The sequence below is a fragment of the Deinococcus indicus genome (genome assembly GCF_002198095.1).
GTDB classification, from domain to species: domain Bacteria; phylum Deinococcota; class Deinococci; order Deinococcales; family Deinococcaceae; genus Deinococcus; species Deinococcus caeni.
In genome coordinates, this window is the sequence record NZ_NHMK01000038.1 from 1 (window position 1) to 55340 (window position 55340).

Consider the following 55340-nt stretch of genomic DNA (forward strand, 5'->3'; position numbering starts at 1 on the left):
GACGCCTTTGCGGGTCATGTCCGTCAGTTCCTGCCGCTCGTGTGCCGATAACGCCACCACAAACTGTTTCTGTCGTCCCATCCCTCAGCTTAAATCAAGCCAAGCCTGTGGCCATCCACTAGTCATCTGTGTAACCACTGCCTCTGGTTCCCTACGCGTTCTCCCGCTGAACCTTCAGTGCCGGGCATCTTGCCCTCGTACGGACTCCGATTAAATAGATTATAATTGCGGCATCAAACAGATCCCTCTGACCGCCCCTCTCGCGCATGACGCTGACACCTTCTGGCATCTCTACCGGGCCAGTACCTGTGCCGTCGAACGCCGCAGAGCCCAACTCTTCGCCCTCCTCGCAGAAGGACGCCCCGTACCTGAGATCCTTCAGGTGACCCGGTACAACCGGGTCACCGTCTACGGACTGGTCAAGCGCTACCGCGAACAGGGGCTCGCTGGCCTCCGTGACGCGCGTCACGTCAACCAGGGCGCCCCCCGCCTCCTGACCGCCGAGCAACAACAGACCCTGGCCGCCCGACTGCACGCTGACTTCGAGCAGGGCATCGTCTGGTCCGGTAAAGACGTTCAAGACTGGCTTCAGCAGCAGTACGGAATGTCCGTCCATCTCGGGCGCACCTATGAATTCCTACGGGCGGCGGGCTTCACGCCTCAACGGCCTCGACCCCGGCACGTTGGCGGCGATGAGGCCACGAAGGAAGCGTTCAAAACAAAGTCCTGACCGAGACGCTCCGCCAGGCAGTCCATTCGGCCGCGTCGGGCGCAGTGTTCTTCGACCCGGAAAGTGCGCGGCACCTGCTGCACACCGTGCAGGGCAGCGCGCCCATGTCCCCCCTGACCGAGCGGGACATGGCCATCCTGCGCCTCGTGGCAGACGGGCAGGCCAACAAGGACATCACGGCCACCCTCGGGATCAGTGTCGGCCTAGTGAAAAAGCACATCGGGGAGATCCTGGAGAAACTGCAGGCCACGGACCGCACGCAGGCGGACATCAAGGCCTTCCGCGCAGGCCTGATCTGATGCGGCCCGCCCCACCCGCCGTCACCCGCGACCTGCTGCGCCTGCTCGACCAGCCCGACCAGCTTCCCATTGCGCGGGCCAGTCTGATCACACTGGTAGTCGTGGTGGTCGTGGACGCGCTGACGCCCGCCTTACTCCCACTCGCAGTGGTCCTGGCGCCCCTGCTGCTCGCGTCACTGATCGCTCGGTCCGAGCCACTCACAGCGCGCCTGACCGCCCTCGCAGTCCTGGGCAGCGCCGCCGTGGGTGTCCTCGACGTCCTGCGCAGCGGCTCAGACCCGCAGATGATCCTGCTCCACCTGGGCGCCACGGCCCTCGTCACGACCGGCATCTGGGCCATGTGGCAGGCGCGGCAGTCTGCGGCCGCGCCCGCTGGACCGCCGCCACTGCCCGTTCCGGACGCCGACGTACCACCGGTTGAGCGGGCCGCGCAGATGCTGGCGTACAGGGCTTGTCACGGCCGACAATTCCCTCCAAGACGCAACGGAGACAATGACGTGCCGACCGACGTTTCTCCTTCTCCGCGCCCTCATGACGTCGAGTGGCACACGACTCCAACAGGCGTGGAAACTCTTGGTCTACAAGACGGCAAGAATCCCCGGCCTGTCTGCCTGGGAGTGTCAAGTGTGTGGGCAGCGGTGTACACTCGGGGCAGTCACCAGGGGTGCCGTGCCCGCGCGTTGCGGGCGGCTGAGAGAACGTCGTGTTCAACCCTAGGAACCTGATCTGGTTTGTACCAGCGGAGGGAGCGTGACGGGTGCCGAAACAGTTGTCGTGTTTCGCCCCCCTCCGACGCGTGAGGGGGGCGTTTTTTGATTGCAAGACCCGTGACCTGACCGGCAGGAGCGCGCCGCTGACTTCACGGCGGCGCGGCCCGCCCCCTGCCTCTTCCCTGCCTGTTTCCGCCTGACCCAGCGCTGCCTGCCGTGTCCGGCCAGAGTCGTGTTCCAGACGCCCTGTTCGCGTCCGGCGGCCCTGTCCTGTTCCCATTTTCCTGGAGTTCCCATGAGCACCCTGACCGACCCTGTGACCGAAGCCCTGACGATTCTCGACCCGGAGTTGACCGCGCCGTTCCCGAACAGCGAGAAGGTGTACCTGACCGGCACCATTCATGCAGGGGTGCGGGTGCCCGCGCGGCGCATCCGGCAGTCGCCGACGCTGGAACGCGTGGGTGACCTGACCCGCACCGTGCCGAATCCGGCCCTGCTCGTGCCGGACACGAGCGGGCCGTACACGGACGCCCGCCTGAGCGTGGATCTGCGCGCCGGGCTGAGGCACGCGCGCCCCTGGCTGGCCGGGGACACCCGGCTGGGACTGGCGCGGGAGCGGCATCACCCGGCGCTGGACGTCAGTGGACCGCTGCCGTTCCCGCGTGTGCCCCGCCCGCGCCGCGCTCGCCCCGGCGTGGGCATCACGCAGCTTCAGGCGGCGCGGCGCGGCGAGATCACCCCGGAGATGGAATTCGTCGCCCTGCGCGAGGCGCTGCGCCAGGAACCGGACTTCGACCTGACCCACCAGCACCCCGGCCAGGGATTCGGGGCCGCCATCCCGCGCGAGATCACGCCAGAATTCGTGCGGTCGGAGGTCGCGCGGGGCCGCGCGGTGATCCCCGCGAACATCAACCACCCGGAACTCGAACCCACGATCATCGGGCGGAACTTCCGGGTGAAGATCAACGCGAACCTCGGCACCAGCATCGTGACCAGTTCCATTGAGGAGGAGGTCGGGAAGATGATCTGGGCGACCCGCTGGGGTGCCGACACGATCATGGACCTCTCGACGGGTCGGCACATCCACCCCACCCGCGAGTGGATCGTGCGCAACAGCGCCGTGCCCGTGGGGACCGTGCCGATCTATCAGGCGCTGGAGAAGGTGGGCGGCGTGGCCGAGGACCTGACCTGGGACGTGTACCGCGACACGCTGATCGAGCAGGCCGAGCAGGGCGTGGACTACATGACCGTCCACGCCGGCGTGCGGCTGGCGCACCTGCCGCTGACCGCGCGGCGCCGCACCGGGATCGTGTCGCGTGGCGGGAGCATCCTCGCGAAGTGGTGCCTCGCGCATCACCGCGAGAACTTCCTGCATACGCACTTCGCCGAGATCTGCGAGATCCTCGCGGCGTACGACATCACCTTCAGCCTCGGGGACGGCCTGCGCCCCGGCAGCATCGAGGACGCGAACGACGCCGCGCAGTTCGCGGAACTCGACACCCTGGGCGAACTCACGCGCGTCGCGTGGGACCACGGCGTGCAGACCATGATCGAGGGGCCCGGCCACGTCCCCATGCAGCTGATCCGCGAGAACATGACCCGGCAGCTCGACGTGTGCCAGGAAGCGCCGTTCTACACGCTGGGGCCACTCACGACCGACATCGCGCCCGGCTACGACCACATCACGTCCGCGATCGGCGCGGCGCAGATCGCGTGGTACGGCACCGCCATGCTGTGCTACGTCACGCCCAAGGAGCACCTGGGCCTCCCGGACCGGCAGGACGTGCGTGACGGCGTGATCGCGTACCGCATCGCCGCGCACGCCGCTGACCTCGCCAAGGGCCACCCCGGCGCGCAGGCCCGCGACAACGCCCTGAGCAGGGCCCGGTTCGAGTTCCGCTGGGAGGACCAGTTCAACCTGTCCCTGGACCCCCTGAAGGCCCGCGCGCTGCACGACGAGACGCTGCCCGCCGACGCGGCGAAGACCGCGCACTTCTGCTCCATGTGCGGCCCGCACTTCTGCTCCATGAAACTCAGCCACGACCTGCGCGCCCCCGACGTGCTGGCCGGACTGGAGGAGAAAGCCCGCGAGTTCCGCGCGCTGGGCGGCGAGATCTACTCGTGACCGACGAGCCGCGCCGGGCCGCCCCGGTCCTACCCGTCGAACCCGCAGCGCCGCAGCGCCGCCAGATCAACGAGATCCTTCTCCCGCATCGGCGCGCCGTAGAACGCCGACACCACGCCCTTGAGCGCCGCATGCATGTCCGGCGTCAGCGTGTTCACACTCACGCCGTCCCGCACGACCGGCGTGTCGGTCAGGAAGGCGGTGGGCAGCGTCAATCCGGCGAGATCCCCCACGCAGCGGGGCGGCTGCTCCAGGACCGGCACGACATCCACGAGCAGGTCGGCGCGGCGGTAGAACACGTTTCCCGCCTCCAGCGACCCGTGCACCTGCGTCAACCCCAGGTCCTGGAGTACCTGAAGGGCTCGCCCGGCGTCCCCGGCCCGCACCAGGAAATCAATGTCGTCGTGGGCGCGCACCGCTCCACCGCACAACAGTTCGACGGCCTGCCCACCAATCAGCCACGTCTTGACCCTGGCCTCGTTGAAGGCCCGCGCCAGAGGAATCACTTCACCATGCAACACACCCCGAACGTTATCAGTGCCTGCCCCCTGGGCGCGCTCTACCTCGTCGCCACGCCCCGCGCCGGGCAGCCACAGGGCGAGTTCCTGGCGCGCCTTGAGGCTGCGCTGGACGGTGGCGTGGACACGCTGCAACTGCGCTGCAAGGACTGGGAGGCCACCCCCTACATCGCGCTGGGCGAGCGGGTGGCGGCGCTGGCCCGCGCGCGCGGCGTGCCCTTCTTCATCAACGACCGCGTGGACGTCGCTGCCGCGTGCGGCGCGGACGGCGTGCACCTGGGGCAGGGGGACCTGCCGCCCGCCTGGGCGCGCAGGCTCGCGCCGGAGTTGCTGCTCGGCCGCAGCACGCATGCGCCCGCGCAGGCGCACGCCGCGCTGGCCGAGGCGCCCGCGTACATCGCCGCCGGGCCGGTCCACGCCACGCCCACCAAACCGGGGCGCGCGCCCGCCGGACTGGCCTACGTGCGCGCCGTGGCTGCGCTGAATCCCCTGCTGCCCTGGTACGCCATCGGCGGGATCGACGCCTCGAACGTCCACGAGGTGCTGGCCGCCGGGGCGACCCGCGTGGCGGTCGTGCGCGCCGTGTTGGACGCCCGCGACCCCGCCCAGGCCGCGTCCGACCTGCTGGGGGCGTTGCGAAGGATGCCCGCGTGACCGGCCCCGCCATCCTGACCGTGAACGGCGAGGCGCGGCCCCTCACGCCCGGCCTGACCCTGCCCGCCCTGCTGCGCGACCTGAACATCGACCCGGCGCGCGTGGCGGTCGCCGTGAACGACGACTTCTACCCCGGCGCCCGCGTGCCGGAACGCACCCTGGAGGCCGGAGATGTCATCGAGATCGTCCGAATTATCGGGGGGGGCTGAGAGTTCCGGGGCAGCGTGGGCCGTCAGGCCCTCTGCCCCCGAGCGGAGCGAGCAGGAACAGGGGCGGGTTCTGCGGAATGGAGAACCTGCGCGTCCACTCACCGGAGGTTCGTAATGCAGCAGAATCCGCACACACCCGACCCCTTCACCCTCGGCGGCAGGACCTTCACCTCGCGCCTGATGACCGGCACGGGCAAGTTCACGGACTTCGGCGTGATGCGCGAGGCGCTCGCCGCAAGCGGGTCGCAGATCGTGACCGTCGCCATCCGTCGTGTCGAACTGCGGGCGCCGGGCCATGACGGCCTGCTGGACGCCCTGGACTGGGACGCCCTGCAACTCCTGCCGAACACCGCCGGGTGCCGCACGGCCGACGAGGCGCTGCGCGTGGCGCGGCTGGCGCGCGTGGCGACCGGTGTGAACTGGATCAAGCTGGAGGTCATCCCCGACGCCCGCTACCTGCTGCCCGACCCGGTCGGCACGCTGCGCGCGGCCGAGGCGCTGGCCGAAGATGGCTTCACGGTGCTGCCGTACGTGCAGGCGGACGCGGTGCTGGCCCGCGCGCTGGAGGACGCCGGATGCGCCGCCGTGATGCCCCTGGCGAGCCCCATCGGCTCCGGGCGCGGCCTGCGCAGCCCCGAGCTGCTGCGGACCGTGCTGGACGGCGCGCGCGTGCCGATCGTCGTGGACGCGGGCCTGGGCGTTCCGAGCGACGCGGCGCAGGCGCTGGAACTCGGCGCGGACGCCGTGCTGGTGAACACCGCGATCGCCGAGGCGCGCGACCCGGTCGGCATGGCCCACGCCTTCGCGCTGGGCGTGCAGGCGGGCCGCGCGGCCTTCCTGGCCGGACGGATGCCCGAACGCGCGCACGCCAGCCCCAGCAGCCCCACGGGCGGGGTGGTGCGCCTGCCCGACCCGGAAGTGCCGGTGTGATCTGCCTGGACGTGTTCTTGCCCCTCCCCCTTGAGGGGGGAGGCCGGGAAAGGGTGCACCCGTGACCCGCGCGCGCGAGGTGATCGTGGTGGGCGGCGGCCTGATCGGGTCGCTGGCGGCGTTCACGCTGCGGGGGGCGGGTGCGGACGTGCTGGTGCTGGACGCGGACCGGCCGGGCGCGGCGTGGCGGGCGGCGGCGGGCCTGCTCACGCCGGACGGCGAGCGGCTGCGCGGCACGCCCCTGCACGCGGACGCGCTGGAGGGACTGGGGCGCTGGCCTGCGCTGGCGGCGGCGCTGGAACGCTCGGGCGTGCCCGTTCACCTGCGGCCCGGCGTGACCCGCGTGCAGCCCGGTGGCGGGGTGGCCTGCACGCCGGGCGAGGGGAGCCTGCACCCGCCGTCGGTGGTGCGCGCGGCCCGGCAGGGGCTGGAGGTGGTGGCCGCGCAGGTGCAGGCCCTCATGCCGGCGGGCGGCAGGGTGCGGGTGCGGACGGACGCGGGCGACTGGTTGGCCGGGCAGGTGATCCTCGCCGCGGGCGCATGGAGCGGGGCGTTCGGCGTTCCGGTCACGGCGCAGCAGGGGCAGGCGCTCCTGCTGCGCGGCGCTCCGGCGGTGGGCGCGCGGTATGGTCCGCCCGCGCGGGGGTTCTCCCGCTACGCGCTGTCCCGCCCGGACGGCCTGTACGTCGGCGCGACGAGTCGCCGGAGCTGGGCCACCACGCCGGATGCCCACGCGGCCCGCTGGCTGCGCGGCGCCGCCCGGACGCTCGTGCCGGGGGCGGACGTCGCAGAGGTCGCCTCGTTCCTCGTGGGCCTGCGCCCGGTCACGCCGGACGGTCTGCCGCTGGTCGGGCCTCACCCCACGTTGCCGGGCGTGCTCGTCACGGCGGGGCACGGGCGGCACGGGGCGCTGCTCGCCCCGGTCACGGCGGCGCGCGTGCTGGCGCTGCTGGAACAGGGGGTGAGCGCATGAGTATGCCCGTTGCGCTCACCATCGCGGGGTCGGATTCCGGCGGCGGGGCGGGCATCCAGGCGGACCTGAAGACCTTCGAGGCGCACGGCGTGTACGGCACGAGCGTCCTGACGCTGATCACCGCGCAGAACACGCGGGGCGTGCAGGCCGCGCATCCGCTGCCGCCAGAGCTGGTCGCGGCGCAGCTTCGGTCCGTACTGGACGACTTCCCGGTCGCGGCGGTGAAGACGGGCGCCCTGGGCAACGCGGGACTGGTCCGCGCGGTGGCCGACGCCCTGCGGGGACGCCATCTGCCGCTGGTCGTCGATCCGGTCATGCTCGCCAAGAGCGGGGACGCCCTGCTGGACGCGAGCGCCCTGCGCGCCCTGCTGGACGAGCTGCTGCCCCTGGCGACGCTGGTCACCCCGAACGTGCCCGAGTGGACGGCCCTGCGCGCGGCGGGTGCGGTCGACACCCTCCCGCTGCTCCTGAAAGGCGGGCACGCGCCCGGCGAGACCGTCACCGACGAGCTGCGCGCCGGCGGGCACCACCTGACCCTCCGCGCGCCGAGGCAGCACACCCGGCATACGCATGGCACGGGCTGCACTCTGTCGGCGGCGATCACCGCGAACCTCGCGCGGGGGCTGGCCCTGCCGGACGCAGTGCAGGCCGCGCACCGGTACCTTCAGGCCGCGATCCGCGCCGCGCCGGGCTTGGGCGGCGGGCACGGGCCACTGGGGCACCACGCCGCCGGACGGGAGGTCCGTGCCGGGGCGGTAACTCCGTCTGCTGCGAGCTCCGGTTGAAAGGCTTGCCACCTTCAACCGGAGTCCGTGTCAGGCCGATGCGGGCATCGCGGCTTCCTCGGTCACGTCGTCCCAGCCGAGGGTCAGGTCGCTGAGCGGCACGAAGTTCAGGTCGCCCAGGGCGGCGCGCAGCTGCGCGGTCCAGGCGTCCACCCGGTCCTGCGCCTCGCGGACCGTGTGCGGGGTCGGGGCGCGCCACAGGCGGAAGGACCTCGCGGGGCGGGTCTGTTCGCGCTGCTGCTCGTCGAGTGCGCCGGCCAGTCCCCAGGTGGCGGTCACGACCCGGTCGACCAGGGCGTGACTTTCGAGTTCGTGGGCGTTGCCGCCGCCGATCAGGGCGCGCAGCGTGACCGGGTCGCTGCCCAGCGGGGAGCCGCAGCGGGTGTGCAGGTGCTGGGTGTGCGCCAGGTCGGTGTGCAGTCCGATGCTGGCAGCCGGCCGGTACAGCCGCTCGCCGCGCGCGGCGATGAAGGCCGGCGCGCGTCCCGGTCCCTGCGGGTCGGCCAGGGCGATCACGCGCAACCAGTGGCTCTGGGAGCGGTGCGCGTGAATCACCGTGATGGCCTGAGCGGCGCGGTACATGACGTCATCATTGGCCAGAAGCTGCTCGGGGAACATGCCCGCACGATACGGGGGCGGCTCGCACAAAAGCCTTAAAGGCGCCAGATGAAGGGCGTTCAGGGGTGGGGCAGCCGGGCGAGGTACAGGGCGGGTTCGCCGTGCATGTCGCTGGTGAACAGCACGGCCTGCTCGTCGGGCGTGAAGGACGGGTGGGGGTGCGTGACCTGCCGGCTGTCCAGGTGGACCCGCCACGACGAGTGGTGGCCGGCCAGGGGGCGGGTGGTGCGGGCGCGCAGGTCGAACAGGTGCAGGAACGGGTCGGGGTCAAACTGGTGGGCGGCGGCGTCGGCGACGTCCTCGGGGGGGCCGCTGCCGTCCCCGACGAGCAGGGTGCCGTCCGCGTTGCTCATCAGGTGCGAGCAGGGCGGCATGGGCATCAGCGTCTCGTTCGTCAGGGTGTCGGGATCGGCCGCGCAGATCAGGCGCTCGCGCTGGCCGGCGCGGTACAGCACGTAGATCAGCCGGGAGCCGTCGGGCACCCAGAATTCATGCGTGCAGGACTCACCGGGCACGTGCGGCCGCACGGCGCGGGGGTTCCGGCCGTCCTCGTCGATCAGCCACATGCGCCGCTGCACGAGGTCGTGCGGTCCCTCGTGGCAGTACGCGACGGTGGGGGCGCGCCCACCCGCCGGGCCGCTGTCGGGTGGGTCGGGGCGGTACATGGGGTGGCCCAGCCAGCGGGCCTCCTGATGGATGACCTGCGCGCGCCCGCTGTGCAGGTCGATCACGATCAGGCGGCAGCGCGGGTTGCGGAAGAAGGTGTCACGGAAGCCCGCCCAGGTGTCGAGCGGCAGCAGGTCCCCCTCGGCGACCTCGATGCCGAACATGTGCGTGCCCGCGCTGTTCGCGACCCAGGTGCCGTAGCCGCGCTGGCCGTCCGGGACAATGTACACGACGTCCTCGTGCAGGGTGTCCAGGTGCACGCGGCGCAGTTCGCGCCCGCCCTTGACATAGTACGCGGCGCGGTCGTCGGGGCTCAGGAACGCGCCGAAGGTGTTGTCGCCGCTGCCCTCGGTGAGTTGCCGGGCCTCTCCGCTCATCAGGTCCAGCAGGTAGAGGTTCCAGTCGCCGTCGAACAGGCCGCCGAACAGCAGCCGGTCGCCTGAGTGCGTGAAGCAGCGCTGGTAGAAGTACGTGCGGTGGCAGGTGACGTCGGGCGGCGTGAGGCGCGTGACGGCCGCGCCGGTGTCCGGGTCGGTGAAGGTGTGGGGGGTCAGGGAGCGGAGCTGGCCTTTGGGCACGGGAAGCCTCGGGTGCAGGAATGGGGGGCGGGGTCAGGGGCCGACGAGGTCCTCGCGGACCGGGGTGAACATGTCGAGCAGCTCCCCGGCGCTGACGGCGAGCGCCTCGTGAGGCACGCCGCCGGGAATGCTGAGGCTGTCCCCGGCGCGCAGGGTGTGGCGCGTGTCGTCCAGCACGAACTCGAAGGTGCCGGACAGGACCAGGGTCAGCTGCTCGTGCGGGTGCTCGTGGCGGTAGCCGCGCGCGCCGCCCTCGAAGCGGACCTGCATGGCCATGAGTTGCTGCCCGCGCGCGACGAGTTTGCGGGTCACGCCGGGCTCGGCGGGGGACCAGTCGGCGCCCAGGGTCAGGGCGGGCGGGGTGGGGACGGTATCGGTCATGCGGTCTCCGGGTGGCGGGGCGTGAGAGGAAGGGGGGGGTGGCAGGGCGCCCCGGTGGCGGATGACGTGCGCGGCGCTCGCGTGCCCCGCGCGGGCGGCCTGTTCAGGCGGCTGGGTGCGCGTCAGGGCGTGCAGGAACGCGCCGTTCCAGGCGTCCCCGGCGCCCGTTGTGTCCAGCACATCCGCGACGGGCGGCGCGGGCACATGCAGGGGCTCGCCGCCGGGGTCGCACAGCCACGCGCCGTGCGGGCCGTCCTTGAGGGCCACCGTTACGCCCAAATCAGCGAACGCTCGTGCAGCGTCCGGCGCGTCTATTGGAATGTGGTCCAGCAGCGCGGTGTCCGCCGGGAAGCTGGGCAGCAGCAGGTCCACGCACGGCAGCACCTCACGGAAGGCGGCGCGGGCCGCGTCCAGCCCTGCCCTCTCCCCTGCCCGGTCGGCCCACAGGCGCAGCCGGTAGTTCGGGTCGAACGCCACGCACGTCCCGACCTGCCGGGCGACCCGCGCGGCGTGCCGGGTGGCGGCCTGAGCGGTCTGGCTGATCGCCTGCGTGATGCCCGACAGCAGCAGCGTTCCTGCCGACGCGAGGTACGCGGCGTCCACGTCCGCCGGGCTCAGGCCACTGGCGGCGCTGCCCACGCGGCGGTACGTGAACTCGCGCTCGCCGTCCGCGTGCAGCGAGATGAAGTACACGCCGTTCTCGCCGTCCACCAGCGGCGCGTGCGTCACGTCGATCTCCTCGACCTGCCACGCACGCCGCAGCCCGTGGCCGAACGGGTCGCGGCCGACGCGGCTGATGAACCCGCAGCGACTCCCGAGCCGCGCGGCACTCACCAGGGCATTCAGGGTGTCCCCACCGCAGGCGCGGGTCAGGTGCGCCGCTTCGCCCAGTGGGCCGTCCGCGCGCAGTTCCACCATGCACTCGCCCAGTGCGATCAGGTCCAGGGACCGTGCGGAGTGGCCTGTGGGGAGGGTCATGGCGCCCGTCACAGCGGCAATCCTGCCTCGCGCAGGGCGGCGCGGGTGGCGGCCTCCACGGCGTCCCAGTCGCCCCCCTGCACCGCGCGGGCGGGGAACAGGTGCCCGCCCAGGCCCACGGCGAGCACCCCGGCATCCCGGTAGGCGGGCGCCTCGTGCGGACGGACTCCGCCGGTCGCCATGACGTTCAGGTGCGGCAGCGGGCCGCGCAGGTCCCGGATGAAGCCGGGACCGCCCGCACTGGCCGCCGGGAACACCTTCAGCACCCGCGCGCCCAGCCGCGTGGCGCGCACGGCCTCGCTGGGCGTCAGGACACCGGGCAGGTACGGCACGCCCAGGGTCTGCGCCTCGCGCAGCAGGTCGTCGTCGAGGTGGGGGCTGACCAGGAACTGTGCCCCGGCGTCAGCGGCCTCGCGGGCCTGCGCGGCGGTCAGGACGGTGCCGACCCCGACGGTCACGCCGCTCAGTTCGGCCCGCAGGGTGCGCAGGGCGTCCGTCACACCAGGGGTCGTGAAGGTCAGTTCCAGCAAACGCAGCCCGCCGCGGGCGGCGGCGTGGGCCGCCTGCACGGCAGCCGCCACGTCCGGGGCGCGCAGCACGCCCACCACGCCCGCCGCGCGCAGCGTCTCCGTCAGCGTGCCGGCCGGCGCGGGCCGGGCCACGTCAGCGGGCAAGCCAGCCACCGTCCACCACCAGCACGTGGCCGTTCACGTAGTCGCTGGCGGGCGACGCGAGGAACACGGCGGGCTGCGCGAGGTCCTCGGGGCGGCCCCAGCGTCCGGCGGGAATGCGGTCCAGGATGGCGCGGCTGCGGTCCGGGTCGGCGCGCAGCGCGGCGGTGTTGTCGGTCGCGATGTAGCCGGGCGCGAGGGCGTTCACGTTCACGCCGCGCGCGGCCCACTCGTTCGCCAGGGCCTTGGTGAGGCCCGCCACGGCGTGCTTGCTCGCGGTGTACGACGGGACGCGGACGCCGCCCTGGAAGGCCAGCAGCGAGGCGACGTTGATGATCTTCCCGTGTCCGCGTTCCAGCATGCGGGCCCCGGCGGCGCGGCTCAGGCGCCACACGGCGGTCTGGTTCAGGGCGATCACGTCGTCCCAGTCGGCGTCCGTGAAGGTGTGGGCGTCGTCGCGGCGGATGATCCCGGCGTTGTTGACGAGGATGTCCACCGGCCCGAGTTGCGTTTCCACGCGGTCGAGCAGGGCGTTCAGTTCGGCGCTGGTCTGCGCGCTGAGGTCCACCTGGAAGGCCGCGAAGCGCCGCCCGGCGGCCTGCACCTGCGTGCCGGTCGTGCCGTCGTGATGGCCGTAGGTGGTGATCGCCACGTCCGCCCCCGCCTGCGCGAGCGCCACGGCCAGCGCCTGCCCGATGCCCACCCCGCCGCCCGTCACGAAGGCCACCCGGCCGCTCAGGTCGAAGGGATTCGCAGGGACCGGGGTGGTCACAACATCCCCACGGTCTTCTGCACCCAGCCGACGTCCGGGTCGAGTTTCACGCCCTGCGCGCGGCCATCCCCGGCGAGGAACCACAGGTAGTACCCGGCGTAGCCGGGCGCGCTGACGTACGTGTGGTACCCGTGCGGAATGGCCAGCAGCGTGTCGTCGCGGACGGTGTGCGTGTCGTCGTACCCGCGTTCCGGCGAGTAGTGACGGGTCAGGCCCCAGCCTTCGGGGCTGGACACGCGGAAGTAGTACATCTCCTCGTGGAATTTCTCGCTGCCCACGTTCTCCTCGTGGCGGTGGGGGGGATAGGTGCTCCAGTGGCCGCTGGGCGTGAGGGTCTCCCCGACGATCAGGCGACTGGCGGGCAGGCCGTTCGGGGCGACGAGGATCTCGCGGAACTGGCGGGCGTAGTTCAGGGTGCCCCACTGGCCGGTGTTGACCTGTTCGGGGCGGATCTCGTAGGGGGCGGCGTCGAGGTCGCTGGGCGCGGACGGCAGCGCGCCCTGGAAGTCGGTGTGGGCCGTGACGGTCCAGCTGTGCCCGCGCGGGATGTACACGCTGTGCGGCAGGCCGGTGAACACGCTGGCGCGGCCACCCACGGAGTCGAAAGTGTGGTCACCCACCTGCACGCGGGCGCGACCGCTCAGGGCGACGAGCAGGTACTCACGGTCCTCGGACTCGCCGCTGACGCTCTGTCCGGCGGTCAGGTTGAGCTTGGCGAAGTCCAGCAACTCGCAGGAGTCGTCCTGAAGGGCCTGCAGGCCCTCGGCGCCGCTCAGGGTATGGAAGTGCGGGCTGGTAGTGCTCACTTCACGAACCCCCCGGCTTTCAGGGCCGCGTAGGCGTTCTTCTCGTACCCGGCGAAGTTCAGGCCGTTCAGGCCGTCGGTGAAGGACTTCCAGTTGCCGTCGTTCAGGGGCCGCTGCCCGAGCACGAACTGCACCAGGGATTCGGACACGTAACGGTCGATGTCGGCCTGGTTGGGCGCGGCGGGCACGACGAGGTCGCCGCTGCGGTCGATCCAGTTGTTGTTGCGGCGGGTGTCCATCAGCAGGTTGTAGACGTTCACGGAGCGGCCGTCACTGAATTTCAGGGTGCCGTAGCGGCCCTTGAGTTCCGCCGCCTGCCCGTTCAGGGCCAGGAAGCGCAGCTGCGTGTTCGTGAGGCGGCCGTTCACGTTGGTGGTCGTCACGGTCGGTATGCCACCGACCATGGTGTAGTCCGCGCCTTTCTTCCCGAAGGCCAGCTGGTAGTACCCCTCGCCGCTGTTCGCCCACTCCAGGAATTTCGCGATGGCGGGGCCCTTCTCGGCGTCCATGGCTTTCTTCGACACGACCAGCAGCGTCCCGGCGTTCGCAAAGGTGCCCATGGAGCGGCTGCCGCTCGGACCCTTGGGGACGGGCACGAAGCGCAGGTCGCCCTTGGGGTTGTTCGCCTCGAAGTTCTTGAATCCGGCGATCAGGCCGCCGACACTCTCGAAGAACAGGCCGCACTTGCCCTGCTGCCAGCGGTTGCGCAGGTCGCTGCGTTTCACGGTGGCCCAGTCAGGGTCCATGACCTTGGCCTCCACGAGTCTGCGGACGTACTCGGTGGCCTTGCGGTAGTTGGGGTTGCGGACGTTCGCGGCGAACGCGGCGCCCGCGCGGTAGTTCCAGGTGCCGGGCACGCCGTACGCGCCGTACACCCACTGAAAGTGGTTGCCCAGGCCCAGGCCCGGCAGGATGCCCGCGGTGTCGAAGTCGATCACGCCGCAGTAGCCGAAGGTGTCCTTGCGGCCGTTGCCGTCTGGGTCACGTTCGGTGAAGGCGCGGGCGACGTTCAGGAACTCGTCGAGGGTGGTGGGGGTCTTCAGGTTCAGTTTCTCCAGCCAGTCCTGCCGGACCATGATTCCGTACTGGCGGCTGAGGGTGGCGGGTTCCTGCAGGCCGTACATCTGCCCGTTCTCGTTCACCAGGCCGTTACGCATGGCGTTCCCGTAGCGGACCTTGGTGCGCTGCGGCATCTGGGGCAGCAGGCTGGACACGGGCGCGACCTGTCCCTGGCGGATCAGCTGGTAGAAGAGGTTGCGGTTGCGGATCTCGAACAGGTCCGGCAGGTCGTTCGCAGCGGCCAGCGATCCGAGTTTGTTGTCGCCGTCGGCGCCGGTGGGCAGCATGGTGAACTTGAGGTTCACGCCGGTGCGGGCGCGGATGACCTCGCCGGTGTCCCATCTGGCGGTGGGGGCGGGCGCCTCGGGGTTCGCGGCGTACAGCGCGACCGACAGGTCGGTGGCTTTCTGCGCGTGCGCGCCGAGCAGGGCGCTGATGGTCACGAGGGCCAGGGTGCGGGCGGTGGTGCGGGTCAGGTGCGTCATGGTGGAACCTCCGGGGTGGGGGTGGACGGTCTGGGTGGGTGGGCGGTGCAGGTCTGGGCTGGGGGGGGGCCGGTCAGCCCTTGACGCCGCCGGACAGCGTGCCGGACGTGAAGTACCGCTGAATCCACGGGTACACGAGCAGCATGGGGATGGTGGTCAGGACGACGGCCGCCATCTTCAGGCCGTCCGGTGGGGCGGTGGTGGTGGCGGCGGACTCGATGTACTCGGCGGAATTCAGGCCGGTCAGGATGTCGCGCAGCACCACCGGGAGCGGCATCATCCGCGCGTCGGACAGGTACAGCACGGGTTCGAAGAAGGAGTTCCACTGCGTGACGGCGTAGAACAGCCCGATGGTCAGCAGGATCGGTTTGGACAGCGGCAGCACGATGTGCCACAGCACCTGCAGGTCGCTGGCGCCGTCGATCTTCGCGGCTTCCTCCAGGCTCTCGGGCAGGTTCTGGAAGAAGTTCTTCATGACGAGCAGGTTGTACACGCTGACCGCGCCGTGCAGCAGGAGCGCCCAGTACGTGTTCAGCAGGTGCAGGTCGCGGATCACGAGATACAGCGGAATCAGTCCGGCGCTGAACAGGAACGTGAACAGGATCACGCCGGTCAGGAACTTGCGGCCCGGCAGGTCCGGGCGGGACAGCGGGTACGCGGTGCAGACGGTCAGGATCATGCTGATCAGCACGCCGCTCAGGGTCAGGAACACGCTGTTGCCGAGCGCGCGGATCAGGGCGGGTTGCCGCAGCAGTTCCTCGTATGCGTTAAAGGACACGGCGCGCGGCAGCAGGCTGGTCGTCTGCCCCAGCGGCGTCAGGCTGACCGATACGACGTACACGAGCGGAGTGAGCGTGGCGAGCAGCACGGCGATCAGAAAGGCGTTCACGGTACGGTCGAAGGCGCGGTCGTTCTGGCGGCGGACTCGGGTCATGCGGGGCTCCTCACAGCGGCATTCATGGGGGTCAGTACAGGCCCTGACCGGCGAAGCGGCGGGCGACTCGGTTGGCGATCACGATCATCAGCAGGCCGATCAGACCCTTGAACAGGCCCACGGCGGTCGCCAGGGAGAACTGGAAGTTCTGGATACCCTGGCGGTACACCCAGGTGTCGATCACGTCCGCGACCGAGTACACCGGCAGCGAGTACAGGACGTAGATCTGGTAGAACCCGGCGTCCAGGATGTGCCCCAGGCGCAGCAGGGTCACGAGGACGATCACGTCGAGCATGCCGGGCAGCGAGATGTGCCGGATGCGCTGCCAGCGGGTGGCGCCGTCCACCTCGGCCGCCTCGTACAGCGAGGGGCTGATGCCGATCAGCGCGGCGAGGAACAGGATCGCGCTCCAGCCGGTCTCCTTCCAGATGTCGCTGAAGATCACGACCGCGCGGAACGCGCCGGGGTCGGTCAGGAACGACACGGGGTCGCCGCCGGCCGCGACGAGGCCCTTGTTCAGCAGGCCGCTGCCGGGCGAGAGCATGGCGAGCAGGATGCCGAACACGATCACCCACGACAGGAAGTGCGGCAGGTACGTGACGGTCTGCGTGACGCGCGCCAGGCCCCGGCGGCTGCTCTCGTGGATGGCGAGCGCCAGGATGATCGCCGGGGGCAGCCCGATCAGCAGTTTCGCGAAACTGATCACCAGGGTGTTCGTCATGAGCTGCGAGAAGTAGAACGACGAGAAGAACGCCTGGAAGTGCTCTAGGCCCACCCAGGGGCTGTGCAGGACGCCCTGCACCGGCTGGAAGTCCTTGAAGGCGATCTGCGCGTTCCACAGCGGCCAGTAACGGAACAGCGCGAACCACAGCAGGCCCGGCAGCAGCATCAGGTACAGGCCCCGGTGGCGCCACAGGCGGGCCAGCAGGCGCTGGCGGGGGCTGCGGCGGGCAGCGGGCGGAGCGGAGCGGATCACGTTCGTCATGGGTGCGGCCTCCTGCGGCACGTGGGCGCCCGTCACCGGGGCCTGCGGGGCTCCGGCGGGTGGGTGGGGTGCGGGGGTGTGGTCCGGCGGGGGCCGGTCGGATGTTCGGGCGGCGGAACGCGGCGCAGTCGATTCGGCAGGAGCGGTGTGGCAGAGTCGGTGTGGCAGGGGCGGTGCGGGGTGGCAGGGGGGACGGTCAGGGCCGCCGGGCGGCGCGGGCGGCGGATTCAGGCCCCTCGGACGTCAGGAACTTCGGGGTGGGGCGGTCGTCTCACGGACGACCAGTTCGCTGGGGTAGTCGAGGACCGTGCCGCGCACCGCCTCGCCCGCCAGCGCGCCGGACAGCAGGCGCAGGGCGCTGTCGCTCATGTCGTGGATGGGGTGGCGCACGGTGGTCAGGGCCGGGTGGCTCTGGCTGGCGGCGGCGATGTCGTCGAAGCCCACCACGCTGATGTCCTGCGGGACGCGCAGGCCCCGGTCCTTGACGGCGTCCATCGCGCCGAAGGCGGTCGCGTCGCTCGCGGCGAAGATCGCGGTGGGCGGGTCGGGCAGGTCCAGCAGTTCGCGGGCCGCCTCGAAGCCGCGCCGCTGCGTGAAGTTGCCGGGGCGGATCAGGTCCGGGTCGAGCAGGCCGCGTTCCCCCGTGGCGTCCCGGTAGGCGCGCAGACGCTCGTGCGCCTGGCTGGACCCGTCGGCCCCGGCGATGAAGCCCACGCGGCGGTGCCCCAGGTCGAGCAGGTGCGTGGTCGCGGCGTGCGCGCCGTGGTACGAGTCGGCGCGGACGTTGGGCAGGTCGGTGGGCGTCCCGAAGTGGCTGATCAGGACGATGGGCGTGCGGCTGCGTTGCAGGACGTCCAGGTGCTGCGGGTCGTCGGTGGGCACGACCAGGATCAGGCCGTCGGCCAGCCCGCCGCTGAGGGCCGCGACGCGCTCGCGTTCGCGGGCGGGGTCGCGGCTGGTGGTGAAGACGCCCAGGTCCAGTCCGGCGCTGCTGGCGGCCTCGGCGGCGGCGCGGGCGACCTCGGCGAAGTACGGGCTGACGAGTTCCGGGACCACCATCCCGACGAGGTTGGTGCGCGCGCCGCGCAGTCGCCGGGCGGCGGGGTTGGCGACGTACCCGAGGTCACGGGCGGCCTGGATGACACGGGCGCGGGTCTGTTCGCTGATGCGGCCGGTGTTGTTGAGGGTCTTGGAAACCGTGACCGCCGACACGCCGGCAAGGCGCGCGACGTCGGCGATGGTGACGGGGGCAGTCATGGGCACTCCTGTACACCCCTGTGATGGAGTGCGGTTGCTCCATCAAGATCTGGGTTAACGATTACCCAGACTGTAACACCCTCCCACCCTCCCGTCAACGCAACCCTCCCCCCATCCCGTAAGCTGGACGGCATGCTGCGCCGCGCCCTGAACACCCTCGGCTGGACGGCGGCCGGAGTCGTGGCTCTGGGCGTCACCAACACCTACCGCTTCCAGACCACCACCCACCGCGCCGCCCTGCCCGGCCTGACCCGCCCGGTCCGCATCGCACACCTGAGCGACCTGCACTACGGCATCTTCATGCGCCGCCGCTCGGTCCGCCGCTGGGTACAGGCCACCCGGCAGGCCCGGCCGGACATGATCGTCATCACCGGAGACTTTCTCGACAGCGGCGTGGGGCGCCGCCACCACACCAAACTCCTGGCGGAACTCGCGCACCTGCACGCGCCGCTGGGCGTGTACGCCGTGTGGGGCAACCACGACTGGACCAGCCTGAACACCAACGCCACCCGCCAGCAGTTCGCCGAACAGCTCACCCGCGCCGGCGTGCGGCTCATCAACAACGCCGGCGTGCAGGTCCGCGACGACCTGTACGTCGCGGGCGTCGACGACTGGTGGTTCGGACAGCAGGACCTGAACGCCGCCCTGCAGGACCACGCGGGCGGCGCAGTCGTCCTGCTGTCCCACAACCCGGACTACCTGTCGCAGGTACCGCACTGGGTGGCCCTGACCCTCAGCGGCCACACCCACGGCGGACAGGTCCGGCTACCGCTCATCGGACCGCTGAAGAAACGCAGCACCCTCCTGAACGTCCTGCGCGGCTGGGTGCGCGGCGACCGGATCGTGCAGTGCCCCGCCGAGGGCACGCCAGGCGTCACGCCCGCCGGACAGGCACTGGGCTTCGTGTCACGCGGACTGGGCGTGACCGGAGTACCGCTGCGCTGGGACTGCCCGGCCGAACTGGTCCTGCTGGACCTCCACGCCCCCTGACCCGGCAGCACTCAGGAAGAGGCCCGCGTCGGAAGACGTGCGGCCGGGTACCGTACGATGGGCCTGCTAGCCACACGGTCAAGCTTTCTGCTGAGTGGCTCCACGACGCTGAAGGTCATGGGGATCGTACTGGTATCACGGCGGTTTCCAGTTCCACCCCAGGCACAAGGCACGCCCCAGGGCGTCACAGCCCCCGTCCTTCTCATACGGACTCGGATTGAATGCGCTTTACAGCCCATTCAATCCGAGCGGATGCGAGAAGGAGAGAAACGCCCCTCCGGACGTGGAGCTGGCAATCCGGTGAACTTCCGGATGGTCGGCGAAACAAACGGCAGTCCGTATCAGGTGCTTGCACTGCGGCGCAGCCCTTCGAGTCCGCTCAATTCAGAATGACTGAGCAAGCCCTTCGATCCCACTGAATGCTGTTGTCGGAAGTCTGTTGTTCTGACCAGTGCGGTGCGAACAGAGGCGATCTGGACCAACGCAGCCAACTGGAAAGACCCTCTGTCCATTCCGGTTCACCTGCCGCACCCTGAAGTCATGCGCGTCCTGTTCCCTCTGCTGCTCGGCCTGAGCCTCGCTGCCTCCGCCCCCGTGCCCCCCTTGAACCCGGCCGGGGAGGTGGACGTCGGCGCGCCCGCCCAGAGCGTCGCCCTGAGCGCCGACGGCCACACCCTCGTGGTCGGCACGGCCCGCGACGTGCAGCGCCTCGACCCTGGGACGCTCCGCCCCCTGGGCGTCCTGACCGGCAGTGACGGCGGCGGGTGGGGCGCGACCTTCAACCGCGCGGGCCGACTGGCCGCCGCCGGCCTGACCCGCGGCGTGACCGTCTGGGACGACCTGAGCCGCCCACCACGCACGATTGACTCGCCCGGCGGGCGGGTATTCGCCCTCGCGTGGCACCCGGACGGCCAGCGGCTCGCGCTGGGCGACGCGGGCGGCCACTGGCAGGTCACGCCCGGCGGGCCGCGCGGACAGCTGCGCGGCGACGTGATGGCCGCCGCCTGGAGTGCGGACGGCCTCACGCTATACCTCAGCACCGGACAGGAAGACAGCGCCACGTACGCGCTGGACGCTGGCACAGGCCGGGTCCGCTGGCGGCAGCAGAACGTCCCCGCCACGCACACCCGCCGCGCCTATTACGGCCTGGACGAGGTGAACGGCCTGAGCCTCTCCCCGGACGGGCGCACCCTGGCCAGCGCGCATCAGGACGGGCGGGTCCTGCTGCGTGACGCCGCGACCGGCCACCTGCGCCGCACCCTCACGGGCGGCGAGGACACCCGCTGGGCGGCCTTCACGCCGGACGGCACGCAGGTCGTCGCGGTGGGCGAAACGGGCCGCGTGACCATCTGGACGGGCGCCGGACAACCGGCCGGGCAGGCGCAGGTCGGCGGGGAACTCTGGCATGTCCTCATCCTGCCGGACGGGCGGGCGCTGACGGCCGGAGCGGACGGCGCGGTACGCGCCTGGACGCTACCCACCCAGGTTCGCTGACCGGGTAGCGTGAAGGCGTGATCATCCTCGACTCTGCCCTGGCTGCCCGGCTGCTCACCGACCCGGACACACGGCGCATCCTGGCGGCCTTCCAGGGGAACGGGCAGGTGATCGCCGATGCGGCCCGCGCGCTGAACCTGCCGCTGGAGACCGTGCGGTACCGAGTGCGGCGCGCCGTGCAGGCGGGAGTGCTGGTCGCGGCGGGTCGCCGCGCGCGGCGTGGGCGGACGCAGACGGTGTATCGCCTGCCACTGCCGGTGTTCGTGCCGGGCCTGCAGGTGCCCGGCGGGCCGGACACCCTGCTGCATCCGGATGAGGACGCCTTCCTGGCGCAGGTGCGGCTCGTGCGGGCCGCGCTGCTCGCCGGGGGTGGGTGGGGCCTGCGCGTCACGGCGGGCACCCCAGACCTGGTGGCCGAACTGGCCCGACCGGAGCAACGCGGCGCGACCATGGACGCCCTGCGGGTCCTGCAGGCCCCAGCGGTGGTGGACGTCAGCAGCACCCTGACGCTGAGTGCCGAGGACGCCAAGGCCCTGCAGGCCGAACTGCTGGACGTCTACGCCCGCTACGCGGCCCGGCAGCGACCCGGCGCGGCGCATCTGCTAGGCCTTACCCTGTACCCGGCGTGAACACTGCTCCACATGGAGCACCGGTGAGGATCAGCTGGAACGGACGGCAGCTGGTGCCCCGCAGCGTCCCTGCCTCAGGGCGCGAGGCGGCGGAGTTGGGCTGCCGCCTCCGCAGAGCCCAGGGCCTGCGCCCGTTCCAGCCACACGCGGGCCTGCGCCAGATCACGCGCGACTCCTGTGCCCGTCAGGTAGGCCATGCCCAGGTTGTAGGCGCCATCCGCACTTCCGCGTTCTGCGGCCTGACGGCTGTACTCCACGGCTCTGCCCGGATCACGTGGGATACCGATCCCTCCACCGTGCATGTGGGCGAGCAGCAGCAACGCGTCGCGGTATCCGCGGGACGCGGCCGTCTCCGCCCACTGCCGGGCCTGCGCCGGGTCGCGGGGCAGGCCTTCTCCGTCCAGGGCCATCCACGCCAGTTCCGTCAGGGCACGCATACTTCCCTGATCGGCAGCGCGGCGCCGCCAGGTCACCGCGAGCTCCGCGTTCTTCGGGACGTGTTGCCCTTCGGCGTACAGATCCCCGAGTATTTCCTGAGCGCCCAGCATACCCTGCTCGGCCGCGAGCCGGATCCACCGGACGCCTTCCTGGGTATCCATTGCGACGCCGATTCCGAACAGCAGGGCGCTGCCCAGCAGTCCCTGAGCGACCGGTTCGTTGAATTCAGCGGCGTCCCGGTACAGGGCCACCGCCCGCGCCGGGTCCGGTTTGAGCCCGATGCCGTCGGCGTACCATGCGCCGAGTACGGTCCGTTCCACCGGGGGGACTCCAGCGCGGACGGCCTGCACCTGCCAGGCACTCGCGGCAGTACTGTCGTGCGGCGTGCCGATCCCCGCCCTGTACAGCCCCACCGCCGACAGCATCGCCTCCACGTCCCCCCGCTCGGCGGCCGTCACCGTCCATCTGAGCGCCTGACGCAGGTCTCGCGGCACACCGTTGCCAGACAGGTATATGGACGCCAGAAACACCTGCGCGTCCCGGCGCCCGTCCTGCGCGAGTTTCAGGGCGGCCTGCGCCTGCTGCGCCGTCACGCGTGTAGTGGGAGGCGGAGCCGTCAGGTAATCCAGCGTCCGGGAGGCATCCGAGGAACCGGCGGCCACAGCCCGGCTGAGCAGGTCACGAGCGGCCGCCTCACTGGCCGGGATGCCGTGCAGGCCGTGGAGCGTCAGTTGCGCCAGCAGGTACAGGCCCCGATCGTCTCCGAGTTGCGCGTCCCGCCTGACCCAATCCACCATGGTCTGCAGATCTGCCGCGGCAGGCTGCCAGCGTGGCGACTCCGGGTACCGGCGCGTGAAGTGATCCCAGATCACGGTGCGCTGCGCGGAGCGGAGCCCACCCAGCGCCGCCTTCAGGCGGGCGTTCATGGCGTCATTCACGGTGAGGGCCGTCCAGGTGGGCTGCGCGAGGAGCAGGTCCGCGAGAACATTCAGGGCCTCCGGCGTCCGGGCAGAGAACCGGAGCACCTCGACTGCGCGGGGCACGTCGGCCGGCAGGTCCGGCGCGCCGGCAGCCAGCAGGCGCGCCAGGGCCAGCGCCGCGGCCTGCCGGGTGTCCTCCGAACGGTCCTGGCCGCGGGTGGCTACCTCGAAGTGATGCGCGGCCCGCACCGCGTCCCCTTCGCCGAGGAGCAGCTGGCCGAGCAGAAGGTTCGCTTTCGCCGCATCCAGCTCGGCGGCCCGTTCCAGCCAGAACCGTCCCGGTCCCTTCCGGTCAGGCGTGGCGAGCAGCACCTCGGCGAGGCGCACCATGGCGGGGACGTGGCCCAGGTCGGCCGCTTCCCAGTACACCTTGATGGCTTCGTTCAGGTCGCCCGCCTGTTCGAGCCGGGCCGCCTCGGCGGTCAGGCGCGGTCCGCGGGTGGACGGCCCGTCCTGCGGCATGGTCGCGGCCCGGTTCGTCCAGAACAGGAAGCGTTCCCGGTCCGCCGGGAGGCGCCTGGCCGGGTCCGGGTCGTCCACGCCCGTCTCGTACAGGTCCGCCAGTTTCTGCGCGCTGATGGCGTCCCCGCCGTCCGCCCAGCGGGCCAGCAGCGCCGCCGCCTGCGCCGGGTGGCGCATCCGCGCCTCCGGTAGGAACTCCCCGAGCAGCAGCGCGGTCAGGGAGCGACGGGCGTCAGCGGGCGCACCCTCCGGCACGCGGAGCTCCTGCTCCGCCGCGCCGCGCAGGGCCGCCTCGCCCTCCCGCCACTCGGCAGGCGAGCGGCCCTCGTCCAGGAGCATCTCAGCCACCAACAGCTGAGCGGGGGCGTATCCCTGCGCGGCGGCCAGGCGGTACCAGCGCAGCGCCTCTGGTCGGTTCCGGGGCGTCGCGAACCCGTTGTAATGCAGTTCACCCAGCAGGAACTGCGCCTGAGCGTCCCCCCGCGCCGCTTCGGGTTGCAGGGCGCGGAACGCAGCGTCCAGCTGTCCATCGCGGTACAGGGCTGCGCCGGATGTGACTTGAGCCCCGGCCGTACTCAGCATCAGGATGTATAGGATGGTCACCGGCACGGCACGCCATGAAGACATGGAAGAACGATACCCGCCGCGACGGCTCCCTGCACAGAACATACGGTTGCCAGCCTGCTGGGGTACCTTGGGCGTTCATGGCTGCTGGTGTGCGCGTTGCCGCGCGGGGTGCGGGCGATTCTTGATAACCTCGGGTGCCAGGGGTTCAGCAGCCTCCGAAGTAGAGGGCCAGGTTGTGGGCAGTGGTCTTGCGACACACGTGTGCCCGGATGGATCTCTCCGAATTCAACTGCGGCAACACCAGGTGAAAAGAACGATCCAGACGTGAAAACACAACCTCGATCGTTTTTCTCACCCAGCGCATCGCCCCCCACCAGTGGCGTGGCTTCTTGAGGTTTTTGTTCGTCGACTCGACCCGCACGCTCGCCTGGTCCGCTGACGGGCGGGAACTCGCGGTGGGCGCCGGGCTGAACGGGGACGACGCGATCACGGTCTTCCCGGTGAAGTGATACGGACTCGCGGAGCTGCGGAGCAGAGCGAGAGGCCGTCCACACCAGCGGTCGAAGATGAAACCCTGGGGCGTGCCGTCGCGTCAGGGCGGAACTGGAAACCCCTGTGAGCATGCGGCGAGGCCAGGGACGTTCTGCTGTCTTTCCTCCCGGTGACTTCCGGGCGGTCCGGGAGCACTGGCCTTCATGGGCAGCATTCGGAGGTGTTCAGGGGCGGACCCGGTCCGTACGAGACAGCAGTTGAGCGTGGTATGAAGGCGCATGATGGTGGCCCCCGGATTGCTGCGTGAGGGCGGCGCAGGCCCGGCTGGGGGTGATACGCGCTCTGGCGCATGCGTGGGCCGGGCGCGGGCGGGTACGGTGGCGGGTGATGAGTGACGCTTCAGTCCGGATGCACGCCGACGAGGTGACCGTGGACGCGACCCTGGTCTCGCGCCTGATCGCCGCCCAGTGCGCCCCGTGGACCGGGCGGCCCCTGACGCGGATCCGCCACGCCGGTACGGACAACGCCATGTTCCGGCTGGGCGACGATCTGGTCGTGCGCCTGCCCCGCATCGGCTGGGCGGCGGACGACGTGCATAAGGAAGCGACGTGGTTGCCGCGCCTTGCGCCGCACCTGCCGCTGCACGTGCCGGAACCGCTGTTCGTGGGCGTGCCCGGCGAGGGCTACCCGTTCCCGTGGGCGGTGTACCGCTGGCTGGAGGGGGTGGACGCGGGTCTGGACACCGTGCGGGACGGGCATGAGCTGGCGCGGGAGCTGGCGGGCTTCATCATGGCGCTGCGCCGCGTGCCGCGCCCACCAGACGCCCCGCACGGCTCCCGTAACGGCACGCTGCATGACCGGGACCGGGGAACCCGCGCGGCCATCGCCGACTGCGCGGGCCTCCTCGACCCCGCACCGGTGCTGGCCGCGTGGGAGGCCGCACTCACCGTTCCAGCCTGGGCCGGTGACCACATGTGGATTCACGGCGACCTGAAACCCGGCAACCTGCTGGCGCATGGCGGGCGGTTGAGTGCCGTGATCGACTGGGGCGGCCTGACGCTGGGCGACCCGGCCGTCGATCTACAACCTGCGTGGAACCTGCTCGACGCCCCGTCGCGGCAGAGTTTCCGCGCCGCACTGGAACTGGACGACGCCACGTGGGCGCGCGGGCGCGGCTGGGCGCTGAGCGTGTCGCTGGTGGCCCTTCCGTACTACGTGCACACGAACCCGGAACTGGCTGCCATCTGCCGGGCCACCATCCGGGCCGTGCTGGACGAAGGTTTCTGATTCTCAACTCGGGCGGGTCAGTTCAGCGCCCGCGTGTCGGCGGGCAGCACGCCTCCTGCCACCAGTTCCTGCGCGGCGTCCTGCAGGGCCGTCAGGGCGACCCGCTGGGTGAAGGGGCCGGTCGAGACGCGCGCCACGCCCAGCGCCTGGAGCTCGCTTGCGGGCAGGCTCGCGCCGGGCACGCTGATCAGCGTCAGCTTCTGCGGCCCCAGCGCTGCGACCACCTGTTCGATCTCCTCGCGCGCCACCAGCCGGGGCACGAACACCACGGGCGCGCCGGCCTCCAGGAACGCCTGACACCGGCGGATGACCTCGTCCAGCAGCGGCTGGCGCGGAGCGTCGGGTGCGGCGCGCACCAGGGCGTCGGTGCGGGCGTTCAGCACGAAGTCGATCCCGGCGGCCCGGCCGGCGTCCAGCACGGCCCGCACGGCGGCCACGGCCTCGTCCAGCGGCTTCATCTGATCTTCGAGGTTCCCGCCGACCACGCCCGCCTCAATGGCCCGGCGGGCCGTGTCCCCGGGGTTGCCGTAGCCTGCCTCGAGGTCCATGCTGACCGGCAGATCCACCGCCTGCGTGATGCGGCGCACCATGTCCAGGTGCAGGTCCAGCGGGATATTCTCACCGTCCTTGTACCCGAAGGTCGAGGCGATGGAGTGGCTGGCGGTCGCCAGGGCGCGCACGCCGGGCACGTCGGCCACCACCTGCGCGGAGACCACGTCCCAGACGTTGGCCAGCGTCAGGATTTCCGGGGCGGCGTGCAGGTCGAGCAGCGTGCGGGCCTTCTGGGCGAGATCGGTCATCCTGTCAGCTTAGGCTGGCGGGTCGGAAACGTGCCCTCAGCGTTCCTTGTGCGTTCCAGGCATACGGGGCGCCGCTGCTGGACAGTCGGGCAATGGTGAACGCGCATTCCACCCCGCAAGCCGGGCCCGAATCGTCGGCACTGCCGTCGCGACAACCTGCCAGGGAAGGGGTTGATGTTTGTTCCTGCCGGGCAGGTGGCACAGATCCGGCACCCGCCGGAAAGGATCTCTGGGAGCCTCGTCATTCCGACTGGATGGGCCGCAAGGCCCGCTGCGTCCGGGCGTGGGATCGGTAGCTCGGTGGAGTTCCGGTTCGTCAATCGAAGGGATGGAAGTTCATATCACGGGAAAGCCTGCTGGCGCGCCGCGGACGGGTTGGCGTCCGCTCTATCCTGTGATCCCCCACTCGTCGGTCTTGTACGGATTCCGTTTGTTTCGCCGACAATCCGGAACTTCACCGGGCCTGCCGGCTCCACGTCCGGAGGGGCGTGTTGCTCCCACTCTGCGGGGCAGCTCTACGGGTCGCTTCGCTCAGAGCCAGCGGGCCTTGCAGCCCATTCAGTCGGCGTCCGTCTGAACCGGGGTCCGGCCGCAGATGCGGCAGCGGCCGATCGGACGGGGTGACACAATGGACGCAGCATGAACAGGCGTCCCAGATGGTGGCCGGGCCGGGCCACTCAAATGAATGACCGTCCCGGCGGATGGGCGATCCGGAAGTGACGGCCGCGCACGCTGATCCGCTCGGGTTCACCTCCCCTGACGGGCCGGACAGGCAGCAGTTGGACACCTTCCGTGAGCGGTCGCGGCAGCGGGATGAGGCCGCCGAGTCCCTCGCGGCCTGCCGGGCCGCCCTGCACGGTTGGGCAGGGCCGGACGTGGCCTTCGCTGGTCTGTCGCTCCTGGCTTCCGCTGAGCTGCCCGGTGAGGTGGCGGCGGCCGTCCGGAGTCGGCAGGATACGGAGCGCCGCGTCGCGGCCCTGCAGCGGGAACTGGAGGAACGGCAGGTAGAGCGGGCGCAATGGACGTCCGGCGACGCGGCCCTCCAGGCGCAGCTCGCCGCGCACGCCCGCGAGGAGGCTGTCGTGCAGGCGCTGGCAGCCCTGTGCCCGACAGCGGAGCGGCTGAACACCGTCCGTGCGCGGCTCGCGCAGGCGCTTACGCGGCAGGCCGCGCAGCAGGGCCGCGGGCTGGCCACCCTGTGGAGCGCCGTGTCGGGTCAGGCCGGCGCCCTGCAGCGGGAGGTAGATCAGGCCCGAGCGGATGAAGGGGTGGCCCTGCTCGCCTACGAGTCCTGTGCGCGGCAGCGGGGCGTCCTGCCGGTGCCGGACCCGGCAGGCGTGCCGGGACGGGTCGCGCGCGAACAGGCCCGCCTGAACGCGCGGCGCCAGGACCTCGCCCGGCAGCGGCAGGCGGCTCAGACGGCGCTGCGGGCTCTCGATGATCAGGACGAGGGAACGCGGGCCGCCCTTCGTGCGCTGCGGCAGCAGGCGGCGTCCGTCTGGACCGCGGCGCAGCAGGGGTACGCGCTGCCCACCTGGGACCGCTGGGCGGACCTCTGGCGCCGCCGGGGGGACGCGCGGCTCCTGTGGGAGCGGCACGCGGACGCCGAATGCCACCTTCAGGAGGCCACGCGCGCGCTGGAGGTCCATCTGGAAACGTTCCCGGCGCACCTGCACGATCCGGCCGAGGTCACGCGTCAGTTTGAGGCCCTGCATGAGGCAGCGGCGGCCCGGCTGCAGGCGGCCCGCGAACGGGCCGAGGCCCTGGAACTGGCCCGGATACGCGAGGAGCAGGCCCAGCGCGAGGAGACGCAGCGACGTCAGGCGGAGCTCGCGGTTCGCAGGCGGGAAACCCGGCTCGCGGTTCTGGACGTCCTGCTCGGGCGTCTGGCCCACCTGACGCGGGCCTCGCAGCGGGCAGAGGACGCGGTCCGGGCGCAGCCGCCTTCCCAGGACGCTCTCCCGGACCTTCCCGGCGCCGTTCCCGATTTCCCCGCCGGCGCACGGGAGCGCCTGGTCGCCCTGGTGGCCGGACCGCAGTCCACGGCGCCGCAGTTGCAGTCGGTCGAGCCCTCAACCCCGCCCGCCGTGCCAGGGGCACACCTCCCGCTGGAAAGCCCGGTAGACCGGGCGGCCGTACAGAGCCCGGCACCGGACGGGCAGGCCGGCGTGCCCGCCCTCGGTGAAGACGAGCGGGCCGCCGCGCGGGCCCTGCTGGTCCGGCACGCCGCGCTCGCCGCGCAGATCGCCATGTGCCTCGAAGCGCTCGAGGACTGGGCTGGCCCGGGCGTGACGGGCGGGGACGCCCTGCGCCTCGCGGAACAGGTCAGCCAGCTGAGACCTGCGGACGCGCAGGACCCGGTTGCGGTCCACAGGAGCGCCGACGCACCGGTCACCCCCGAGCGCTGGCACCACCTGTGGACCCAGCGGTACCGGGGCTCGACCCTGCGCCGCACCTGGCTGGACGCGCGCGCTGCCATCACGGCCCTGGAAGACCAGATGGCGCCCCTGTGGGCCGCGTGGCCTGCCGGGGCGCGCCATGTCGCCGCGCTGCGACAGGCCACCGGTACCGCCACACCCGCCGCGCCAGCGACCACCGCGCCGATCCTGCTGCGCCCGCCAGCTCCTCCCGCGCCGGGTGCTGCCGCCACGCCGCATTCGCCGGGGTCTCCTCGGCCGGTCCAGCTTGAGGTGGCCACACCTTCTTGCCCGCCGGTCGGTCTGCCGGCGCCAGCAGCGTCCGGGGCCACGGACGGGCCGTGGACGCCGCCTCGACTCACGCCTGAGCAGGTGCCTGCGGCGCGGGCGCTGCTCGCCCGGTTCGACTCGCTCGGCGAGCAGGAACACCGGACGCTCGACGCCCTCGCGGACTGGGCCGGCCCTGGCCTGAACGGCCCGCGTCTGGCCGAGCTCGTCAGTGGTCCCCTGCCCGGCGAGATCACGCAGGCCCTCGAGGCATGGACACGCACCCGTGAGGCCCCGGCGTCACATGTCCCCCCGGAACGGGCCCGGATCGGCGCGGCCGTTCAGGCCGAAAAGGACCGGTCCGCGGCGGTGCTTGGCCCCCTGCGGCAGCTGCAGGTGCCTGCGGAGGCCGTCATTCAGGCGGAACACGCCCTGGCAGGCGCGCGGGGTCCGGCACTGCCACGCATCGAGCGCCGCCTGCACGACGCCCGCGCCACGTACGCGGCGCAGGCCGCCAAGCTGGGCTTCGTGACGGTCCCGCCGCCCCGGCGGATCGCCATCCTGATCCAGGATGAACTCACCACCTTCAACCGGCGCCTGCAACCCCTGGACGCGCAGTGGAAGGCGCTGCTGGACCGGCCGGAGCCGGCGCCACCAGCGCTGCCCGGCCGCTGGAAGCGCGCCTGGGCCGCCGTGAGTGGCCGTTACGGGATGCCCCTTCACCCCGACACCTGGGAGCGGTCCATCTGGCCGCGCCGCGCCGAGGGCGAGCGGCTCTGGACCGAACTGCAGAACGTCCGGCGGCAGCGGCAAGCCGCCCAGGAGGACCTCACGGCCCTGTGCGCCACGTGGCCGGCCGGGGCGCGCACGGTGGACAGCCTGCGTCAGGCGGCGGGTGGGGCGAGTGCCCCATCACCCGCCCCGCTGCCGACCCCACCCCCTACCCCAGCGCCTCGGACCCCACCGGGACCTACCGCCAGCGCGCGGCCGGTCCCCGCGCCCGTCCCGACCGCGCGCCGCGCCGCGCCCTCTGCCGGGTCGTCCAGGCCCGCACCCACACTGCCGCCGGTTGCCCCGCCACCCCCCGTTCAGTTGGCGCCGGTTCAACCGGCGTCAGCGGCGCGTCCGTCCGTTCCGGGTGTGGCCGCGCCGGGCCCGGTGCCGCGTCCGGCGCCGCCGCCTCCCGTCGCGCCGGACCTGCAGCCCGGTCCGGCCGCGATTCCCCAGGCCGCGCGGGCGGGAACGCCGCCGGTCATCCCGGCCCCTCTCGCGCCCGCGCCTCTTCCATCTGCGCCTCTTCCATCTGCGGCTGTCGCGCCAGTACCCGGCCGGCCATCCTCCGTGACACCGCCCATGACGCCCCCCGCGCCGCTCCCGCCAGCGCCGCGTCCCCCGGCCGGCCCCTCGTCGTCCCGGCCGGTTCCGCTGCCGCTGCTGCCTCCGCCGCACGGCGTGCCCCGGCCGGTCACGCGGCCCCCGGCTCCGGAGACCGGGGGTGAGCCCTCGACCGGACGACTCACCCGGCGACAGCGGGCCGAGCGGGAAGCAGTGCGCATCAGTGACCAGTACGACTGGGAGAAGGGATTCCACCTCATCGCGGACGCCCTGGACCGGGACCGCTGGGGGCAGTTGCGGGAGAGCATCGAGCGGGAGATCGCGCTTGGCATGACGCCCGACGAGTTCGAACTGCTGCTGCAACTGCGCGCGTACTGGCACGACCAGACGCACTACCAGTCGCCGTACACCGCCCGGTACGACAGCCTGCCGTGGGGGCTGGGCATCGCGTTGATCCGCCGCTGCGCGGGCGTGCCGTGCCTGGACGACATGATCCTGCTGCTCGAGCGGCTCTACGAGTACGCGCAGGTCGCCTGCTCGCCCCGGTCCCTGCCGGCGTTCTCGCAGCGGCTCGGGGCGATCCTCGACCGGGCCGACCCGGACGTGGACCTGGACTACTGGCTGAGTACCCAGGAGGACCGGTGATCCTGCCGGCGGTCGGGGCGTTCGTCACGAGTGTCCGGGACGGGCAGACCGGCACGGTCACCGGGCACGAGGGGGGTCGGCTGTCCGTGACGTGGCCGTCCGGGCGCGTGACGCGCGTGGCCCGCGCGGACGTCCGCTGCGGCCTGAGCGCCGGGCAGGTCGTGCAGGACCAGCCGCGCAGCCTGCGCCCGTCCCTCGGGGAGGGCCGCGTGCTGGACGTGCGGACCCTCGGCGGGCGGGAGCAGGCGCTGGTGGAGTTCTGGACGACCGGGGAGCGGCAGTGGCTGCCATGGGAGCAACTCGTGCCCGTCTGGAGTGCCCAGTCCCTGTTCGAGCAGGGCGTGACGCCCCTGGCGGGCTTCGCCGAGCGGTTCCGGCTGCGGCACCTGGCGCTGGCGCTGCAGCACTGGCACCGCACGACGGGCGCGCTGGCGCAGGTGGACATCGACCCGCTGCCGCACCAGTTGCACCTCGTGCAGCGCATCCTGCAGAGCGGGAACCTCAACTGGCTCATCGCGGACGACGTCGGGCTGGGCAAGACGATCGAGGTGGGCCTGCTGCTCGCGGCGCTGCGGGCGCGGGGCCTGCGCCGCTTCCTGCTGGTCGTCCCGGCGGGCCTGACCCGGCAGTGGCAGGCGGAACTCCGCACCCGCTTCGGGATGACGCAGGCGGTGATCTACGGGCAGGACTTCGAGATCAGCGATCCCGCGCAGTGGCCGCTGTTCGAGGTGGTGATCGCCTCCATGGACCGCCTCAAGCACGAGCGTCACCTGGACCTCGCGCGGCAGTCGGGCCGCTGGGACGTGGTGGTGTTCGACGAAGCGCACCGCCTGTCGCGCAGCCTGTACGGCCTGACGTACCAGACGTCCGAACGGTACGCGCTGGCCGCGACGCTCCGCGCCCTGACCGAGAACGTCGTGCTGCTCAGCGGCACACCCCACCAGGGAAACATCGACCGCTTCGAGGCGCTGCTCGAACTGCTGCGGCCCGGCCCGGTCTGGCGGGAACGGATCGCGCGGCTGCGCCTCGAACCGCAGCTGCTCGCGGGGCTGGTCATCCGCAACCGCAAGGCGGACGTGACGGACGCGCAGGGGAACTTCATCTTCAAAGGGAAGGTCACCCGCGCGGTCACCGCGCCGCAGAACGAGCCGGAGGAGGTGTTCGACCGGGCGCTGCGCCGCTACCTGAAGCAGGGCTACGACGCGAGCAGAGAGAACCGGAAGGCCATCGCCATCGGGTTCGTGATGACGATCTATCGCAAGCTCGCCGCATCCAGCGTGGCCGCCATCCAGGGCGCCCTGGAACGCCGCCTGCTGCGCCTGCAACGCCAGGAGCCGGCAGCCGTCCAGCCAGGACCCGCCCAGCCGGACGACCCGGACGACGGCAGCCCGTTCGTGGAGGCTGACGAGCAGGTCAGTGGCACCCGCAGCGAGTTCTTCTCCGGCGAGACGGAGATGCTGCGCGGCCTGATCGGGCTCGCGCGGGAACTCCGCACACACGACACGAAACTTCAGGCGTTCACGCAGACCCTCATCGGCGGCATCCTGGCCGGCAACCCGGACGAGCGGGTGCTGATCTTCACCGAGTACCGCTCCACGCAGGACTACCTCGTGCAGACCCTGAACGGGCTCGCGCCGGGCCGCGTGGATGTCATCCACGGCGGGCAGACGCTCGAGGAGCGCGCCGCGGCCATCGCGCACTTCGAGGAATCCGGGCAGTTCCTGGTGTCCACCGAGGCTGGCGGGGAGGGCTTCAACCTGCAGCGCCGCTGCCGCGTCCTCGTGAACTACGACCTGCCGTGGAACCCCATGCGGCTCGTGCAGCGCGTCGGGCGCCTCTACCGCTACGGACAGGAGAAACCGGTCGTGGTGTTCAACCTCAGCGTGTCGGGCAGCCTCGACGACGAGATCCTGCGGCAGATGTACACGCGGCTCGACGCGGTCGCCGCCGACCTCGCGTCCGTCGCCGACGAGTACCGCGAGGGCCTGCAGGAAGACATCGTGGGTGAGGTCGCCAGTTTCCTCGACGTGAGCACCATCCTGGCCGAGGCCGCCACGCACACGCCCAGCCGCACGCAGGCCCGCATCGAGGAGGCCCTCGAGCGCGCCCGGCAGGCCGCGCGGCAGCAGGACGACCTGCTGCGGCACTCCAGCGGCTTCGACCCGGACGCGCTGCGCGGCGAACTCCCGGTCGGCGAGGCGCACCTGACCGCGTTCGTGGACGGCATGTTCGGTCAGCTCGGTGTGACCGTCACCCACCGCCTCCACGCAGGGCAGGTCTGGGAGATCAAGCTCCCGGAGGACCTGCAACGTCAGCTGAACCTCAACCAGAACCAGCGGGTCGCGTTCAACCGTCACGCGGCCAGTAAACACCGGGCCACGCTCCTCGACAGCCGCTCTGCCCTGCTCGGCTTCCTGTTCGAGACGGCCGGCACGTACGCGTTCAGTGGTCACGTCGCCCAGACGCCTCTCGGGGAGGGCGGCACGGCCGGCGCGGTCCTGCGCTGGCAGGACGACCGCGGCCGCCCCCTCAGCGAACGGTTCGTGGTCCTCCGGCGGCAGCAGGACGGTGTGACGGTCAATCCGCCGGCGTTCAGTCGGGACCTGCTGCAACCGGCCGTGGACACGCCGGGCATTCCCAGCCTCACCGTCCAGGCGTGGCCGGCGTTTGAAACTGCCCTGCACGACCTGCTGGCCGCGGGTGCCAGTGATGACCTGCACCCGGACGGGTATCTCGTGACCGGCGTGGCCTGGAACGCCGACTGATCCGGATTCCGATCGGACGGTCTTCGCAGCCCATTCGTTCGGAGTCCGTATCACCACGCAGGACGCTATCCCGGAGCGGGAATGGAGCCCTGGCCCGCGCTGTTCAGGTCATTTCTTGAGGTCCTGATTTTCCGTGTCCCAGAGGTCATGGAGGGTTTCCTGGACGGTCTGGCGGGCGCGGGCGAGTTTGGTGAGTCCGGCGGGAGTGATCTCGGTGTATACGCCGCGCCGGTCGGTGGGGCACATGTAGCGGGCGAGCAGGCCGCAGTCCTGCGCTTCGAGGCGGGCGACGAGGCGGGTGGTGGCGCTCTGGGAGAGTCCGGCGAGGTCGGCGAGGACCTGCATGCGGTGGTGGTGGTCGTGTTTGGCTTCCAGCGCGGCGAGGACGCGGTACTCGCTGAGGCTGAGGTCGTGGTGGGTGTTCAGGGCGTGTTCGAGGGCGCGGCTGGCGCTCTGCCACTCGTGGTCGAGGGTCTGCCAGCGGGTTTCGAGGTCGGGGGTCATGGGTCTCCAGGGTGGGGGTTGACAGGGGGTCGGATCAAGTCTACTTTTATTTGCAGACGCAAGCATTGCTTGTGCAAGCATTATAGCAGGGGGTGAGCCACCCTCCTGCGTCGCCCTCATACGGACTGCCGTTTGTTTCGCCGACAATCCGGAACTTCACCCCCCTGCCGGCTTCACGTCTGGAGGGACGTGTTACCCCCACTTTGCGGAGGGGCTCTACGAGTCGCTTCGCTCGGACCCAGCGGGCTTTGCAGCCCATTCAATCGGAGTCCGTCTCATTCCAGGAGATTCCCCATGCCCCCAGCCCTGCTCGCCCTGGCCATCAGCGCCTTCGCCATCGGCACCACCGAATTCGTCATCGTCGGCCTGCTCAACACCATCGCTGCCGACCTCGGGGTCAGCGTCCCCAGCGCCGGCCTCCTCGTCAGCGGCTACGCCCTGGGCGTCGCCCTCGGCGCGCCGGTCCTCACCGCCCTCACCGGCCGCCTCGCCCGCAAGCAGCTGCTGCTCGGCCTGATGGCCCTGTTCACCGCTGCCAACATCGTCGCCGCCCTGTCCGACACCTACGCCCTCCTGATGACCGCCCGCATCCTCAGCGCCCTAGCCCACGGCGTGTTCTTCAGCGTCGGCAGCACCATCGCTGCCGGCCTCGTCGCCCCCGAGAAACGCGCCAGCGCCATCGCCACCATGTTCGCGGGCCTGACCCTCGCCACGGCCATCGGCGTCCCCGCCGGCACCTGGGTCGGCCAGGAACTCGGCTGGCGCGCCACCTTCTGGGTCATCACCGCCCTGGGCGTCGTCTCGCTGATCGCCGCGGCCCTGCTGCTCCCCCGTACCCTGCCCCGCGGGGACGCCACCACCCTGGCCCAGCAGGCCCGCGTGCTCGTCCACCCCCGCCTGCTGCTCGTGTTCGCCATGACCGCCCTCGGGTACGGCGGCACCTTCGTCACCTTCACGTACCTCGGCAGCGTCCTGGAAACCATCACCGGCTTCAGCGCGAACATGGTCAGCGTCCTGCTGCTCGTGTACGGCGTCGCCATCGCCGTCGGCAACATCATCGGCGGAAAGATGGCCGACCGCGACCCCATCCGGGCGCTGACCACGCTGTTCCTCGCCCAGGCGCTCGTGCTGCTCGCCTTCACCTTCACCGCCCCGCACCCCGTCCTCGCCGGGATCACCCTGTTCCTGATGGGCGCCCTGGCCTTCGCGAACGTTCCGGGCCTGCAGGTGTACGTCGTGCAGCTCGCGCAGCGCTTCACGCCCGGCGGCGTGGACGTCGCCAGCGCCCTGAACATCGCCGCGTTCAACCTCGGCATCGCCGCCGGCGCCTTCATCGGCGGGCTGGTCGTCAGCAGCGCCCTCGGCCTGGCCGCCACCCCCTGGATCGGCGCGCTGTTCGTCGCGGGCGGCCTGCTCCTGACCCTGGTCAGCGCCCGCCTCGACCGCCACGCCCCGGCCCTGCACGCCACCGACTGAAACCACGACACCACGGGAGAGGGGAGCACGTACATGACGTGCTCCCCTCCCTCTGACCGGTTGCCCGAGGTTCAGTCCTCGCCGCTCATGCGGACGACCAGCTTGCCGCGCACGCCCCCCGCCGCGAGTTCCGCCAGGGTCGCGGGCAACGCCTCCCGCTCCCGGACGTCCGTTACCAGCGGATCGAGCTCATCGTTCAGGACGAGTGCCAGCAGTTCGCCCAGCATGACACCCAGATCCTCCTGCGCGCGGCGGTCGCCGCTGACATGCGCGGCCCCCAGCGCGATCGGATGCACGCTGATCTTCGCCGGATGCGCTCGGTATGTGGGCAGGTCCGGCAGGCCCAGCACGCACGCCATGCCCCCACCGAACGCAACGGCGTCCAGCAGCGCCGTCGCCTGCCCGGCCGTCTCGACCACCGCCGGCACGCCCGCCCCGCCCGTCACCTCGCGCACCTGCGCGGCCAGATCCCCCGCGCGGTAATCCAGGGTCACCTCGGCCCCCAGCGCCCGCAGGTAAGCGTGGTTCGCGGCGGACGCCACGCCGATCACGCGCGCCCCCGCCCGCCGCGCGAGCTGCGTGGCGTACCCGCCCACCCCGCCGCTCGCGCCGTTCACGAGCACCCAGTCGCCGGGCCGCCACAGGCCGGGCCGCACCCCCAGCCGCCGGTCGAGACTCTGGTACGCGGTCATGCCCGCGCAGGGCAGCGCCGCCGCGACCGTCAGCGGCACCCCGTCAGGCACACGCGCGACCGTGTGGGCACCCGTGACGACCGCCTCGGCGAACACACCGGGCCGCGTGAGGTCCACGTGCATCGCCACGCGGTCGCCGGGCCGCAGGCTCTCCACGCCCGGACCGACCGCCTCGACGGTCCCAGCGCCGTCCACGCCGGGCACGTGCGGGTACGTCCAGGCGGGATGCCCGTCGCGCAGCAGTTTGAAATCCACCGGGTTGACGGTCACGGCCGCCAGCCGCACGCGGATCTCGCCCAGGCCGGGTGCCGGAGTGGGGACGGGTGTCCACTGCAAGGTCAGGGGTTCGCCGGGCTGGGTGGCCGTGAAGGCATGCATGGTCATGCGCTGACGGTACGCCGAAGCGCGCGGCCGGGCCGTGACCTTCCACCGATTGCGCGGCCACCGATTGCGTGGCGAGGGGCCGCCCGGTCACCGCACGCCACGATTCACCGGAGTTCAATCCGATGGAGAAGGTCTGATACGGACTCCGTTTGTTTCGCCAACAATCCGGAACGTCACCGGATTGCCGACTCCACGTCCGGAACCCGCTTCTCTCCTGCTCGCATCCGCTCGCACCCAGCGGGCTTTGTAGACCATTCCACCGGAGTCCGTATGACCCTACGTAAAGCGGAATGGCAGAGGATTCGGTCCATCCAGTTGACGCAGCGCCCCATGACGGCGACTTCAATTCAAACCGTTCTCAGTAGTCCAGTGACCGTTCGGAGTCGCGCAGGAAAGCCGCTCCGAGGAGAGCGGCGTGCTCGAAGTGCCGGCTCTGCCGCACCTGCGCGCCGGGCGGCAGCTGCGACTGCAGGGCCGTCCCGAACTGCCCGAACGCCCGGCTGATGTTCCCGCCGAGCACCACCCGCTGCGCCCCGAACGCCTCCACCCAGGGTGACAGCGCCTCTCCCAGCGTCTGTCCGAACGCCGTCCAGACCGGCCCGGACTGACTGGCGTCCAGTGCGGCCAGCTGCCGGGCGTCCAGCGCCACGCCCAGGTGCCGGTGGGTCAGGCGGGTCAGGGCGGCGCCGCTCACGGCGTCCTCGGCGGTGGCGTCGCGGAACGGGGTGTTCCACAGTTCCCCGCCGGGCGGCACGCCGGGGCCACCGGTCTGGACCTGTCCGGCGCGGATGAAGCCTGAGCCGATGCCGGTCCCGAGGGTGACGCCGATGGTGTCGAGTTGCTCGCCCGCCCCGGCCCACCATTCCCCGAGGGCGAACAGGTCCGCGTCGTTCCCGAACAGGATGGGGGTGCCCTGTAGCGGCGTGCCGCGCAGCCGGGCGCGCAGGGCGGCGCGGGCGTCCCGGCCGTGCAGCGCCCGGAATTTATGGGTCATGCCGGACACGCCGCGCGCCGCGTCGAAGGGGCCGGGGACGGCCAGTCCGAGGTGCGTGACCGTGACGGCCTCACCGGCCCCGGCGAGGGCCGCGAGGGCCACCTCGGCCCAGCCGCCGATCAGGGTGTCGTGCGGGGCGTCGTGGGGCAGGTCCAGCCGGGTGGGGGCGGCGGTCACGGCGCGCAGGTGCGGGTCGACGGGCGCGGCGGTGACGTGACTGCCGCCGATGTCGAGGGCGATGGCGACCGCGCGGCGCGCCCCAGGCTGGGATGCGGACGACTGGGATTCGGATGGGTGGGGTTCGGGCGGGTGCGTCATGCTGGACCTCCGCTGGGGCGGGAAGCGTGAGGGAACGGGCGGCCGGTTTCAGGTCAGGGCGACCGCGCGGAAGTCGTTGAGGTTGTGGCCGGTCAGGCCGGTGTGCAGGGTGTCCCCGAGCGCCTCGAAGAAGGCGTGCGAGTCGTGGCGGCGCAGGAAGTCGCGCGGGTCGAGGCCCAGGTGTCCGGCGCGGGTCAGGCTGTCCGGGGTCAGAAACGCGCCGGCCGCCGGGCTGCTGCCGTCCTGTCCGTCCGTCCCGGCCGACAGCGCGTGGAGGCCGCGCAGGCCGGGTCCGGTCTCGCCCAGTTCGGTCAGCAGGGCCAGCGCGAACTCCAGGTTCCGGCCGCCCCGTCCGGCGCCGGGCGTCAGCGTGACGGTCGCCTCGCCGCCCGACAGCACCGCGACCGGGGGGGTCAGGGGCGTGCCGTGCGTCCGGACCGAGTGGATCACGCTGGCGTGGAAGGCGGCCAGGGACCGGGCCTCGCCCGTGAACGTGTCGCCCAGGATGACGGCCCGGAGGCCGCGCGCCTCGATGAACGCGCGGGCCGCCTCCAGGAAGGTGCGGTTGGAGCCAATGATCTGCCAGGTGGCGTTCGGCAGGTCGCCGGGCGTGTCGGGAGCGCCGGACCTCAGGTGCGCGCGGGCCTCCGGGGCGGGCAGGCCGTGGCGGTCCAGGACGGCCAGGGCGTCCGCGTGCGTGGTGGGGTCGGGCACGGTGGGGCCGCTGGCGATCACGGCCGGCACGTCGCCGACCACGTCCGAGAGGATCAGCGAGTGGACGTGCGCGCGGGTCGCGGCGGCCAGCTGGCCACCCTTGACGCCGGACAGGTGCCGGCGGACGGTGTTGATCTCGTGGATGTCCGCGCCGCTGGCCAGCAGGTCGCGGGTCAGCGCCTGTTTCTGCGCGAGGGTCACGCCGCGCGGCAGGCTGAGCAGGGCGCTGCCCCCGCCGGAGATCAGGACCAGCGCCCGCCCACCGGCCCTGATTGCCCCGAGACGCGCCAGGGCGCGGCGGGCCGCGTGTTCGCTCGCGGCGTCCGGCACCGGGTGCGGCGCGAACAGGACTTCGGCGTGGGCGGGCAGCGCGTGACCGGGCGGCGCCTGACCGGCCGGGCCGCGCGGCGTGACCACCAGCGTCGGCACGCCGGGAAAGGCGTTCAGGGCGGCGCCGGCCATGGGCACGCTGGCCTTCCCGACCGCGAGGATCAGGTCCGGGGCCGGCCGGTCCTGCAGGGCCGGTTCGAGCAGGCGCGCCGGCGACGCGGCCTCGAGGGCGTGCAGGAAAGCGCCGCGCAGCAGGGCGCGCAGATCGGAAGGGGCATTCATGGGTCTCCTGGGTGGGGGCGGGAGGGTGGGGGCGGGAGGGTCGGGGCGGACGGGAGGCGGGCGCGCTGGCGGCAGAGGGTGGGGTGGGGGGGCCGGGTTCAGGGTACGCCGCCCCGACCCGGCGGTGCGGTTCACCGTTTACTCAGCACACCGCGCCCGGATAGTTGCATTCTGCAACCATGCAGCCTCCCGGAATCGTGCAGCCGCCCGGAACCACGCAGCCGTCCGGACCGGACCTGAACGCGCAGCCGCTGCGGTTCCTGAGTGCCTACTGGACCGTCTGGCAGGGCCTCGGCAGCCGCCTGCATCAGGTTCTTCAGGCCGAGCACGACCTCGACCTGCGGACCTTCATCGTGCTCAGCCACCTTCAGCAAACACCGGTCACGCCCAGTCAACTGGCCGCCGTCCTGGACCTGCCCCGCTATGAGGTCGCGCGCGTGCTGCGCCGCCTGGAGGAACGCGGGGCCCTCACCCGCACGCTCCTGCCCGGCGACGCCCGCCGGCACGCCCTTCAGGCCACCGCCAGCGGCGCGGACCTGTGGCGCGCCGCCCTGCACACCGCCGAACGCAGCGCCGCGCCAACCGTCACGGCCCTCGGGCCGGACCTCGACGCCCTGACCGCCGCCCTCGAACGCCTGACCACCCTGACCCACCCGGAGGCCACCCCATGACCAGCCCAGACCCTGTGAACCCGGAAGCCACGAACACCGACGCCGCCCCCACCTGCCCCTTCGGGTTCGGCGGGTCCCTCACCCGGCACGCGGCGGGCGCCCCCACGCCCGGCGCGCGCCCGGTCGCGTCCTTCCAGGGCGCGCGGGACGTGCTGCGAAGCGAGGACGTCCGGCAGGCCGGGTTCGGCGCGGAACTCCTGTCGGAATCCGGACTGCTGTCCCGCCAGCCGGTCCTGTACGCCGAGGGCGAGGAACACCACGCCATGCGGCGCGACACCGCCCGTTACTTCACGCCCGCCACGGTCGCGTCGTACCACCCGATGATCGCCGCGCTGTGCGACGACCTGATCGCCACGCTGCTGCGCCAGGGACGCGGGAACGTGGACGACCTGAGCCTCACGCTGGCCGTGCAGGTCGCCGCGCAGGTCGTCGGACTGACCGACAGTCTGCTGCCGGGCCTGGAGCGGCGCGTCATGACCTTCGTGGAGGGCGGCGATCCCCAGCAGCGCCCCGCCCCGGACGGGCTGGCGGGGCGGGCGCGGCAGGTTCTCGATCAACGCCACCTGCTGGCCTTCTACCTGCTGGACGTGAAACCCGCCATCGCGGCGCGCCGCCGCCGGCGCCGCGACGACCTGATCAGCCATCTGATCGACCGGGAGTACAGCGACCTGGAAATCCTGACCGAGTGCCTCACGTACGGCACGGCCGGCATGGTCACCACCCGCGAGTTCATCACGGTCGCCGCGTGGCACCTGCTGCGCTCCCCGGAATTGCGCGGCGAGTACCTGCACGGCACCGAGGCCGAGCGGCACGCCACGCTGCACGAGATCCTGCGCCTGGAACCGGTGGTGTCCAGGCTGTACCGCCGCGCCCGCACGGACCTGACCGTGGACGGACAGCCGGTGCCGGCCGGCACGCTGATCGAACTGGACCTGCGGTCCGTGAACGTGGACCCGGCCGTGGCCGGCGAGAACCCCGGCGCGCTGTGCCCGGCCCGGCCGCTGCCGCGCGGCGTGCAGGCGCCCGTGATGGCCTTCGGTGACGGGCACCACCGCTGCCCCGGCGCCTTCCTGGCCATCCGCGAGACGGACACCTTCCTGCGCCGCCTGCTGATCTGGCAGGACCTGCACCTCGAAGCGGAACCCACCGTCACCTTCAACGAGGTCGTCAAGGGCTACGAGCTTCGCGGCCTGCGCGTCAGTACCCGGCAGGGGCGCCGCCACGCAGGCCGGTGACCGCGCCCGTCAGGGCAGCGTGGTCTGGCCGGGGGCGGGGCCGTCCTGCGGGCGCCGTTCCGTGTACTCCGCCCAGTGGAAGGTGGCGGTCTGGCCGCGCCCGCTCAGGTCCTGGCAGGTGAGGGCCAGGAAGGTGCCGGTGAAGCTCAGGCCGCCGCAGTGCTCGTCACTGAGCAGGCCGGCGCTGAACGGTTCGCCGATCGGGTGCCACGCCACGCCGTCCGTGCTGTAACCGAAGCGGAAGGTGGGGCCGTCGTACGTGACTTCCAGCGTCACGGGGCCGGTGTCGCCGATGCTCACGTCCTGCGGGAGGTGCTCGCGGTACACGCCGTTCTCGCAGCTCGTGACGTTCAGGGACCGCCCGGCCACCTCGTCGTGGCTGACGCGCAGGTACACCCAGTTGCGGGAGTCGTAGTAGGCGCTCAGGCCCGCCATCTGCTGGAAGTCCTCGGGGACGAAGTCCAGGCTGGTGCGCAGGCGGGCGTGCAGGCTCTGCAGGCGGCGGCCGACCAGCGACACGCGGTGGCGGCTCATCAGGGATTCCGCGCCGCGCAGGCGCAGGCCGCCCCCCTCTGCCAGCGACACGCCGAGGACCTCGGGCGGGGCGCGCAGCGTCATCCATTCCGGATTCAGCGCCGGGCCGCTGAAGTCGTCGCGGGCGGGCACCTCGGGCCAGGGGTGGGGAGGCAGGGCCGGCAGCTGCGCCTGCGCGGCGGGGTGGTGGCCGCCCTGCGCCAGGGTCGGCCAGTCGCCCTCGGGCCACTCCAGCGCCTGGAGGGCCGTCTCGCGGCCCAGGGGGCACTCGCCGCGCGGGGTCAGGGGCCGGCCGCACAGGTGCGCCATGATCCACTGGCCGTCCGGGGTGTCGGTCAGGCTGGCGTGACCGGGTTTCTGGATGGGCAGGTGCGGGGCGTCCACGGCGGTGATCAGCGGGTTCTGCGGGTGGACCTCGTACGGGCCGTGCAGGCGGCGGGAGCGGGCCAGGGTCACGGCGTGTTCCCAGCTGGTGCCGCCCTCGGCGGTCAGCAGGTAGTACCAGCCGTCTTTGCGGTAGATGTGCGGCCCTTCCGTGACCTTCAGGTCGGTGCCGGTGAAGATGATCTCGCGCGGGCCGACCAGCCGCCCCTCGGCGGGGCTGTACTCCTGCAGCACGATGCCCGCGAAGGGGTTGCGGCCGGGCCGGTGGTCCCAGACCATGTTCAGGAACCATTTCCTTCCGTCGTCATCGTGAAAGAGGCTAGGGTCGAAGCCGCTGGAGTTCATGTAGACCGGCTCGGACCAGGGGCCGTCGATGCCCGGCGCGGTCGTCAGGTAGTTGTGGCTGTCCTTGAAGGCCTCGTTGATGCCCCAGGATTTCACGTCGGTGTAGATCAGGTGGAATTGCTCGCCGTCGTGGCTCAGGCAGGGCGCCCAGATGCCGCCGGAGTCGGCGTTGCCGCGCATGTCCAGCTGCGTCAGGCGGTCCAGCGGGCGGGCCGCGAGCCGCCAGTGGATCAGGTCGCGCGAGTGGTAGATCGCCACGCCCGGATACCACTGGAAGGTGCTGGTCGCCAGGTAGTAGTCGGTCCCGACGCGCAGGATGCTGGGGTCCGGGTGGAAGCCCGGCAGGACCGGGTTGGTGACCGTGACGGTCTCGCGGGTGGGAGGCCGGGCGGTCATGCGCCCACCCCGGCGTGCGTGCGGGCCAGGAAGTCCGCGTACCAGCGGCCCGAGGCTTTCACGGTGCGGGCCTGCGTGCCGAAATCCACGTGGACGATCCCGAAGCGTTTCTCGTACCCCTCGGCCCACTCGAAGTTGTCCATCAGGGACCACGCGAAGTACCCGCCCACCTTCGCGCCGCCGTCCAGGGCGGGTTGCAGCGCCGCGACGTGCATCTGGAGGTAACGGCTGCGGGCCTCGTCGTTCACCGCGCCGTCCGCCTCGACCGTGTCCGGGTACGTGGCGCCGTTCTCCGTGACGTAGACGGCGGGCGGGTCGTAGTCGCGCTGCACGCGCAGCAGCAGGTCCGTCAGGCTGTGCGGGGCGACCTCCCAGTCGAAGCCCGTGTACTCGCTGCCCTCGGGCCGCACCTGCCGGGAGTGCAGCCAGCCGTCGCCCGGCGCGTCCTCGACGACCGCGCGGGAGTACATGTTCACGCCCAGGAAATCGGTGGGGGCGCCCATCAGTTCCCGGTCACCGGGCAACACCAGTCCCTGCGCGTGCGGACTGGCGTCGCCCAGCAGGTCCACGATGTCCTGCGGGTAGCCGCGCCCGTACACGGGGTCCAGGTACCAGCGGTTCTGGAAGCCGTCCTGCCGGCGGGTCGCGGCGCGGTCGGCGGGGGTGTCGGTGGCCGGGTAGCCCTCGTACAGGTTCAGGGTGATGCCCACCTGCGCGCCCGGTGCGTGCGCCCGCACGGCCTGCACGGCCAGCCCGTGCCCGACCAAGAGGTGGTGCGCGGCCGCGTAACTCTGCGCGAGGTCCGTGTGCCCCGGCGCGTGAATGCCGATCCCGTACCCCAGGAACGCCGCGCACCACGGCTCGTTGATGGTGATGAAGTGCCGCACGCGGTCGCCCAGTCCGGCCGCCACGATGCCCGCGTACTCCCCGAAGGCGTGCGCGGTGTCACGGCTGGCCCAGCCGCCGGCGTCCTGGAGGGCCTGCGGCAGGTCCCAGTGGTACAGCGTGAGCCACGGCGTCACGCCGCGCGCGAGCAGACCGTCGACCAGCCGCGAGTAGAAGTCCAGGCCCTTCTGGTTGACCGCGCCGCGCCCGGTGGGCTGCACGCGCGGCCACGCCACGCTGAAGCGGTAGGCGTTCACGCCCAGGCGGGCGATCAGGTCCAGGTCCGCTTCCAGGCGGTGGTAGTGGTCGCAGGCGACGTCACCGGTATCGCCGCCCTTCACGCGGCCCGGCGTGTGAGAGAAGGTGTCCCAGATGCTCGCGCCGCGCCCGTCCTCGCGGGCGGCTCCCTCAATCTGGTACGCGGCGGTCGCCACGCCCCATGCGAAACGCGGCGGGAAGTGCCGGGGGTCCGGCCGGGCGGTCAGACTCTCGGGCGGCAGGGTGACGGGACTGAACTCTGAACGGACGGGTGGGTGGGTCATGGTTGCTCCGGGGTAGGCAGGAGAGAGGCTTTCAGGACGAGCCGCGTGAAACTCAGGGGCGGCAGGGTCACGGGGCCGCGCACGTCCAGCGGGCGGGGGGGAAGGTCGGCGTTCACGTCGGCGTCCGTGATGGTCTTCGCGCCGATCACGGCGTAACCGGGCAGGCGGACGGTCAGGGGGGTGGGGGTGTCGGCGGTGTTCAGCGCGAACACAGTCAGCAGCCCGCGCGGCTGTCCCTCGACCGGCTGCCCCTCCGCCGGCCGTTCAGGGGCGGGCTGCGCGCCGTGGACCCACACGGCCGGGTCGTCGCTGCGCAGGTCCAGGGTCAGGCCGCGGTAGTGCGCGAGTTCGCGGAAGGCGGCGTACCCGAAGCGCGGGAAGCCCGCGTCGTCGATCAGGCCGTGGTTGCCGGTCGCCATCAGCGAGAAGTACGGGTTGAACACGGCCCCGCCCTCCGAGAGGCGCAGCGCCGCCCCGGCCGCCCACAGGCCACCCACGGCGTCCGACAGGTGCGTGCTGCGGTCGCTGCGCCAGGACTGCGCGTACTCGGTCACGCCCTGCGCCAGCGGCCACCCCTGCGCGTGCGGGTTGGTGGCCGGGTCCGCCCACCGCGCCTCCACGCGCGCCAGGGTGCTCCGCGCCCGCTCGATGCTGGCGAGCGCCTGGGCGGGCGTGCCGTCGCCGTTACTGGGGTACAGGTGCCAGGTGATCAGGTCGAAGGCGTCCCCGCAGGTCTGGATGACCGCGTCCAGGAACGCGCCGGGGTTGCTGACGGCCGGGCCGGCGATGCGGGCCTGCGGGTCCACGCCCAGGATCGCGGCGCGCTGGGCGCGGGCCAAGCCGCAGTACCGTTCGGGCGTCCAGCTGGGATCGCCGCGGTTGGTGGCGTACAGGTCCGGTTCGTTCCCGATCTCCCAGTACGTGACCTTCAGGCCCAGGTCGCGGGCCAGGCGCACGAGGTCGGCGGCGTCCTGCGGGGTGTTCCTGGCCTCGGCGCCGCCCTGGTTGCCGCCGGGGCGACTGAACACGCGGGTCTGGATCATCAGGGTCGGCTGGCCCAGCATCGTCCAGTTGCTCTTCAGGGTCTGGAGGGCCTGGGGCGTGCGGTTCTGCTCGTCGCCGATGTTCCCGCCGGGCCAGCGCACCCCCGCGACGTTCAGGGCGCGCAGGGTGGGCAGGTGCTCCACGACCGGCATCCAGTTCCCGAGGTTGAAGGCGCTGACGCTCTCCGGGCGGATCGGGCGCGGCGCGGCCGGGCCGGGCGTGACGGTCGCCGCGCTCGCCGCGGCGCTCAGCAGTGCGAGCAGAAGCGGACAGGCGGGCCGCATCAGTCCTTGACGGCCCCGCTCGTGAGGCCCGAGATCACCTGACGGCTGGCGAACAGGAAGATGACCAGCAGCGGAATGACGGTCAGGACGACCATCATCAGGGTCGCGCCCCAGTCGGCGTTCACGTTCGTGGCGCCGCCCGTGATGCGCCGCAGCGACAGCGGCAGCGTCATGGTGGGGTCCTCGCTGAGTTTCATGATCAGCGCGCCCTTGAAGTTGTTCCACGAACCCACGAACGTCACGACGCCCAGCGTCGCCAGGATCGGGCGGATCAGCGGCAGCACCACGCGCGTGAAGATGCCGAACTCGGTCGCGCCGTCCAGCCGGGCCGCCTCGATCAGCGTGCGCGGCAGGGCCGACACGATGTACTGCCGCATCAGGAAGATCCCGAAGGCGTTCGCCATGCCCGGCACCCACAGCGTGCGCGGCGTGCCGATCCACTGCAGCACGTTGTTCATGACCAGGAAACTGGGAATGTCCATGACCAGCGGCGGGATCAGCATGGTCAGCAGGATGAACGTGAACATGGCCCGCTTGCCCCGGAAGTCGTACATGGCGAACGCGAAACCCGCCAGCGAGCAGAAGAATAGCGTGGTCGCGGTGGCCAGCAGCGCGATGTACAGCGAATTCCAGAACTGCCGCAGCGCGAAGCCGTCGGTGGCGTCCATCATCTTCCCGAAGTTCTCGGCGATGGCCGACCCGAACCACAGGTGCGGCGGCACCGCGAAGATCTGGTCGCTGGGCAGCGTTGCCCACACGAACATCAGGTAGAACGGCACGACCGACAGGAAGCAGGCCAGGGCCACGAACAGGCCCATCAGGATCCGGCCCGGCGAGCGCCACGAGCGGCGCGGCGCGCGGGGGCTGGGGGCGGGCACGGCGTCCCGCAGGGGTTGACTGGTCATGGTTCGCGGCCTCCGTCACGGGAGAAGAGGTAGTTGTTGACCATGCTCAGCGCGAAGATCGCCAGGAACAGCAGCCAGCTCATTGCGCTGGCGTAGCCCATGTCCAGATCGCGGAACGCGGTGTTGAAGATGTGCATGGCGCTCGTCAGGCCCGCGCCGCCGCTGCCGCCGCCCTGGCCGAGCATGATGAACGGTTCCTCGAACAGCTGCATGTTGCCCACGATGGTCAGCGTGAACGCGTAGAACATCATGGGGCGCAGCAGCGGCAGCGTGATGAACCAGAACTTCTGCCACGCGCTGGCGCCGTCCACGGTGGCGGCCTCGTACACGTCCTCACTGATGGCCTGCAGGCCCGACAGGTACAGGATCACGTTCCAGCCCACGTAGCGCCAGAACACGACCGCCCCGACCGAGTACGGCACGAGTTCCGGCACGGCCAGCCAGCGCACGGGTCCCAGGCCCAGCTGCGCCAGCAGGTAGTTCAGCAGGCCCAGGTTCTCGGAGTACAGCATGCCGAACACGATGGTGATCGCCACGGCGTTCGTGATGTACGGCAGGAACAGCACGGTGCTGACGCCCGTCTGCCAGCGCCGCAGGAACTGGTGAATCACGAACGCCAGCGGCAGCGCCACGAGGTGCTGCGGCACGCCCGAGAGCAGCCCGATCCACACGGTGTTCTTCAGCGCTGTCCAGAACTGGTCCCTGGCGCCCAGCGCCAGCGCGAAGTTCTCCCAGCCCACGAAGCGCCAGTTGCCCAGGCCGTCCAGCGGGTTCCACAGGTGAAAGGCCAGGAACAGGCTGAAGCCCAGCGGGAACAGACTGAACACGAGAAACAGGATGAAAAAGGGACTGGTGAACACGTACGGCGCCAGTCGCTGCTGGGCGCGGGCGTAGGTCCAGCGGGAGCGGGCCGGGCGGGGCGGACTGAAACGGTCAGACATGCGGACTTCCTCTGCGGGAGCGGGTGGGGACCGGTCGGCGGGCGTCCCGGCAACGGGGTGGGGGGCGACTCGGCCCGCCCTCCCGCCGGGCGGGAAGGGGCCGGGTCACCCCCGTGGCCGGGCTCAGCGGGCGCGGCGCAGGATCTGCGCGCGGGCGTCCGTGAGCGCCTGCTTGACGTCCTTGCCCTGTTCGAGCACGTTCGTCAGTTCGGTCTGCACGATCTGCTCGGCGACCGAGTCGTACTTGTTCACGTCGATGGGCTGGGTCTTGGCGGCGGCGTCGCGCCACAGGATGCGGGCCTTCTGGCCGCCCAGGAACGGCACGGCCTCGCTGAACGCCTTGTCCTTCTGCGCGGTCAGCAGCGCCGGGAACGCGCCGTTGTCCTTGAAGGCCGTGATCTGCGAGGTCTGGTTCAGGGTCATGAACTTGATGAACTCCCAGGCCCACTGTTTGTTGTTGGCCTTGCTGGGAACGGCGTAGAAGCTGCCGCCCCAGGACGCGAAGCCTTTTTCCGGGAGGTTCTGCACGCGCCACAGGCCCTTGGTGTCGGGGGCCATCCAGTTCTGAAGGGCGCCCTGCAGCCACGCGCCGCTGAACTGCGTGGCGACCGTACCTTTCTTGAAGGCGTCGTACCACTCGTTGCTCCACTCGCCGATCTTGGCGTCCAGGCCGGCGTCACGCACCTGCTTGGACAGCGTGAAGGCGCGCACGAAACGGGCGTTGTCGGGGCCGACGAGCAGGGCGTTCTTGTCGTCGAAGTAGATGCCCTCGCCCTTCTTGAGGTTGGTGCGGATGATGACGTTGTTGACGCTGGCGGCCGTGTTGATCAGGTACGCGCCGGTCTTGGCCTTGATGGTCTTGCCGGCGGCGATGAAGCCTTCCCAGCTGCCGGTCATGCTGGCCGGGTTCACGCCGGCCTTGTCGAGCACGTCCTTGCGGTAGAAGAAGGTGCCGGGGCCGATGTCGGTGGGCATGGCGATGAAGCGTTTGTCGGCGCTGGTGGCCTGCCCGATGGTGAACGGGGTGAACAGCTTCTTGTAGGGCGTGGCGTTGTATGGGGCCTTGTTCAGGTCGTCGAGGCCCTGCCCTTCGGCGAATTTGCTGACGTAGCCGATCTCGATGGCCATCACGTCCGGCAGGCCCTGGCCGGTGGCGAGGGCGGTGGTCATGGCGTTGTGGTGATCGGCGTACTCCTGCGCCTGGAGCTTGATGGTGACGTTGGGGTGCAGTTTGTTCCAGGCGGGAATGATGGCCTTGATGGCGCTGTCGAGGCTGGGGAAGGCCGCGACGGTCAGCGTGACCTTGTCCTGGGCCTGGGCGCTGCCGAGCAGCAGGGCGGCGGCGATGGTCAGGGCGGTTCGGTTCATGGGGGACCTCCAGGGTCGTGAGGAGAGCGGCAGGCTGGGGCGGACCGGGCAGGGTGTCAGGTGCGCTGCCGAGCAGAGGGAATGGCCGGCAGAGGGAGGTGGCGCGCAGAGGGGGCGGTGGGGGTGGAACGCCGGCGTCTGTCCTTTCTGGGAAGGGAAGAAGGAGGAGCGCCGGCGCTGGCCGTGACCTGATGCTGGGAGTGGCCCCCGGCGGGGCTTCCAGCTAGTAAGAATTGTTTACTTAATGGAACTTAACCATGCCGCCGCCCGTTCCGTCAAGCCTCCCCGCCGGCCACCCGCCCGCCGGCACTCACAGCTGAGAGAACGGACGGTCCGGCATCGGATTGCCCAAGCCCTTCGCCCCTGGCAGGGCCGGGCCATCCGATGCCGGACCGCGCGCCGCTGGGCAGACAGAGAACGACAGAGACGCACTTGGGGGCAGCCCTGAGAGAGCGCCACCGCCCGGCCTGGGCGAGACGACAGTGGGCGGAGTACCCCCCGGTAATGATCGGCCTAGCCCTCCGGTCCGGCCGGACCAGAAGGCCAGACCCGCGCTCTCATCTCTCTCAGGCTTGACGAACGGGGCGCGGCGCCCTACGCTGACCTTCGTCAGAAAGTTTTACTTAATCGATCTGCCGCGCCGCAGCCGGGACTTCACGCCCCGGCCGGCCGCGGCCCGCTCACCACGGGAAGCGACAACCTGCATGACCCACCACACCCGACCCACCCGCGCCGGCGACCAGAGTTACCTCAAACGCCTCAACCGCTCCGCCATCCTCGAACTCGTCCGGCAGGAACCCGGCCTCAGCCGCGCCGAACTGGCCGCCCGCACGCACGTCACCAAGGTCACGGTCGGCACGGTCGTCCAGGAACTGCTCGACGAGGGCTGGCTCACCGAGACGACCCTCCAGCACGGCGGCCTGGGCCGCCCCGGCCGCCCGGTCCACCTGAACGAGGACCGCCACGTCATCATCGGCGCGGACGTCGGCGTGCAGGGCCTGCGGGTCGTGGCGACCAGCCTGACCGGCCGCGTCCTGACCCGCCACGTCCACGACGGCCCCACCGGCAACCCCGACGCCGCCGCCGCGACCCTCGCGCAGCTGATCCAGTCCGCGCGCCTCGACCTGGCCGACCGGCAACTGCTGGGCCTGGGCGTGGCCGTGCCCGGCCCGGTCTCGCAGCCCGAGCACCTGCTGCTGCTCGCCCCGAACCTGGGCTGGCGCGACGTCCCGTTCCTGGACCTGCTGGGCGCCCACCTGCCCGACCTGCCGGGCCTGACCCTGCTGGAGAACGAGGCGAACGCCGCCGCCTTCGCCGAGAGTTACCTGCGCGGCCGGGACGCCCCCGACCTGCTGGCCTACCTGAGCCTGGGCAGCGGCATCGGCGCCGGACTGGTCGTCGCCTCGCCCGAACCGCGCCTGCTGCGCGGCGCCAGCCACCTCGCCGGCGAGATCGGGCACACGGTCCTGCAACCCGGCGGCCTGTACTGCCACTGCGGCAACCGTGGCTGCGCCGAGACGCTCCTGAGCGGCTGGGCCATCCGCGCGGCGCTCGGCGTTCCCGAGGGCACGCCCCTGGTGGACGCCGTGAACGCCCGCCTGGACGAGCCCGAGGTGCAGGTCACGCTGCGGCGCGCCGGGGAGGCCCTGGGCCTGCTGCTCACCAACCTCAACCACACCCTGAACCCCAGCGAGATCGTGCTGGGCGGCCCCCTGACCCGCCTGGGCGGCCCGCTGATGCCCACCGCGCTGGACTTCTTCCGTGAGCACCAGCACCACCTGTACGCGACCGCCCCCCCCACCCGCGTGCAGGTCCGGGCCGACTCGACCCTGCTGGCCGCCCGTGGCGTGGCCGCCCAGGTGCTGGCCCGCACCATCCGCAGCGCCGAGACCGGAGTGATCGCGTGACCGCCCCACCCCCCGCCGGCACGCCTCCCGCCCGCACGCCCGTCACCGTCGGCGTGGACCTGGGCACCAGCGGCGTGAAGGTCGTCGCCATGACCGCCGACGGGCAGGTCGTCGCCGAGACCGACGCCAGCTACCCGCTGCTGACGCCGCAGCCCGGCTGGACCGAGCAGCGCCCCCACGACTGGCTGGACGGCGTGCGCCGCGCCCTGCGCGACCTCAGCGCCCGGCTGGAGACCCTGCACGCCGCGCCCGTCGCGCTGGGACTGGCCGGGCAGATGCACGGACTCGTGCCGCTGGGCGCCAGTGGCGAGGTGCTGCGCCCCGCCCTGCTCTGGAACGACCAGCGCACCGGCGCGCAGGTCGAGGACATCGAGCGCCGCGTGCCGCGCGCCGACCTCGTGGCCCGCACCGGCAACCGCGCCGTGACCGGCTTTCAGCTTCCGAAACTGCTGTGGATGCGGGACGAGGAACCCGGCCTGTACGCCCGGCTGCGGCTGGCCCTGCTGCCCAAGGACTACCTGGCGTTCGTGCTGACCGGCGTGGCCGCCACCGAACCCTCCGACGCCAGCGGCGTGGGCGCCCTGAACCTGTCGCGCGGCGAGTGGGACACCGACGTGCTGGGCGCCCTGAACGTCCGCCCCGACCTGTTCCCGCCCGTGCAGCCCTCGGTCGCCGTGACCGGCACGCTGACCCGCGAGTGGGCCGACCACCTGGGCCTCCCGGCGGGTCTGCCGGTCGTGACGGGCGGCGGGGACAATGCCGCCGCAGGGATCGCGCTGGGCCTGGGCGCCGCGCGTCCGCAGACCGGCAGCGTCAGCCTGGGCACGTCCGGCGTGATCTTCGCGCCGCAGAGTGAACCCCGGCCCGACCCGCAGGGCCGCGTCCACTGCTTCGCGCACGCCGACGGCGGCTTTCACCTGCTGGGCGTCACGCTGGCCGCCGCCGGCAGCCTGCACTGGCTGCACGCCAAGCTCGCGCCGGACACGCCCATCGAGACGCTGCTGGCCGAGGCCGCGCAGGTGCCGCCCGGCGCGGACGGCGTGACGTTCCTGCCGTACCTCGCCGGGGAACGCAGTCCCCTGATGAACCCCGACGCCCGCGCCACCTTCGCCGGACTGAGCCTCGCGCACGGACGCGGCCACCTCGTGCGGGCCGTGCTGGAGGGCGTGGCCGCCTCACTGGCCGACACGCAGGCCGTGATCCGCCCACTCTCCAGCCTGACCGAACTGCTCTCCACCGGGGGCGGCGCACGCAGCGACCTGTGGCTGGGCATGGTCAGCGCCGCCGTGGGCCTCCCGGTCCGGCCGACCGAAGCTCGGCCCGGCGCGGCGCACGGCGCGGCCATCCTCGCCATGCCCGCCGCCGGCCTGCACCCCGACCTGAACCGCGCCATGCACGCCGTCCGGCCCGTGCCGGACGAGCCCGTCACGCCGCAAGACCTGGGGGACGCGCCGCAGCGGTACGCGCTCCTGCGCTCGACCCTCTACCCCGCCTCCCCCACCGACCCCGACCCGGCCGGCACTCCCGGCCCCCTCACCCAAGGAGCACCCGCATGACCGATTTCACGCCCACGCCCGCCGACCGGTTCACCTTTGGCCTCTGGACCGTCGGCAACACCGGCCGCGACCCGTTCGGGGAACCCACCCGTCCCCCGCTGCGCGCTCCGTACATCGTCGAGAAACTCGCCGGGCTCGGCGCGTACGGCGTGAACCTGCACGACAACGACCTCGTGCCCATCGACGCCAGCGCCGCCGAACGCGACCGGATCGTCGCGGAGTTCCGGCAGGCGCTGTCCGACCACGGGCTGGTCGTGCCGATGGCGACCACCAACCTGTTCAGCGACCCGGCCTTCAAGGACGGCGCGTTCACCAGCGCCGACGCGCAGGTCCGCGCGTACGCGCTGCAGAAAACCATGCGCAGCATGGACCTCGGCGCGGAACTCGGCGCGCACACCTACGTCTTCTGGGGCGGCCGCGAGGGCACCGAGGTCGACGCGGGCGGCAAGCTCCTGAGCGCGCTCGGCTGGTTCCGCGACAGCCTGAACTTCCTGGCCGAGTACAGCGAGGCCCAGGGCTACGGCTACCGTTTCGCGCTGGAACCCAAACCGAACGAACCGCGGGCCGACATCTTCCTGCCCACCGTCGGCAGCGCCCTGGGCTTCATCGGCACGCTGGACCGCCCGGACCTGTTCGGCGTGAATCCGGAATTCGCGCACGAGACCATGGCCGGCCTGAACTTCGCGCACGCGGTCGCCCAGGCCCTGGACGCCGGGAAGCTGTTCCACATCGACCTGAACGACCAGAAGATGAGCCGCTTCGACCAGGACCTGCGCTTCGGGTCCGAGAACCTCAAGGGCGCGTTCACGCTCGTCAAACTGCTGGAAGACAGCGGCTACGACGGCCCGCTGCACTTCGACGCGCACGCCCTGCGCACCGAGGACGAGGCCGGCGTGTGGGCCTTCGCGCGCGGCTGCATGCGCACCTACCTGATCCTCAAGGACAAGGCGCGGCAGTTCGACGCGGACCCCGAGATCCAGGCGGCGCTCGCCGAGTACCACCGCGCCGACGAGGAACTCGCCGCCCTGAGCCGCTTCACGCCCGAGAACGCCGCCTCCCTGAAAGAGCGCACCTTCGACCGCGCCGCGCTGGGCCGCCGCGGCCTGGGCCTGGAACACCTCGACCAGCTGACCAACGACCTGCTGTTCGGCATCCGCTGAAGTCCGCATCCCCCTGCCCCGGAGGCCACCCATGCGCATGCGATCCGTCCGCCCTGCCCTGAAGACCGCGTTGCTGCTGGCCCCGCTGACCCTCGGAGTGGCCGGCGCGGGGGGCAGCACGACCCCGCCCGCCGCGCCCACACCCCCCGTGCGTCCAGCGTCGGCGGTGCAACCGGCCCGGCCGGCCGGGAGCGCCGTCAGTCTGCGCGCCCTGGCCGACGCGCGCGGCCTGCTGTTCGGCGCCGCCGTGAACCACACGCTGTTCGACCCGAACGAACCCGACTACGCCCGCACCCTGAACCGCCACTTCAACGCGGTCGTCGCCGAGAACGCCATGAAATGGGCGGGCCTGCACAACAACCGCGAGGCCTTCGCGTTCGGCTTCGCCGACGCCATCGTGGACACGGCCATCAAGAACGGCCAGACGGTGCGCGGCCACACCCTCGTGTGGCACGACAGCCTGCCGCCGTGGGTGTACACCATCCAGACCCGCGAGGAACTGCTGCGCGCCATGCAGGACCACGTCACCGGAGTCGTCACGCACTTCCGGGGCCGCGTGCGCATGTGGGACGTGGTGAACGAGGCCGTCTCGGACGCGCCCGGCCACCCGCTGCGGTCCAGTCCGTTCCTGAACCTGATCGGCCCGGACTTCATCGACGAGGCCTTCCGCGCCGCGCACGCCGCCGACCCGGACGCGAAACTGTACTACAACGACTACAACACCGACGGCCTGAACGGTAAGAGCGACGCCGTGTACGAACTCGTGCGCGGGATGCTCGCCCGCGGCGTGCCCATTCACGGCGTGGGCTTCCAGGCGCACCTGAACACCGATTTCGATGTGCGGGGCGCGCAGGTGCAGGCTAACCTGCAACGCTTCCGTGACCTGGGACTGGACGTGCAGATGACCGAGGTCGACGTGCAGCTGCGCCCCGGACGTCCCGAGGCGGGGGAACTGGCGCGACAGGCGGCGGTCTACCGCGACCTGCTGCGCGCCTGCCTGAGCGTGAAATGCGCAGGCTTCGTCACCTGGGGCGTCACGGACTTCAACTCCTGGCGCGCCGGGGGCCGACCCCTGATCTTCGACGACGTGTACGATCCCAAACCCGCCTTCGCGGCGCTCGCACAGGAACTCGCCCCGCCGGGGCGTTGAGGCAGGCCAAAAACCACTGAACAGAACCGGATAGAGAAACGAAAACAGCCCACCTCGAAAGGTGGGCTGATAGATGGAAAAGAAAAACCCCCGCGCTGACCGACTTTTCCGGGACCCTGCGGTCCGAGTATCATTGGCGCGGCTGCGTTTCACGACCCAGTTCGGCATGGAGTGGGGTGGTTCCGCAGTGCTATGGGCACGGGGGTGTCTTGGTTTGTCATGAACTCACGCCCGGGGAAAAAGGGGTGGGGTGAGTGATGCAAGACGAGGCGTGAAGGAGCGGGGTACTTCGTGTGCAACCCCCTGGGGGGTTGCGGGATGATGGCGGATGATGGTCAAGACCTCGACTGATGAGCACCAGTCAGCTGAGTACATTGCTGTACTTGCACTTCTGGCCTCTTGACCCGGTGGTCTTCCGGGAGTCTTACCTGCTTTCGCAGTGGGAATACTCATCTTGGGGCTGGCTTCCCGCTTAGATGCTTTCAGCGGTTATCCGTTCCGTACGTAGCTACCCAGCATGTGCCCCTGGTGGGACAGCTGGGAGACCAGCGGTACGTTCACTCCGGTCCTCTCGTACTAGGAGCAACTCCCCTCAATATTCCTGCGCCCGTAGCGGATAGAGACCGAACTGTCTCACGACGTTCTGAA

The 55340-nt window shown here is 71.4% G+C and carries 44 protein-coding genes, 2 rRNA genes, 1 pseudogene and 1 riboswitch; of the genes and pseudogenes, 21 read left to right on the forward strand and 26 right to left on the reverse strand.

The features are described from left to right. Positions 1-247: 247 nt before the first annotated feature. From CBQ26_RS20510 to thiC, 3 genes are all read left to right on the forward strand, one after another. Positions 248-730 (forward strand): winged helix-turn-helix domain-containing protein, encoded by a 483-nt coding sequence (locus CBQ26_RS20510; protein ID WP_280522614.1) that lies wholly within the window; start codon positions 248-250, stop codon positions 728-730. A 44-nt stretch (positions 731-774) separates the two neighbouring features. Further along, positions 775-1029, forward strand: coding sequence for a response regulator transcription factor (locus CBQ26_RS20515; RefSeq protein WP_088250467.1), 255 nt, complete (start codon positions 775-777; stop codon positions 1027-1029). Positions 1030-1679: 650 nt separating this feature from the next. After that, positions 1680-1795: riboswitch (TPP riboswitch) on the forward strand. Between the two features lie 239 nt (positions 1796-2034). Continuing rightward, a complete protein-coding gene (thiC, locus tag CBQ26_RS20520) occupies positions 2035-3864 on the forward strand; it encodes a phosphomethylpyrimidine synthase ThiC (RefSeq protein ID WP_088250468.1) in 1830 nt (609 codons plus the stop codon). 29 nt (positions 3865-3893) lie between these two features. Here the strand turns inward: thiC and CBQ26_RS20525 are convergent, their stop codons facing one another. Further along, complete coding sequence (locus tag CBQ26_RS20525; RefSeq protein WP_172418192.1) at positions 3894-4370, reverse strand: nucleotidyltransferase domain-containing protein; 477 nt, start codon at positions 4368-4370, stop codon at positions 3894-3896. Positions 4371-4376: 6 nt separating this feature from the next. Between CBQ26_RS20525 and thiE the strand changes: the two genes are divergently transcribed. The 5 genes from thiE (at position 4377) to thiD (ending at position 7933) form a co-directional block, all read left to right on the forward strand. Beyond that, entirely contained in the window at positions 4377-5036 is a 660-nt protein-coding gene (gene thiE / locus CBQ26_RS20530; protein ID WP_088250470.1) for a thiamine phosphate synthase, read from the forward strand. Then, positions 5033-5245, forward strand: coding sequence for a sulfur carrier protein ThiS (thiS, locus tag CBQ26_RS20535; protein WP_244898106.1), 213 nt, complete (start codon positions 5033-5035; stop codon positions 5243-5245). Before thiE ends, thiS begins: the two co-directional genes overlap by 4 nt. A 114-nt stretch (positions 5246-5359) precedes the next feature. Further along, positions 5360-6175: a thiazole synthase gene (locus CBQ26_RS20540; protein WP_088250471.1), complete on the forward strand. Its 816-nt coding sequence runs from the start codon at positions 5360-5362 to the stop codon at positions 6173-6175. Positions 6176-6236: 61 nt separating this feature from the next. Next, positions 6237-7148: an NAD(P)/FAD-dependent oxidoreductase gene (locus CBQ26_RS20545; protein ID WP_088250472.1), complete on the forward strand. Its 912-nt coding sequence runs from the start codon at positions 6237-6239 to the stop codon at positions 7146-7148. After that, positions 7145-7933, forward strand: a complete 789-nt coding sequence (gene thiD / locus CBQ26_RS20550) for a bifunctional hydroxymethylpyrimidine kinase/phosphomethylpyrimidine kinase (protein ID WP_088250473.1) — start codon at positions 7145-7147, stop codon at positions 7931-7933. The genes CBQ26_RS20545 and thiD overlap by 4 nt, the downstream gene beginning before the upstream one ends. Before the next feature lie 30 nt (positions 7934-7963). On the opposite strand, the gene CBQ26_RS20555 is transcribed toward thiD, so the two are convergent. The 10 genes from CBQ26_RS20555 to CBQ26_RS20600 form a co-directional block, all read right to left on the reverse strand. Further along, positions 7964-8551: a hypothetical protein gene (locus CBQ26_RS20555; protein ID WP_088250474.1), complete on the reverse strand. Its 588-nt coding sequence runs from the start codon at positions 8549-8551 to the stop codon at positions 7964-7966. A 59-nt stretch (positions 8552-8610) separates the two neighbouring features. After that, positions 8611-9795, reverse strand: coding sequence for an oligogalacturonate lyase family protein (locus tag CBQ26_RS20560; RefSeq protein WP_088250475.1), 1185 nt, complete (start codon positions 9793-9795; stop codon positions 8611-8613). A 33-nt stretch (positions 9796-9828) separates the two neighbouring features. Then, a complete protein-coding gene (locus tag CBQ26_RS20565) occupies positions 9829-11154 on the reverse strand; it encodes a PfkB family carbohydrate kinase (RefSeq protein WP_143342231.1) in 1326 nt (441 codons plus the stop codon). Between the two features lie 8 nt (positions 11155-11162). Next, the gene (locus tag CBQ26_RS20570; RefSeq protein WP_229844319.1) at positions 11163-11828 is read right to left on the reverse strand and encodes a bifunctional 4-hydroxy-2-oxoglutarate aldolase/2-dehydro-3-deoxy-phosphogluconate aldolase; all 666 of its coding nucleotides are present in this window, start codon (positions 11826-11828) and stop codon (positions 11163-11165) included. Next, positions 11818-12597, reverse strand: coding sequence for a 2-dehydro-3-deoxy-D-gluconate 5-dehydrogenase KduD (gene kduD, locus CBQ26_RS20575; RefSeq protein WP_088250477.1), 780 nt, complete (start codon positions 12595-12597; stop codon positions 11818-11820). The genes CBQ26_RS20570 and kduD overlap by 11 nt, the downstream gene beginning before the upstream one ends. Further along, positions 12594-13403, reverse strand: coding sequence for a 5-deoxy-glucuronate isomerase (iolB, locus tag CBQ26_RS20580; protein ID WP_088250478.1), 810 nt, complete (start codon positions 13401-13403; stop codon positions 12594-12596). Before iolB ends, kduD begins: the two co-directional genes overlap by 4 nt. After that, positions 13400-14947 (reverse strand): type 2 periplasmic-binding domain-containing protein, encoded by a 1548-nt coding sequence (locus CBQ26_RS20585; RefSeq protein ID WP_088250479.1) that lies wholly within the window; start codon positions 14945-14947, stop codon positions 13400-13402. Before CBQ26_RS20585 ends, iolB begins: the two co-directional genes overlap by 4 nt. A 73-nt stretch (positions 14948-15020) precedes the next feature. Beyond that, entirely contained in the window at positions 15021-15881 is an 861-nt protein-coding gene (locus CBQ26_RS20590; protein WP_088250480.1) for a carbohydrate ABC transporter permease, read from the reverse strand. Between the two features lie 31 nt (positions 15882-15912). Continuing rightward, positions 15913-16866: an ABC transporter permease gene (locus tag CBQ26_RS20595; protein WP_216360394.1), complete on the reverse strand. Its 954-nt coding sequence runs from the start codon at positions 16864-16866 to the stop codon at positions 15913-15915. A gap of 243 nt (positions 16867-17109) precedes the next feature. Beyond that, on the reverse strand, positions 17110-18123 hold the full coding sequence (locus CBQ26_RS20600; RefSeq protein WP_088250481.1) for a LacI family DNA-binding transcriptional regulator: 1014 nt from the start codon (positions 18121-18123) through the stop codon (positions 17110-17112). Positions 18124-18255: 132 nt separating this feature from the next. Between CBQ26_RS20600 and CBQ26_RS20605 the strand changes: the two genes are divergently transcribed. The 3 genes from CBQ26_RS20605 to CBQ26_RS20615 all read left to right on the forward strand — a co-directional run bounded on the left by CBQ26_RS20605 (position 18256) and on the right by CBQ26_RS20615 (position 21236). Beyond that, a complete protein-coding gene (locus tag CBQ26_RS20605) occupies positions 18256-19113 on the forward strand; it encodes a metallophosphoesterase (protein ID WP_088250482.1) in 858 nt (285 codons plus the stop codon). Between the two features lie 540 nt (positions 19114-19653). After that, positions 19654-20607, forward strand: a complete 954-nt coding sequence (locus CBQ26_RS20610; protein WP_088250483.1) for a WD40 repeat domain-containing protein — start codon at positions 19654-19656, stop codon at positions 20605-20607. A gap of 17 nt (positions 20608-20624) precedes the next feature. Then, positions 20625-21236, forward strand: coding sequence for an Lrp/AsnC family transcriptional regulator (locus CBQ26_RS20615; RefSeq protein ID WP_088250484.1), 612 nt, complete (start codon positions 20625-20627; stop codon positions 21234-21236). 74 nt (positions 21237-21310) lie between these two features. Here the strand turns inward: CBQ26_RS20615 and CBQ26_RS20620 are convergent, their stop codons facing one another. Then, complete coding sequence (locus CBQ26_RS20620) at positions 21311-23743, reverse strand: tetratricopeptide repeat protein (RefSeq protein ID WP_172418194.1); 2433 nt, start codon at positions 23741-23743, stop codon at positions 21311-21313. A gap of 145 nt (positions 23744-23888) precedes the next feature. Then, a pseudogene (locus tag CBQ26_RS23285) lies at positions 23889-24080 on the reverse strand (transposase); the annotation flags it as partial. A gap of 482 nt (positions 24081-24562) precedes the next feature. Here CBQ26_RS23285 and CBQ26_RS20630 point away from each other — a divergent pair. After that, a complete protein-coding gene (locus CBQ26_RS20630; protein WP_216360395.1) occupies positions 24563-25462 on the forward strand; it encodes an aminoglycoside phosphotransferase family protein in 900 nt (299 codons plus the stop codon). A 17-nt stretch (positions 25463-25479) separates the two neighbouring features. Here the strand turns inward: CBQ26_RS20630 and CBQ26_RS20635 are convergent, their stop codons facing one another. Then, positions 25480-26262: an isocitrate lyase/PEP mutase family protein gene (locus CBQ26_RS20635; protein ID WP_088250487.1), complete on the reverse strand. Its 783-nt coding sequence runs from the start codon at positions 26260-26262 to the stop codon at positions 25480-25482. Positions 26263-26963: 701 nt separating this feature from the next. Between CBQ26_RS20635 and CBQ26_RS21615 the strand changes: the two genes are divergently transcribed. After that, positions 26964-30926 (forward strand): hypothetical protein, encoded by a 3963-nt coding sequence (locus tag CBQ26_RS21615; protein WP_143342232.1) that lies wholly within the window; start codon positions 26964-26966, stop codon positions 30924-30926. Next, positions 30923-33691: a DEAD/DEAH box helicase gene (locus CBQ26_RS20640; protein WP_143342233.1), complete on the forward strand. Its 2769-nt coding sequence runs from the start codon at positions 30923-30925 to the stop codon at positions 33689-33691. Before CBQ26_RS21615 ends, CBQ26_RS20640 begins: the two co-directional genes overlap by 4 nt. 108 nt (positions 33692-33799) lie before the next feature. Here the strand turns inward: CBQ26_RS20640 and CBQ26_RS20645 are convergent, their stop codons facing one another. After that, positions 33800-34195: a MarR family winged helix-turn-helix transcriptional regulator gene (locus CBQ26_RS20645; RefSeq protein ID WP_088250489.1), complete on the reverse strand. Its 396-nt coding sequence runs from the start codon at positions 34193-34195 to the stop codon at positions 33800-33802. A 294-nt stretch (positions 34196-34489) separates the two neighbouring features. On the opposite strand from CBQ26_RS20645, the gene CBQ26_RS20650 reads away from it, so the two are divergent. Then, on the forward strand, positions 34490-35671 hold the full coding sequence (locus CBQ26_RS20650) for an MFS transporter (RefSeq protein WP_088250490.1): 1182 nt from the start codon (positions 34490-34492) through the stop codon (positions 35669-35671). 71 nt (positions 35672-35742) lie between these two features. Here the strand turns inward: CBQ26_RS20650 and CBQ26_RS20655 are convergent, their stop codons facing one another. The 3 genes from CBQ26_RS20655 to CBQ26_RS20665 all read right to left on the reverse strand — a co-directional run bounded on the left by CBQ26_RS20655 (position 35743) and on the right by CBQ26_RS20665 (position 39385). Next, positions 35743-36747, reverse strand: a complete 1005-nt coding sequence (locus tag CBQ26_RS20655; RefSeq protein ID WP_088250491.1) for a zinc-binding dehydrogenase — start codon at positions 36745-36747, stop codon at positions 35743-35745. Positions 36748-37105: 358 nt separating this feature from the next. Next, positions 37106-38059: an ROK family protein gene (locus tag CBQ26_RS20660; RefSeq protein WP_088250492.1), complete on the reverse strand. Its 954-nt coding sequence runs from the start codon at positions 38057-38059 to the stop codon at positions 37106-37108. Between the two features lie 48 nt (positions 38060-38107). Next, positions 38108-39385 carry a glycerate kinase type-2 family protein gene (locus CBQ26_RS20665; RefSeq protein WP_088250493.1) on the reverse strand — a complete coding sequence of 426 codons (1278 nt, stop codon included), beginning with the start codon at positions 39383-39385 and terminating at the stop codon, positions 38108-38110. Between the two features lie 179 nt (positions 39386-39564). On the opposite strand from CBQ26_RS20665, the gene CBQ26_RS20670 reads away from it, so the two are divergent. After that, positions 39565-40056 carry a MarR family winged helix-turn-helix transcriptional regulator gene (locus CBQ26_RS20670; RefSeq protein WP_088250494.1) on the forward strand — a complete coding sequence of 164 codons (492 nt, stop codon included), beginning with the start codon at positions 39565-39567 and terminating at the stop codon, positions 40054-40056. Next, the gene (locus tag CBQ26_RS20675; protein WP_088250495.1) at positions 40053-41291 is read left to right on the forward strand and encodes a cytochrome P450; all 1239 of its coding nucleotides are present in this window, start codon (positions 40053-40055) and stop codon (positions 41289-41291) included. Before CBQ26_RS20670 ends, CBQ26_RS20675 begins: the two co-directional genes overlap by 4 nt. A 9-nt stretch (positions 41292-41300) precedes the next feature. Here CBQ26_RS20675 and CBQ26_RS20680 read toward each other — a convergent pair whose 3' ends face one another. From CBQ26_RS20680 to CBQ26_RS20705, 6 genes are all read right to left on the reverse strand, one after another. Next, positions 41301-42950: a glycoside hydrolase family 43 protein gene (locus CBQ26_RS20680; RefSeq protein WP_088250496.1), complete on the reverse strand. Its 1650-nt coding sequence runs from the start codon at positions 42948-42950 to the stop codon at positions 41301-41303. Then, a complete protein-coding gene (locus CBQ26_RS20685; RefSeq protein ID WP_088250497.1) occupies positions 42947-44377 on the reverse strand; it encodes a GH1 family beta-glucosidase in 1431 nt (476 codons plus the stop codon). Before CBQ26_RS20685 ends, CBQ26_RS20680 begins: the two co-directional genes overlap by 4 nt. Continuing rightward, on the reverse strand, positions 44374-45705 hold the full coding sequence (locus CBQ26_RS20690) for a hypothetical protein (protein ID WP_088250498.1): 1332 nt from the start codon (positions 45703-45705) through the stop codon (positions 44374-44376). The genes CBQ26_RS20685 and CBQ26_RS20690 overlap by 4 nt, the downstream gene beginning before the upstream one ends. Next, positions 45705-46610, reverse strand: a complete 906-nt coding sequence (locus CBQ26_RS20695; protein ID WP_088250499.1) for a carbohydrate ABC transporter permease — start codon at positions 46608-46610, stop codon at positions 45705-45707. Before CBQ26_RS20695 ends, CBQ26_RS20690 begins: the two co-directional genes overlap by 1 nt. Further along, positions 46607-47551 carry a carbohydrate ABC transporter permease gene (locus tag CBQ26_RS20700; protein WP_088250500.1) on the reverse strand — a complete coding sequence of 315 codons (945 nt, stop codon included), beginning with the start codon at positions 47549-47551 and terminating at the stop codon, positions 46607-46609. The genes CBQ26_RS20695 and CBQ26_RS20700 overlap by 4 nt, the downstream gene beginning before the upstream one ends. Before the next feature lie 123 nt (positions 47552-47674). After that, complete coding sequence (locus CBQ26_RS20705) at positions 47675-48919, reverse strand: ABC transporter substrate-binding protein (protein ID WP_088250501.1); 1245 nt, start codon at positions 48917-48919, stop codon at positions 47675-47677. Between the two features lie 704 nt (positions 48920-49623). Here CBQ26_RS20705 and CBQ26_RS20710 point away from each other — a divergent pair. From CBQ26_RS20710 to CBQ26_RS20725, 4 genes are read left to right on the forward strand one after another with little or no spacing between them, the layout of a single operon-like run. Beyond that, a complete protein-coding gene (locus CBQ26_RS20710) occupies positions 49624-50826 on the forward strand; it encodes an ROK family protein (RefSeq protein ID WP_088250502.1) in 1203 nt (400 codons plus the stop codon). Continuing rightward, positions 50823-52382, forward strand: a complete 1560-nt coding sequence (xylB, locus tag CBQ26_RS20715; RefSeq protein WP_244898107.1) for a xylulokinase — start codon at positions 50823-50825, stop codon at positions 52380-52382. The genes CBQ26_RS20710 and xylB overlap by 4 nt, the downstream gene beginning before the upstream one ends. Further along, positions 52379-53542 (forward strand): xylose isomerase, encoded by a 1164-nt coding sequence (gene xylA, locus CBQ26_RS20720; protein ID WP_088250503.1) that lies wholly within the window; start codon positions 52379-52381, stop codon positions 53540-53542. Before xylB ends, xylA begins: the two co-directional genes overlap by 4 nt. A 31-nt stretch (positions 53543-53573) precedes the next feature. Beyond that, entirely contained in the window at positions 53574-54692 is a 1119-nt protein-coding gene (locus CBQ26_RS20725) for an endo-1,4-beta-xylanase (RefSeq protein ID WP_216360396.1), read from the forward strand. Between the two features lie 87 nt (positions 54693-54779). Here CBQ26_RS20725 and rrf read toward each other — a convergent pair. Next, positions 54780-54896, reverse strand: a 5S ribosomal RNA gene (gene rrf / locus CBQ26_RS20730). 127 nt (positions 54897-55023) lie between these two features. After that, positions 55024-55340 (reverse strand): 23S ribosomal RNA (locus CBQ26_RS20735); the annotation flags it as partial.

Bases quoted from the DNA above. Each gene is read 5' to 3' on its own strand.
- thiC (WP_088250468.1), top strand. From the start codon at position 2,035: ATGAGCACCCTGACCGACCCTGTGACCGAAGCCCTGACGATTCTCGAC.
- thiE (WP_088250470.1), top strand. From the start codon at position 4,377: ATGCAACACACCCCGAACGTTATCAGTGCCTGCCCCCTGGGCGCGCTC.
- CBQ26_RS20540 (WP_088250471.1), top strand. From the start codon at position 5,360: ATGCAGCAGAATCCGCACACACCCGACCCCTTCACCCTCGGCGGCAGG.
- thiD (WP_088250473.1), top strand. From the start codon at position 7,145: ATGAGTATGCCCGTTGCGCTCACCATCGCGGGGTCGGATTCCGGCGGC.
- CBQ26_RS20555 (WP_088250474.1), bottom strand. From the start codon at position 8,551: ATGTTCCCCGAGCAGCTTCTGGCCAATGATGACGTCATGTACCGCGCC.
- CBQ26_RS20565 (WP_143342231.1), bottom strand. From the start codon at position 11,154: ATGACCCTCCCCACAGGCCACTCCGCACGGTCCCTGGACCTGATCGCA.
- CBQ26_RS20585 (WP_088250479.1), bottom strand. From the start codon at position 14,947: ATGACGCACCTGACCCGCACCACCGCCCGCACCCTGGCCCTCGTGACC.
- CBQ26_RS20590 (WP_088250480.1), bottom strand. From the start codon at position 15,881: ATGACCCGAGTCCGCCGCCAGAACGACCGCGCCTTCGACCGTACCGTG.
- CBQ26_RS20595 (WP_216360394.1), bottom strand. From the start codon at position 16,866: ATGACGAACGTGATCCGCTCCGCTCCGCCCGCTGCCCGCCGCAGCCCC.
- CBQ26_RS20600 (WP_088250481.1), bottom strand. From the start codon at position 18,123: ATGACTGCCCCCGTCACCATCGCCGACGTCGCGCGCCTTGCCGGCGTG.
- CBQ26_RS20605 (WP_088250482.1), top strand. From the start codon at position 18,256: ATGCTGCGCCGCGCCCTGAACACCCTCGGCTGGACGGCGGCCGGAGTC.
- CBQ26_RS20610 (WP_088250483.1), top strand. From the start codon at position 19,654: ATGCGCGTCCTGTTCCCTCTGCTGCTCGGCCTGAGCCTCGCTGCCTCC.
- CBQ26_RS20620 (WP_172418194.1), bottom strand. From the start codon at position 23,743: ATGTCTTCATGGCGTGCCGTGCCGGTGACCATCCTATACATCCTGATG.
- CBQ26_RS20630 (WP_216360395.1), top strand. From the start codon at position 24,563: ATGAGTGACGCTTCAGTCCGGATGCACGCCGACGAGGTGACCGTGGAC.
- CBQ26_RS20635 (WP_088250487.1), bottom strand. From the start codon at position 26,262: ATGACCGATCTCGCCCAGAAGGCCCGCACGCTGCTCGACCTGCACGCC.
- CBQ26_RS21615 (WP_143342232.1), top strand. From the start codon at position 26,964: ATGGGCGATCCGGAAGTGACGGCCGCGCACGCTGATCCGCTCGGGTTC.
- CBQ26_RS20645 (WP_088250489.1), bottom strand. From the start codon at position 34,195: ATGACCCCCGACCTCGAAACCCGCTGGCAGACCCTCGACCACGAGTGG.
- CBQ26_RS20650 (WP_088250490.1), top strand. From the start codon at position 34,490: ATGCCCCCAGCCCTGCTCGCCCTGGCCATCAGCGCCTTCGCCATCGGC.
- CBQ26_RS20655 (WP_088250491.1), bottom strand. From the start codon at position 36,747: ATGACCATGCATGCCTTCACGGCCACCCAGCCCGGCGAACCCCTGACC.
- CBQ26_RS20660 (WP_088250492.1), bottom strand. From the start codon at position 38,059: ATGACGCACCCGCCCGAACCCCACCCATCCGAATCCCAGTCGTCCGCA.
- CBQ26_RS20665 (WP_088250493.1), bottom strand. From the start codon at position 39,385: ATGAATGCCCCTTCCGATCTGCGCGCCCTGCTGCGCGGCGCTTTCCTG.
- CBQ26_RS20670 (WP_088250494.1), top strand. From the start codon at position 39,565: ATGCAGCCTCCCGGAATCGTGCAGCCGCCCGGAACCACGCAGCCGTCC.
- CBQ26_RS20675 (WP_088250495.1), top strand. From the start codon at position 40,053: ATGACCAGCCCAGACCCTGTGAACCCGGAAGCCACGAACACCGACGCC.
- CBQ26_RS20680 (WP_088250496.1), bottom strand. From the start codon at position 42,950: ATGACCGCCCGGCCTCCCACCCGCGAGACCGTCACGGTCACCAACCCG.
- CBQ26_RS20685 (WP_088250497.1), bottom strand. From the start codon at position 44,377: ATGACCCACCCACCCGTCCGTTCAGAGTTCAGTCCCGTCACCCTGCCG.
- CBQ26_RS20690 (WP_088250498.1), bottom strand. From the start codon at position 45,705: ATGCGGCCCGCCTGTCCGCTTCTGCTCGCACTGCTGAGCGCCGCGGCG.
- CBQ26_RS20695 (WP_088250499.1), bottom strand. From the start codon at position 46,610: ATGACCAGTCAACCCCTGCGGGACGCCGTGCCCGCCCCCAGCCCCCGC.
- CBQ26_RS20700 (WP_088250500.1), bottom strand. From the start codon at position 47,551: ATGTCTGACCGTTTCAGTCCGCCCCGCCCGGCCCGCTCCCGCTGGACC.
- CBQ26_RS20705 (WP_088250501.1), bottom strand. From the start codon at position 48,919: ATGAACCGAACCGCCCTGACCATCGCCGCCGCCCTGCTGCTCGGCAGC.
- CBQ26_RS20710 (WP_088250502.1), top strand. From the start codon at position 49,624: ATGACCCACCACACCCGACCCACCCGCGCCGGCGACCAGAGTTACCTC.
- xylA (WP_088250503.1), top strand. From the start codon at position 52,379: ATGACCGATTTCACGCCCACGCCCGCCGACCGGTTCACCTTTGGCCTC.
- CBQ26_RS20725 (WP_216360396.1), top strand. From the start codon at position 53,574: ATGCGCATGCGATCCGTCCGCCCTGCCCTGAAGACCGCGTTGCTGCTG.